General features: G+C 61.9%; 45 protein-coding genes (1 of these 45 running past the window's edge). 24 read left to right on the top strand and 21 right to left on the bottom strand.

Features of this window, described 5'->3' with window-relative positions; translation table 11 throughout:
• The 3 genes from parE to VNX23_RS25815 all read left to right on the top strand — a co-directional run.
• Nucleotides 1-1,913 carry the 3' portion of a DNA topoisomerase IV subunit B gene (gene parE, locus VNX23_RS25825; protein WP_325634394.1) on the top strand. It extends 145 nt beyond the left edge of the window, so only the last 1,913 of its 2,058 coding nucleotides appear in the window; its start codon lies off the left edge, out of view; its stop codon occupies nucleotides 1,911-1,913.
• A gap of 186 nt (nucleotides 1,914-2,099) precedes the next feature.
• On the top strand, nucleotides 2,100-2,885 hold the full coding sequence (locus tag VNX23_RS25820) for a porin family protein (protein ID WP_325634393.1): 786 nt from the start codon (nucleotides 2,100-2,102) through the stop codon (nucleotides 2,883-2,885).
• A 308-nt stretch (nucleotides 2,886-3,193) separates the two neighbouring features.
• Nucleotides 3,194-3,379, top strand: a complete 186-nt coding sequence (locus tag VNX23_RS25815; protein ID WP_325634392.1) for a hypothetical protein — start codon at nucleotides 3,194-3,196, stop codon at nucleotides 3,377-3,379.
• A 293-nt stretch (nucleotides 3,380-3,672) separates the two neighbouring features.
• Here VNX23_RS25815 and VNX23_RS25810 read toward each other — a convergent pair whose 3' ends face one another.
• Entirely contained in the window at nucleotides 3,673-4,923 is a 1,251-nt protein-coding gene (locus VNX23_RS25810; protein WP_325634391.1) for an FAD-dependent oxidoreductase, read from the bottom strand.
• Nucleotides 4,839-6,455, bottom strand: a complete 1,617-nt coding sequence (locus VNX23_RS25805; RefSeq protein ID WP_414643081.1) for a caspase family protein — start codon at nucleotides 6,453-6,455, stop codon at nucleotides 4,839-4,841. The genes VNX23_RS25810 and VNX23_RS25805 overlap by 85 nt, the downstream gene beginning before the upstream one ends.
• 403 nt (nucleotides 6,456-6,858) lie before the next feature.
• Here VNX23_RS25805 and VNX23_RS25800 point away from each other — a divergent pair, with 403 nt between their 5' ends.
• On the top strand, nucleotides 6,859-8,289 hold the full coding sequence (locus tag VNX23_RS25800) for a DEAD/DEAH box helicase (RefSeq protein WP_325634390.1): 1,431 nt from the start codon (nucleotides 6,859-6,861) through the stop codon (nucleotides 8,287-8,289).
• Nucleotides 8,290-8,407: 118 nt separating this feature from the next.
• The gene (locus VNX23_RS25795; RefSeq protein WP_325634416.1) at nucleotides 8,408-9,475 is read left to right on the top strand and encodes a GGDEF domain-containing protein; all 1,068 of its coding nucleotides are present in this window, start codon (nucleotides 8,408-8,410) and stop codon (nucleotides 9,473-9,475) included.
• Nucleotides 9,476-9,585: 110 nt separating this feature from the next.
• On the opposite strand, the gene VNX23_RS25790 is transcribed toward VNX23_RS25795, so the two are convergent.
• From VNX23_RS25790 to VNX23_RS25755, 8 genes are all read right to left on the bottom strand, one after another.
• Nucleotides 9,586-10,044 (bottom strand): TfoX/Sxy family protein, encoded by a 459-nt coding sequence (locus VNX23_RS25790; RefSeq protein ID WP_325634389.1) that lies wholly within the window; start codon nucleotides 10,042-10,044, stop codon nucleotides 9,586-9,588.
• 40 nt (nucleotides 10,045-10,084) lie between these two features.
• Nucleotides 10,085-10,480 (bottom strand): iron-sulfur cluster assembly accessory protein, encoded by a 396-nt coding sequence (locus tag VNX23_RS25785; protein WP_325634415.1) that lies wholly within the window; start codon nucleotides 10,478-10,480, stop codon nucleotides 10,085-10,087.
• 87 nt (nucleotides 10,481-10,567) lie between these two features.
• Nucleotides 10,568-10,957, bottom strand: coding sequence for an SUF system Fe-S cluster assembly protein (locus VNX23_RS25780; RefSeq protein WP_325634388.1), 390 nt, complete (start codon nucleotides 10,955-10,957; stop codon nucleotides 10,568-10,570).
• A complete protein-coding gene (locus tag VNX23_RS25775; protein WP_325634387.1) occupies nucleotides 10,954-12,201 on the bottom strand; it encodes a cysteine desulfurase in 1,248 nt (415 codons plus the stop codon). Before VNX23_RS25775 ends, VNX23_RS25780 begins: the two co-directional genes overlap by 4 nt.
• Nucleotides 12,198-13,523, bottom strand: a complete 1,326-nt coding sequence (gene sufD, locus VNX23_RS25770; RefSeq protein ID WP_325634386.1) for a Fe-S cluster assembly protein SufD — start codon at nucleotides 13,521-13,523, stop codon at nucleotides 12,198-12,200. Before sufD ends, VNX23_RS25775 begins: the two co-directional genes overlap by 4 nt.
• A gap of 114 nt (nucleotides 13,524-13,637) precedes the next feature.
• A complete protein-coding gene (gene sufC / locus VNX23_RS25765; protein ID WP_325634385.1) occupies nucleotides 13,638-14,390 on the bottom strand; it encodes a Fe-S cluster assembly ATPase SufC in 753 nt (250 codons plus the stop codon).
• A 107-nt stretch (nucleotides 14,391-14,497) separates the two neighbouring features.
• Entirely contained in the window at nucleotides 14,498-15,994 is a 1,497-nt protein-coding gene (gene sufB, locus VNX23_RS25760) for a Fe-S cluster assembly protein SufB (RefSeq protein WP_325634384.1), read from the bottom strand.
• A gap of 91 nt (nucleotides 15,995-16,085) precedes the next feature.
• On the bottom strand, nucleotides 16,086-17,243 hold the full coding sequence (locus VNX23_RS25755; protein WP_325634383.1) for a cysteine desulfurase family protein: 1,158 nt from the start codon (nucleotides 17,241-17,243) through the stop codon (nucleotides 16,086-16,088).
• Nucleotides 17,244-17,562: 319 nt separating this feature from the next.
• Here VNX23_RS25755 and VNX23_RS25750 point away from each other — a divergent pair, with 319 nt between their 5' ends.
• Complete coding sequence (locus tag VNX23_RS25750) at nucleotides 17,563-18,210, top strand: alpha/beta hydrolase (protein WP_325634382.1); 648 nt, start codon at nucleotides 17,563-17,565, stop codon at nucleotides 18,208-18,210.
• Between the two features lie 152 nt (nucleotides 18,211-18,362).
• Here VNX23_RS25750 and VNX23_RS25745 read toward each other — a convergent pair whose 3' ends face one another.
• On the bottom strand, nucleotides 18,363-19,031 hold the full coding sequence (locus tag VNX23_RS25745; RefSeq protein WP_325634381.1) for a glutathione S-transferase family protein: 669 nt from the start codon (nucleotides 19,029-19,031) through the stop codon (nucleotides 18,363-18,365).
• Nucleotides 19,032-19,112: 81 nt separating this feature from the next.
• Entirely contained in the window at nucleotides 19,113-20,213 is a 1,101-nt protein-coding gene (locus VNX23_RS25740) for an anhydro-N-acetylmuramic acid kinase (RefSeq protein ID WP_325634380.1), read from the bottom strand.
• A 338-nt stretch (nucleotides 20,214-20,551) separates the two neighbouring features.
• Here VNX23_RS25740 and tyrS point away from each other — a divergent pair, with 338 nt between their 5' ends.
• Together tyrS and VNX23_RS25730 are read left to right on the top strand one after the other, a co-directional pair.
• Nucleotides 20,552-21,805 (top strand): tyrosine--tRNA ligase, encoded by a 1,254-nt coding sequence (tyrS, locus tag VNX23_RS25735; RefSeq protein ID WP_325634379.1) that lies wholly within the window; start codon nucleotides 20,552-20,554, stop codon nucleotides 21,803-21,805.
• Nucleotides 21,806-21,903: 98 nt separating this feature from the next.
• Nucleotides 21,904-23,154: an MFS transporter gene (locus VNX23_RS25730; protein ID WP_325634414.1), complete on the top strand. Its 1,251-nt coding sequence runs from the start codon at nucleotides 21,904-21,906 to the stop codon at nucleotides 23,152-23,154.
• Nucleotides 23,155-23,168: 14 nt separating this feature from the next.
• On the opposite strand, the gene VNX23_RS25725 is transcribed toward VNX23_RS25730, so the two are convergent.
• Nucleotides 23,169-26,864 carry a DUF3971 domain-containing protein gene (locus VNX23_RS25725; RefSeq protein WP_325634378.1) on the bottom strand — a complete coding sequence of 1,232 codons (3,696 nt, stop codon included), beginning with the start codon at nucleotides 26,862-26,864 and terminating at the stop codon, nucleotides 23,169-23,171.
• Between the two features lie 187 nt (nucleotides 26,865-27,051).
• Here VNX23_RS25725 and VNX23_RS25720 point away from each other — a divergent pair, with 187 nt between their 5' ends.
• Nucleotides 27,052-27,801, top strand: a complete 750-nt coding sequence (locus tag VNX23_RS25720; RefSeq protein WP_414643080.1) for a peroxiredoxin — start codon at nucleotides 27,052-27,054, stop codon at nucleotides 27,799-27,801.
• Nucleotides 27,802-27,903: 102 nt separating this feature from the next.
• Complete coding sequence (locus VNX23_RS25715; RefSeq protein ID WP_325634376.1) at nucleotides 27,904-29,277, top strand: M23 family metallopeptidase; 1,374 nt, start codon at nucleotides 27,904-27,906, stop codon at nucleotides 29,275-29,277.
• A 39-nt stretch (nucleotides 29,278-29,316) separates the two neighbouring features.
• Here the strand turns inward: VNX23_RS25715 and prfB are convergent.
• From prfB to VNX23_RS25700, 3 genes are all read right to left on the bottom strand, one after another.
• Nucleotides 29,317-30,448, bottom strand: a protein-coding gene (prfB, locus tag VNX23_RS25710; protein WP_325634375.1) for a peptide chain release factor 2 whose coding sequence is annotated in 2 segments (ribosomal slippage) — nucleotides 29,317-30,378 and nucleotides 30,380-30,448 — 1,131 coding nt in all. Because the reading frame shifts where the segments join, the coding sequence is not laid out codon by codon here.
• A gap of 111 nt (nucleotides 30,449-30,559) precedes the next feature.
• The gene (locus VNX23_RS25705) at nucleotides 30,560-33,049 is read right to left on the bottom strand and encodes a penicillin-binding protein 1A (protein WP_325634374.1); all 2,490 of its coding nucleotides are present in this window, start codon (nucleotides 33,047-33,049) and stop codon (nucleotides 30,560-30,562) included.
• 129 nt (nucleotides 33,050-33,178) lie between these two features.
• Nucleotides 33,179-34,486 (bottom strand): N-acetylmuramoyl-L-alanine amidase, encoded by a 1,308-nt coding sequence (locus VNX23_RS25700; RefSeq protein WP_325634373.1) that lies wholly within the window; start codon nucleotides 34,484-34,486, stop codon nucleotides 33,179-33,181.
• Between the two features lie 695 nt (nucleotides 34,487-35,181).
• Between VNX23_RS25700 and VNX23_RS25695 the strand changes: the two genes are divergently transcribed.
• Nucleotides 35,182-38,277 (top strand): Rne/Rng family ribonuclease, encoded by a 3,096-nt coding sequence (locus VNX23_RS25695; RefSeq protein WP_325634372.1) that lies wholly within the window; start codon nucleotides 35,182-35,184, stop codon nucleotides 38,275-38,277.
• Between the two features lie 64 nt (nucleotides 38,278-38,341).
• On the opposite strand, the gene VNX23_RS25690 is transcribed toward VNX23_RS25695, so the two are convergent.
• Together VNX23_RS25690 and VNX23_RS25685 are read right to left on the bottom strand one after the other, a co-directional pair.
• Nucleotides 38,342-39,670, bottom strand: coding sequence for a dicarboxylate/amino acid:cation symporter (locus VNX23_RS25690; RefSeq protein ID WP_325634371.1), 1,329 nt, complete (start codon nucleotides 39,668-39,670; stop codon nucleotides 38,342-38,344).
• Nucleotides 39,671-39,837: 167 nt separating this feature from the next.
• A complete protein-coding gene (locus tag VNX23_RS25685) occupies nucleotides 39,838-41,025 on the bottom strand; it encodes a pyridoxal phosphate-dependent aminotransferase (protein ID WP_325634370.1) in 1,188 nt (395 codons plus the stop codon).
• 130 nt (nucleotides 41,026-41,155) lie between these two features.
• On the opposite strand from VNX23_RS25685, the gene VNX23_RS25680 reads away from it, so the two are divergent.
• From VNX23_RS25680 to aat, 10 genes are all read left to right on the top strand, one after another.
• The gene (locus tag VNX23_RS25680) at nucleotides 41,156-42,649 is read left to right on the top strand and encodes a M48 family metalloprotease (RefSeq protein WP_325634369.1); all 1,494 of its coding nucleotides are present in this window, start codon (nucleotides 41,156-41,158) and stop codon (nucleotides 42,647-42,649) included.
• A 25-nt stretch (nucleotides 42,650-42,674) separates the two neighbouring features.
• The gene (locus tag VNX23_RS25675; RefSeq protein WP_325634368.1) at nucleotides 42,675-43,442 is read left to right on the top strand and encodes a DsbA family protein; all 768 of its coding nucleotides are present in this window, start codon (nucleotides 42,675-42,677) and stop codon (nucleotides 43,440-43,442) included.
• 209 nt (nucleotides 43,443-43,651) lie between these two features.
• Complete coding sequence (locus VNX23_RS25670) at nucleotides 43,652-44,470, top strand: DUF1236 domain-containing protein (protein WP_325634367.1); 819 nt, start codon at nucleotides 43,652-43,654, stop codon at nucleotides 44,468-44,470.
• 263 nt (nucleotides 44,471-44,733) lie between these two features.
• The gene (gene aroQ / locus VNX23_RS25665) at nucleotides 44,734-45,201 is read left to right on the top strand and encodes a type II 3-dehydroquinate dehydratase (RefSeq protein WP_325634366.1); all 468 of its coding nucleotides are present in this window, start codon (nucleotides 44,734-44,736) and stop codon (nucleotides 45,199-45,201) included.
• Between the two features lie 41 nt (nucleotides 45,202-45,242).
• Nucleotides 45,243-45,728, top strand: coding sequence for an acetyl-CoA carboxylase biotin carboxyl carrier protein (gene accB / locus VNX23_RS25660; protein WP_325634365.1), 486 nt, complete (start codon nucleotides 45,243-45,245; stop codon nucleotides 45,726-45,728).
• Between the two features lie 70 nt (nucleotides 45,729-45,798).
• On the top strand, nucleotides 45,799-47,148 hold the full coding sequence (gene accC / locus VNX23_RS25655) for an acetyl-CoA carboxylase biotin carboxylase subunit (RefSeq protein ID WP_325634364.1): 1,350 nt from the start codon (nucleotides 45,799-45,801) through the stop codon (nucleotides 47,146-47,148).
• 107 nt (nucleotides 47,149-47,255) lie between these two features.
• Entirely contained in the window at nucleotides 47,256-48,788 is a 1,533-nt protein-coding gene (locus VNX23_RS25650) for a sensor histidine kinase (RefSeq protein WP_325634363.1), read from the top strand.
• Nucleotides 48,785-49,225 carry a response regulator gene (locus tag VNX23_RS25645; protein WP_325634362.1) on the top strand — a complete coding sequence of 147 codons (441 nt, stop codon included), beginning with the start codon at nucleotides 48,785-48,787 and terminating at the stop codon, nucleotides 49,223-49,225. Before VNX23_RS25650 ends, VNX23_RS25645 begins: the two co-directional genes overlap by 4 nt.
• A complete protein-coding gene (locus tag VNX23_RS25640; protein WP_325634361.1) occupies nucleotides 49,222-50,316 on the top strand; it encodes a sensor histidine kinase in 1,095 nt (364 codons plus the stop codon). The genes VNX23_RS25645 and VNX23_RS25640 overlap by 4 nt, the downstream gene beginning before the upstream one ends.
• 220 nt (nucleotides 50,317-50,536) lie before the next feature.
• Nucleotides 50,537-51,217 (top strand): leucyl/phenylalanyl-tRNA--protein transferase, encoded by a 681-nt coding sequence (gene aat, locus VNX23_RS25635; RefSeq protein ID WP_325634360.1) that lies wholly within the window; start codon nucleotides 50,537-50,539, stop codon nucleotides 51,215-51,217.
• A 7-nt stretch (nucleotides 51,218-51,224) separates the two neighbouring features.
• On the opposite strand, the gene VNX23_RS25630 is transcribed toward aat, so the two are convergent.
• Nucleotides 51,225-52,211, bottom strand: coding sequence for a DUF2155 domain-containing protein (locus tag VNX23_RS25630; protein WP_325634359.1), 987 nt, complete (start codon nucleotides 52,209-52,211; stop codon nucleotides 51,225-51,227).
• Between the two features lie 273 nt (nucleotides 52,212-52,484).
• On the opposite strand from VNX23_RS25630, the gene VNX23_RS25625 reads away from it, so the two are divergent.
• Together VNX23_RS25625 and VNX23_RS25620 are read left to right on the top strand one after the other, a co-directional pair.
• On the top strand, nucleotides 52,485-53,264 hold the full coding sequence (locus VNX23_RS25625) for an SDR family oxidoreductase (RefSeq protein ID WP_325634358.1): 780 nt from the start codon (nucleotides 52,485-52,487) through the stop codon (nucleotides 53,262-53,264).
• Nucleotides 53,265-53,333: 69 nt separating this feature from the next.
• Nucleotides 53,334-54,281 (top strand): alpha/beta hydrolase, encoded by a 948-nt coding sequence (locus tag VNX23_RS25620; RefSeq protein WP_325634357.1) that lies wholly within the window; start codon nucleotides 53,334-53,336, stop codon nucleotides 54,279-54,281.
• A gap of 380 nt (nucleotides 54,282-54,661) precedes the next feature.
• Here the strand turns inward: VNX23_RS25620 and VNX23_RS25615 are convergent, their stop codons facing one another.
• Nucleotides 54,662-55,831, bottom strand: a complete 1,170-nt coding sequence (locus tag VNX23_RS25615) for a peptidase M15 (RefSeq protein ID WP_325634356.1) — start codon at nucleotides 55,829-55,831, stop codon at nucleotides 54,662-54,664.
• 523 nt (nucleotides 55,832-56,354) lie between these two features.
• Between VNX23_RS25615 and VNX23_RS25610 the strand changes: the two genes are divergently transcribed.
• Nucleotides 56,355-57,335 (top strand): tripartite tricarboxylate transporter substrate binding protein, encoded by a 981-nt coding sequence (locus tag VNX23_RS25610; RefSeq protein WP_325634355.1) that lies wholly within the window; start codon nucleotides 56,355-56,357, stop codon nucleotides 57,333-57,335.
• A 67-nt stretch (nucleotides 57,336-57,402) separates the two neighbouring features.
• On the opposite strand, the gene VNX23_RS25605 is transcribed toward VNX23_RS25610, so the two are convergent.
• The coding region (locus tag VNX23_RS25605) for a DUF1801 domain-containing protein (protein ID WP_325634354.1) at nucleotides 57,403-57,671 on the bottom strand (269 nt) is incomplete at its 5' end.

Below are 57,671 nucleotides of genomic sequence, written 5' to 3'. Positions count from 1 at the left end.
TACTCGAGGGCCTTGAGCCGGTACGGCGTCGTCCCGGCATGTATATCGGCGGCACCGACGAAAAGGCGCTGCATCATCTGTTCGCCGAAGTCATCGACAATTCGATGGATGAGGCACTGGCCGGCCATGCCAGCTTCATCGAGGTGGAACTTGGCTCAGACGGATTTTTGACCGTCACCGACAACGGCCGCGGCATTCCCGTCGATCCGCATCCGAAATTCCCGAAGAAATCCGCCCTCGAAGTCATCATGTGTACGCTGCATTCCGGCGGCAAGTTCGATTCCAAGGTCTACGAGACCTCGGGCGGACTTCACGGTGTCGGCGTATCGGTGGTGAACGCGTTGTCCTCGCGGCTCGAGGTCGAAGTCGCACGCGGCCAAAAGCTCTACCGCATGGCGTTTGAGCGCGGCCATCCCAGGAGCAAGCTGGAAGATCTCGGCAAGATCAACAACCGCCGCGGCACCAAAATCCGTTTCAAGCCGGATTCAGACATCTTCGGCGCCAAGGCCACGTTCAAGCCGCAGCGCCTGTTCAAGATGACGCGTTCGAAAGCCTATCTGTTCGGCGGCGTGGAAATTCGCTGGCGCTGCGATCCTTCATCGCTCAAGGGCGTCGAGGACGTGCCGGCAGAAGCCAGCTTTCACTTCCCAGGCGGGTTGAAGGACTATCTGGCGGCGGCGATCCACGCCGACACGCTGGTGCATCCGGATATCTTCTCCGGAAAATCCGGACGGGTCGGTGCTCACGGCGCCTGCGAATGGGCGGTGGCCTGGACTGCGGACGCCGATGGCTTCCTTTCCTCGTATTGCAACACGATTCCGACGCAGGACGGCGGCACCCACGAATCCGGCATGCGCAGCGCGCTTTTGCGCGGACTGAAGGATCACGCCGAACGCGTCGGTCAGGGCAAGCGCGCTTCCTCCGTCACTTCCGAAGACGTGATGGTGGGCGCAGCCGTGATGCTCTCGGTGTTCGTCCGCGAACCGGAATTTCAGGGCCAGACCAAGGACCGCCTCGCCACGGCGGAAGCCCAGCGCATTGTCGAACAGGCGATCAAGGACCCGTTCGACCACTGGCTGTCGGGCAATCCGCTGCAAGCCAACAAGCTTCTGGATTTCGTGGTCGAACGCGCCGAAGAGCGGCTGCGCCGCCGCGCTGAAAAGGAGATTTCGCGCAAGACCGCGGTCAAGAAGCTGCGTCTTCCGGGCAAGCTCGCCGATTGTACCAATACGGCCGCCGAGGGCTCGGAGCTCTTCATCGTCGAAGGCGACTCGGCCGGCGGCAGCGCCAAGCAGGCGCGCGATCGCAAGACCCAGGCGATCCTGCCTCTGCGCGGTAAGATCCTCAACGTCGCCTCCGCCACCAAGGACAAGCTCACCGCAAACGCACAGCTTGCGGACCTTATCCAGGCCATCGGCTGCGGCACCGGCGCGCATTATCGCGAAGAGGATCTGCGCTATTCCCGCATCATCATCATGACGGATGCCGACGTCGACGGCGCCCATATCGCCTCGCTCCTGATCACATTCTTCTATCGCCAGATGCCGCGGCTGATCGATGAGGGCCACTTGTATCTCGCGGTGCCGCCGCTCTATCGGCTCACGCATGGCAGCAAGACGGTTTACGCCCGGGACGAGGCCCACAGGGACACGCTCTTGAAGAGCGAATTCAACGCCAACGCCAAGGTGGAAGTCGGCCGCTTCAAGGGGCTGGGCGAGATGATGGCGTCACAACTGAAAGAGACGACGATGGACCCGGCGAAGCGGACGCTGCTGCGCGTGGTCCTGCTCGCCGACGACCGGGAAGGTACGGCCGATTCCGTCGAACGGCTGATGGGTACCAAGGCCGAAGCCCGCTTTGCCTTCATCTCCGATAAGGCGGAGTTCGCCAGCGATGATCTGCTCGATGTCTGAGAAGGCGCTTGCCGGCATACCTCGCAGATTATCTCATGAAATCAATTGGTTGTAGCATACATGGTGCCGGCAAATGTTTTCCGCCCGGTGTGCCCCCCTGGCAACAGTTTTTTCGAGGGGTTCGGCTATAACTAGCGGCAGATTCGACGCTATCGCGCCTTGCCGCGCTCGTTCAAGGAAGTTGAAATGAAAAAACTGATTTTGGCTCTGGCGGCAATCGCGGCTTTCAGTGGATCGGCCTTGGCAGCGGATTTGCCGGCAAGGGCGCCAATGTATCAACCGCCTGCCCCCGCATACAATTGGACCGGCTTCTACTTCTTCGGTGGCGCAGGCGGCGGCGTCTGGGACGCAAACACCCAGGTTGTGAGCACGGTGACCGGCATCTGCCAGACCTGCGTCATCCAAAAGCAGGGTGGTGATGGCTGGTACGGCACGGTCGGTGCCGGTTACGATTGGCAGTTCAGCGGCGATTGGGTCGCTGGCATTTTCGCCGACGGCCAGTTCGGAAGCCTCAAGGGTACGATTCAGGACCAGCTCGGCCAAACCACTGGTTTTATCAAGAATCAGGACAACTGGGCCGTTGGCGTTCGCTTGGGCTATCTGGTCGCACCAACCGTCTACTCCTACGTGAATGGCGGATACAGCGGATCCAATTGGAATGGCACGGGCCTCGTGAACTCATTGACGGGCGCTGCGTCAGGCTTCCACACCAATTCGTTCACCGAGAACGGCTGGTTCATTGGTGGCGGTGTTGAGAACAAGCTCGCCCTGTTCGGCTTCCTTGGCCCCAACTGGTTCATGAAGACCGAATACCGCGCCGCCTACTACAACACGCGGACCATCAACGAGCTCGTGGATGGGACGGGCGCGCTGGCACCCAACAGCATCACCTTCAAGCCTCTGGTGCAGACGATCAGCACCTCGCTGGTCTATCGCTTCAACTGGGGCGGCCCGGTCGTTGCAAGGTACTAGGCTTTTCGCTTTCGTCCGCGAACAAGAAGCCTCGGCCTGATCCGGGGCTTTTTTCTGCCCGATGAAAGCGATATCTCGCGCGGCCGGATACGGTTTCAGCCTGGTGTCCCAAATCCGACAAATCGCCAACCGAGTGTGGTGGATTTGACATTCGCTTCAGTATTGCCGCGAGCCCTCAAGGCGAATGTCAAATCCAAAACCACACTGGAATCCGATATTTGCTAGTGTCCCTTTGGTTCTGACATTCGTAAACAAACCATCCGCGATAGGATACGAATGTCAGAACCGGGACACTAGGGGGAAAGCCCATGCGCACGTTGCTCCTGATCCTGGGTTTGATCGCACTCGCGATCGGTCTGCTCTGGATCGGCCAGGGTACCGGCATGATCGCCTGGCCGGCGTCGAGTTTCATGATCGGCCAAATCCAGTGGGCGGGATATGGTGCGGCACTCGCGGCTCTCGGCCTGGTGCTGATCTGGCAGACCAAGCGCTGAATCCGCAACGCTGCAAATTGTAGGGTGGGCAAAGCGAAGCGTGCCCACCCTCATTCTCCATGATATGATTCATTATGCCGCGATACGTTAGAGCCAAAAATGGCAGCGTTTTCCTTTTCACGGTGGTTCTCACGGCGCAGATGCGCTTTTGCCCACCCTACGCAGCTGGCTGTTTTCCAGCGCAGCTTCCGTAAGAGCTTCCCACCCTGGCCTTCGCTTCACTGCGGCCTTCCCTCCCCACCACTCGCTTGCGCACGCGGGGGGATGGATCCGCGTCGCCCTTACCGCGCCGACTATCCCTGCGCCGGCGAACGCACATGCTCCGGGCGTACGCCGACGGCGATGAAGCGCGCGGCAATCCGCTGCAACCAGGGTATCGCGCTGACAAGGCGCACCAGCATGGGAACGCGGAGCGGTTGATCTCCGCCCTTGATGGCGAGGCTGATGATGTTGTTCTGAACGACAACCTGCATCGCCTGAGTCATCCTCACCGGGAACTCGCGACGTCGCCGCACGGCATCGAGCTCATCTTCCGTCGGGCAGTCCTTTGCGAGCTTGGCGGCCAGCAAATTCGCGGCCGCGACCGCATCCTGGATCGCGAGGTTGACGCCCACGCCGCCCACCGGCGACATCGCGTGCGCCGCGTCCCCGATGCAAAGCACCCCGGCTCGCGTCCACCGCTTCAGCCGGTTGATCGCGACCGTCAACAGCTTCACATCATCCCACGATTTCAAGTCTGAAATTCCCGATGCGAGGATCGGTGCCATGCCAATCACGTCGTCGCGAAACGCCTCCAGCCCACGCGCCTTCACTGCATCATTCTGCCCCTTCGGGATCACATAGGCGCATTGCCAGTAATCGCCGCGATCGAAGGTGACGAGCATCTTGCCGGCTTGAATCCGCGCGAAAAGCCTTTCGTTTTCATTCGCCTGCCTGCCGGCGCGAAACCAGAGCACGTCCATCGGCGCGCCGATCTCCTCGACCTCCAGTCTCGCGCATTGTCGCACGGTGGAATGCCGGCCATCGCAGCCGATCGTCAATTCCGCGCGGATCTCCAATCGTCCTGCCGACGTGACGGCGGCGACGCCGACTACGCTATCGCCCGACCAGATCAGATCGGCGGCTTCGGCCTGCATCATCACCTTCAGCGATGGAAATCGTTTGGCTTTCTCGCGCAGGAAATTGAGAAAATCCCATTGCGGCATGAAGGCGACGAACGGGTACTTGACGTGGAGCCGGCCGAGATCGGCAATGCGAAGGGTCGTCTCGCCGAACTTGCCCTCCATCTTCTGCAGCTGTTGATGCGGAAGCTTCAGGAAATCGTCGATCAGTCCCAACTCGTCCATTATCTGCAAGGTCGAAGGATGAACCGTGTCGCCGCGGAAATCGCGGAAAAAATCGGCGTGCTTCTCCAGCACCAGCGTCTCGATGCCGGCTCGTCCCAATAGATATCCGAGCATCATGCCGGCGGGACCGCCGCCCACGATGCAACACCTTGTGTGGATGCGCCGAGCTGATTGCTCGACAGAATTCGCCGCGTCCATGACCTGGCTCTTGTTGATCCGCGGCGGAAGCTCTTGATCTCCGACACGCTGCCGTCGCGATAGGTCAACTCGACCGAGACGAATTGGTTCGTCGGTGAAAGTTTCAGATAGGGCCTGGCGTCGTAGGGGATGGCGCCGGGATCCTTCATGTCACAGGGCGGCATGTTCAACACCCGGTCGGGAACCGCGGTGTCGATGCCGATCTTCACCTGGCGGATCGCGCAGCGATAGGACATCAAATGCGTGTAATAGACCAAAAGTCCGTTGAACTCGCGAAACGACAGCCAGCTGGTGGCAGTCATGTCCAGGATTTTCCGCTGATCGTGAATGAGAGCTGCTTCCGGATCGAACCTGATCGGGAACGGTCCCTGCATCTCGCCCGATACGTCGACATAGCGCACCTGGATGGTCGCGGCAGGCGCGTCGGCGGCGAGCTCGATCGAGGGATTGGGCATTCGCCTGCGGGTTCGCGGGTCGAGCGTATCGAGGAAGCCGGTCTCGCGGAATTCACCGGCATCCCCCATGCGCCATGAGATTCCGAGGGTCGGATCGGCGATCGAAAACACCACGGTCCAGCCGCCATTGTGGCGCGAGAACATCGCAATCGGCGCATTGACGCTGTCGCCTGCCGGCGGGACGCGCGGCACCGACACTGGCGGCAATGCGGCAACCTTCTGCAGCGGCTCCGCCGGCTTTGTTTCCGTGGCGGCTTGGGGTGGCGCTTTCGCCATGCCGTTGAGGAACACGTCGTCGACCATCTGATCGAAATAGACCGGGATCTGCTTGTGCTTCACCGTCTCGGCCATTTCGCTGACGATGCGGCGGGTGCGTTGGGCGACCTGGACCAGGTTTTCGCCGGGCTGCAAGAGCTCCTTGGCGAAGATCCGCGTGAACACCGAATTGGGATTGTTGTCGTCGTTGGACAACCGATCGAGCGCGGTCTGGCGGGGACCCGCCGAAAACACCGAGAAAACGCCTTCCGGCAATTGCGTCATCGGGGCAAGGCCGCCGCCGCCGGCGACCGCGCGAGTCCCCACCCGCTCGAACGGATTATTGCGGCAGGCATCGAAGACCAGAATCGCGGTGCGCGCTTTCTTGTTCTGCAAGCGCTCGATGATGCGGTCGGCGAGAATCGAGGCATCGCGCACCAGTTCTTCCTGGCCTTCAGTCGCAGCAGGAACATCGGTCGGAAGCAGGAAGTTCTGCCCCGCGATCTCGAAGCCGTGGCCGGCGTAGAAGAAGAACGCGGTGTCACCAGGTTCGACCACCTTGTCGAAGGCGAGCAGGGTTTCGCTGAAGGCCTGGCGGGTCTGATTCTCCGCAATCATCACGGAAAAGCCGAGTTGCCTGAGCACCTCGCCCATGGTGCGGGCGTCGTTGACCGCCTTCTGCAATTTCGGGACATTCCTGTAGTCGTTGTTCCCGATCACAAGCGCCACGCGCTTTTCCGCATGCGCAGGCGCCGCAGAAGCCAACCAAAGCGTCGCCAGAGCTAATGCGAGTGCGTTCCCAAACGACAGCCAGCCTCTCATCCGTGTTCCCCAACTTTTGAAAAAGCGCGTTTCCACACACCTCTCATGGACGGGACGCAGGCCCCGCATGCGCTATAGTCGATGACCTGAGACCGGCGGTTCAACAAGCACCGCTCTCCACCAAGCACGCTCCATCCGCCATCTCTCGTCCAGGAACGGCCATGGAAGCTTGCATTTGTGCCAAAACATTAAGCTTTTTCAACACTTCCCGCGTGTGCTCCATTGACTTTGGCCAATTCGTCCCTATGTTCGCCTGCGACGCGGCCCGGTATCGAAGCGCGATATCTTGAACAAGCCGCCTGTCTGCGTATCCGAAAATCCCGTGCAAATTTGCGTGCCGTTCCGGGGTTGATCGCGACAGTCTTTTTCGAGATTCCAAACGGCGGTATCTGCCAGAGGCTAAATGTCTTTTTCAAATCTCGGCTTGTCCGAAAAGGTGCTCGCCGCCGTTGCGGCCACCGGATACACCACCCCTACCCCCATTCAGGAACAGGCGATTCCCCACGTTCTGGCCCGCCGAGATGTTCTCGGCATCGCCCAGACCGGCACCGGCAAGACCGCGGCCTTCGTCCTTCCCATGCTCACGATGCTGGAAAAGGGCCGCGCCAGAGCGCGCATGCCGCGCACCCTGATTCTTGAGCCTACGCGCGAACTCGCCGCCCAGGTCAAGGAAAGTTTCGATCGATACGGCGCCGGACAAAAACTCAACGTGGCGCTGCTGATCGGCGGGGTCTCGTTCGGTGATCAGGACTCCAAACTGACCCGCGGCGTCGACGTGTTGATCGCAACGCCCGGCCGGCTACTCGACCACACCGAACGCGGCGGATTACTGCTCACCGGGGTCGAGCTGCTCGTCATCGACGAAGCCGACCGAATGCTCGACATGGGCTTCATTCCCGATATCGAGCGCATCTGCAAGCTGGTGCCGTTCACCCGGCAGACACTGTTCTTCACCGCAACGATGCCGCCGGAAATCCGGCGCATCACCGAGACCTTCCTGCACAATCCCGAAAAGGTGGAAGTTTCCAAACCCGCGACCACTGTCGCCACCGTGACGCAGTTGCAGGTGCCCGCCGGCCGCGAAGCGCACGAGAAACGCGAGATCCTTCGCAACCTGTTGCGCGGCGCCAAGGATCTCAACAACGCGATCATCTTCTGCAATCGCAAGCGCGAGGTCGCCGTCCTTCACAAATCGCTTCTGAAACATGGCTTCAGCGTCGGCGCGCTGCATGGCGACATGGATCAGTCGGCGCGAACCGCGGCCCTTGATCAATTCCGCAAAGGCGAAATCCCGCTGCTGGTTGCTTCCGACGTCGCGGCGCGCGGTCTCGATATCCCCGCCGTCAGCCATGTCTTCAACTTCGACGTCCCGCATCATGCCGACGACTACGTCCACCGCATCGGCCGTACCGGGCGCGCCGGCCGCAGCGGCACCGCGATTTCGATCGTTACCCGGCTCGACCAGAAATCGATGGTGGCGATCGAAAAGCTGATCGGACAAAGCATTCCACTCGCCGAAGGCAAGGCCGAGAGTGATGCGCAGGAGCATGTTGGCTCGGAGTTGCAGCCGCGCGAGCGATCGCGCGAAGGCGGAAAGGAAGGATCGCGCGGCGGCCGCAAGCCACGCCGCGAGCGCGAGTCCCGGCGCGGCGGTCGAAGCGGCGGTTCGCAGTCGCAGACGAGCGTCGCTGCGCATGCCTCCCAGCCCGCACCACCCGCCTCGCGTCCACCTTCGATCGGACGCATCCCCTCGACCCAGCCCGAACCGCTGGAGCCTGCCGATCACTCGCACCTGCCGGCGTTCCTGTTGCGACCGGTCCGCGCCCGCGTCTGAACATTTTGCAGTCGCGAAGGCCATTTCCCGTTTAACGGGTCATTCATCAACGTCCATTAACTTGTCCTGATAATTTATGCGATTTAATGCGGCGACGGAGGCCTTCCGCCGCCTGGGGATATTATCTGTGCTCGACGATCATGAACGTACGATGGCCTTCGCCGAACTGGCGCTGGGCCAGATCAGGTCGCTGCGGCAAACTGCCGTGCCCCGCAACTACGAGATCTGGTACGTCTACGCGACCGGCTACAATCCGCCTCTCAACAAGATCATCAACGAGACGCTCTCGCGCAACGGCAAGCTGACCGAAGCCGACCTCGAGCAGATCTACGAGACTTACCTCTCCCATATCAAGACCACCGACCGCATTGACAGGGTCGGCGCACGCGTGATCACCGAAATCGACGACGTCGTGAGGCTCCTCGGCGAGGCGCTCAGCATGTCGACAAGCTATGACGCGAGCCTTGCAGGGGCGAGCCAGAGGCTCGCCAGCGCGGAGAACGGCGACCAGATCAAGGCGATCGTCGAATCCCTGCTGCATGCGACTAGGCAGATGCGCGACACCAACAAGGCGCTGGAAGAGCGCCTGACGCTGTCGAAAACCGAAATCAGCTCTCTCCAGCAAAGCCTCGAGGCGATCAGGGCCGAAAGCCTCACCGATCCCCTCACCGGCCTCGGCAACCGCAAATATTTCGATCGTTCGATCGAGATCGCGGTCCAGAATGCAATGGCAAGCGGCGAGCCGCTTTCGCTTCTGATGTTCGACATCGACCACTTCAAATCATTCAACGACTCCTACGGTCATCTCACCGGCGATCAGGTGCTGCGGCTGGTTGGAATGTCCTTGAAGCAAACGATCAAGGGGCAGGACATCACCGCCCGCTACGGCGGCGAGGAATTCGCGGTCGTGCTGCCCAATACCGCATTGCGGCAGGCGCTCACCGTCGCCGACCATATCCGGCGTGCGGTGATGTCGAAGGAATTGAAAAAGAAATCCACCGGCGAGATTCTCGGCCGCGTCACCATTTCGGTCGGTGTATCGATGCTCAAGCCCGGCGACGACACGGATTCACTGATCGAGCGCGCAGACGCCTGTCTTTATGCCGCCAAGCGGGCGGGGCGCAACCGCGTGGTGTGCGAGGCAGACCCGGAATATCGCGCCGAAACCAGCACCCAGGTTGCTTGACCGGGCGCTATAGCGTTTTCGAGCGAAGTGGATACCGGTTCGCGTGAAGAAAACGCATCAAAACAAAAGATTAGAGCCTCGGTTCTGATTCAATCAGAACTGAAAAGGCTCTAAGGCCGCTTTCCCCTGGCTTTTTTGCTTGTGGCCGGCTTTGCATTGGCGTGCTTCCTTCCGGACGCAGACTTCTTGGCTGTCGTTTTGGCGTCGAGCGCCTTGGCCCTCTTTCGACCTCTGGGGGATTTCGTCAACGCCGCGCGTTGCGCGGCCGCCAGTGCGGCCTTTGCCCAACCGGTAAATTCTTCTGAATCGTCAAACAACCGCGCCGGCAATTCCCAGTACGAATTGACGGTGACGACCTTCCCTGTTCTTCGCTGCTGATACTGAAACGGTTTCGATCCATCCGCCTGGAATTGCGGAATGGTCGCCTCATCTGCACGAAAATAAAGCCCTGCACGCAGCGCCAGCGCGAAGTTGATGCCGTCGGCGGAAATGCCAAATCCGGAAAACATCCGGCGGATCGTCACCGGGCCGAAATCGGAAAAAAGATCGATCAGAAATTCGCGGTCCATGGACGCAGGCCGCCGTCACGCAGCGTGGCGAACACGATACTCAAGTTTCGGCGTTCGCAGGCTTGAGCTGCACGGACTCGCCGCAACCGCAGGCGCCTATCTGGTTCGGATTGTTGAAGATGAACTGGGCCTGCAACTTGTCGGCCTTGTAGTCCATCTCGGTGCCGAGCAGGAACAGCACCGCCTTGGGATCCACCAGGATCTTCACGCCCTTGTCCTCGACGACCTCGTCTGTGGGGCGAACTTCGTGGGCATATTCGACCGTGTAGGATTGCCCGGCGCAGCCGCCATTCTTGACGCCGACCCGCAAGCCCACGATTTCGGAATCGGCGCGCTTTGTCAGTTCCTGGACGCGTTGCGCAGCAGCCTCGGTAAGCTTCATGACCTGCGGGCGCGGGCGCGGCTTCGGCTTGGATGTCGATGATGTGGATGTCATGTCAGTCATGTGGTCAATCCCAGGGCGAATTCAATCGTACCAATTCTATTGCCTCTCGATAATAGTGATCGGTCAAATCCGAACGCATCACCACATATTGAGAACGAGACGGGCCTCATCCGACATCCGGTCCGGAGTCCATGCCGGGTCCCACACCAGATTGACGTTGACGACGCCGATGCCGGGAATGCTGGCGACTGCGTTCTCCACCATCTGCGGCAGCTCTCCCGCTGCCGGGCAGTTCGGCGTTGTCAGCGTCATCACCACATCGACAGAGCGGTCGTCCTTGAGATCGACCTTGTAGATCAGACCGAGTTCGTAGATATCGGCGGGTATTTCCGGATCGAAGACGGTTTTCAGCGCGGCCACGATCTCGCTGCTCAAGCGCTCCGTTTCCTCCGGCGGCAACGCCGAATGGGTCTCCATATTGGAGACTTTCGCCGTCTCCGGATTCCTGGCTTCGACGGTATCGGTCATGCGAACAATTCCCTGGCCTTGATCAGTGCCTGCGCCAGCTGATCGATTTCCTCGCGCGTATTATACATTCCGAATGACGCCCTGCAGGTCGCTGTCACATTGAACCGCTCTAAAAGCGGCATGACGCAATGGGTTCCGGCCCGCACAGCTATTCCCTGACGGTCGATCACGGTCGCGACATCATGGGGATGGGCGCCCTTCATTTCGAAGGAGATCAATGGCCCCTTCCCGCTTGCTGTCCCGATCATGCGAAGCGAGTTGATTTCGCGCAGGCGAGCTTCGGCATAGTCGAGAAGATCGTGTTCGTGCGCTGCGATTCGCTCCTTGCCGATCGAATCGACGTAATCGATCGCCGCTCCCAGTCCCACCGCTTCAACGATCGCCGGCGTGCCCGCCTCGAACTTGTGCGGAGGATCGCCATAGGTGACCCAGTCGCGCGCCACCTCCCGGATCATCTCGCCGCCACCATTATAGGGCCGCATCGCCACGAGATGCTCGTGCTTGGCATAAAGCACGCCGATGCCGGTCGGTCCGTACAACTTGTGGCCGGTGAAAGCATAGAAATCGGCGCCGATGTCCCGCACGTCGACCGGCAGATGAACCGCGGCCTGGCTGCCGTCGACCAGCACGGGAATCCCGCGATCATGCGCGATCTTCACTACCTCCTTGATCGGCACGACGGTGCCGAGCGCGTTCGACATGTGGGTGATGGCGACCAGCCTGGTTTTCGCGGAGAGCAGCTTTTCGAACTCGTCGATCAGGAAATTGCCTTCGTCATCCACCGGTGCCCATTTGATGACGGCCCCGTGGCGCTCCCTGAGGAAATGCCAGGGCACGATGTTGGAATGGTGCTCCATGATCGAAAGCACGATCTCGTCGCCGGCCTTGATGTTCGGCTCGCCCCATGAGGATGCCACGAGATTGATCGCTTCCGTCGCATTGCGGGTGAAGACGATTTCCTCAGGCCGCGCGGCATTGAGGAATTTCGCCACTTTGGCGCGGGCGCCCTCATAGGCTTCGGTGGCGGCATTGGCGAGGTAATGCAGCCCCCGGTGCACATTGGCATACTCGGTCTTGAAGGCGAGGTTCATGCGGTCGAGCACCGCGTTGGGCTTCTGCGCGGAGGCGGCGTTGTCGAGGTAGACCAGCGGCCTGCCGTAGACCTTGAGCGCAAGCGCAGGAAAATCCTCCCGCACCCTTGCGACATCATAGGAACCGTTTGCGACCGCCGGATGCATGGTCATCCCCGAGCCTCGAGCCAGCGCTGCGCCGCCGAAATCGCGAGCTCGCGCAATCCATCGCTGGCGATCTGTTCGACCGCTTCACCAACGAAGGCCTGGATCAGAAGCGCCTGCGCCTCCTTCTCGGAAAGGCCGCGTGCGCGCAGGTAAAACAGCAGGCTCTCGTCGAGCGCGCCGGTGGTCGCGCCATGGCCGCAGGTCACGTCGTCGGCGAAAATTTCGAGCTCCGGCTTGTTGTCGGCCTCGGCCTCGTCCGACAGCAAAAGCGCCCGCGTCATCATCTTGGCGTCCGTCTTCTGCGCGTCGGGGCGCACCATGATGCGTCCCTGAAACACCGAATGGGCGCGATCGTCGATGACCGAACGGAATATCTCGCGGCTGAAGCAATTCGGGACTGCGTGGTCGAGAAACAGGGTGTTGTCGGCGTGCTGCCGGCCCTTGAGCAGGCTGACACCGTTGGCGGTGACTTGGGCGCCTTCGCCGGCAAAAGCGAGATATCCCTGATAACGGCTCACGCCCCCTCCAGTGGTCATGTTGAGCGTGTTGAGGCACGATTTCGCGCCGATCGTAAAGATCGCGTTGGTAATATTGATGGCATCCGGCGCGTCAGTCATCAGCCGCACGTGCTGCAGATCGGTGTCCTCGCCGAGGTGGATAGTGACAGCGTCATTGGCCTGATAGGACCGCGCGCCTTCGGCTGCGACGAAGCTCTCCAGCAGGGTCGCTCTTGCACCCTTGCCGACGGTCAGGAACGAGCGGGTATAGTGCGCTGCCGACGAACGTGTCGCGACATGCACGATGTGAAGGGGTTTCGTGAGCGCGGCACCTTCGGCAATCGTGACCAACACGCCATCAGTCGCCAGTGCTGCGTTCAACGCAAGCATCGCGCCTGCGATTGCGCTACTGCCGAGCAAATCTGCTCTCGAATCGTTAGCCGGCTCCTCGAGCGCGTCGCGCAGGGTCCGCACGCCCACACCCCTCTCCTGGGCAGAAAGATCCGAAAGCTCCGGCGCGAACACGCCATCGACCAGGACCAGCCGCCGAGCTTCGGTTACGGCAAGCGATGCCAGCGCTGCCTCGGCGCGCTTGAGCGCGGCGGAATCGGGAGCTTCAGCAAGCGGAAGCACCTCGCGCATCAGTGCGCGCAAATCAGTGTATTTCCATTCTTCGATCCGCCGGTGCGGCAGACCCGCGCGCTCGTAGTCCTCGAGCGCTCGCTGGCGCACCTCCGCGACCGCGCCCTCGCCAGGCAGCCGGTCGCGCGCGGTCGCGAAGATATCGCTTGTCGCGCGTGCGGTGTCGGATTTTGCCAGTGCAAGATTCATCATCAAATCCGTTTGAACTCGGTCGCTAAAGCGCGACGATCGCGCTTTGGGTTACTCATTTACGCATGATCTTTCGGAAAACCGGTTCCCGCTTTTCCGGATCATGGCGTAGCGTCAGGCCGCGTCGTCGAACTGCGTGTAACCGGAGGCCTCCAGATCGAGCGCCAATTGCTTGTCGCCGCTCTTCACCACGCGGCCCCTCGACATCACGTGGACGAAATCGGGGATAATGTAATTCAACAGCCGCTGGTAATGCGTGATCACCACCATCGCCCGGCTCGGCGAACGCAACGCGTTGACGCCGTCGGCGGCAATGCGCAGCGCATCGATGTCGAGGCCGGAATCCATCTCGTCGAGAATGCACAGGGCCGGCTCGAACAGCGCCATCTGCAGGATCTCGTTGCGTTTCTTTTCGCCGCCGGAGAACCCGACATTGACGCCGCGCTTGAGCATGTCCTGCGGAATGTTCAGCTTCGCGGCAACTTCACGTACCTTCTTGAGGAAGGCTGGCGTTGAGAATTCGCTTTCGCCGCGCGCTTTGCGCTGGGCGTTGAGCGCCGTGCGCAAAAACGTCATGGTGGCGACGCCGGGAATCTCGACCGGATACTGGAATGCCAGGAACACGCCCTTGGCGGCGCGCTCGTCCGGCGACATTTCCAGGAGATCCTCGCCCCTGTAAAGGATTTCGCCGCCGGTGACTTCGTAACCCGGCTTGCCGGCGATGACATGGGACAGCGTCGATTTTCCCGAGCCGTTTGGCCCCATGATCGCGTGCACCTCGCCCTCGTTGACCGTGAGCGAAAGCCCGTGGAGGATTTCGCGGTCATCGACCTGCACATTCAAATTTCTGACTTCGAGTAAGGCCATTACCTTATTTTCCGTTTTTATCTCGCCGAACAGAGCGCCGACGACGCATGAGCATGGTGGAAACTGATTTCTCGCCGAATGAAGGTTCGCTCAATCTCCTCAAGGCTCTATCCAACCGAACCCTCCAGCGAGATCGAGATCAGCTTCTGCGCTTCCACCGCGAATTCCATCGGCAGTTGCTGCAGCACATCCTTCACAAAGCCGTTGACCACCAGCCCAACCGCCTCTTCCTGGCTCAAGCCGCGTTGTGTGCAATAGAACAGCACGTCTTCGGAGATTTTCGACGTCGTCGCCTCATGCTCGAACAGGGCGGAGGAATTCTTCGCCTCAACATAGGGAACCGTGTGCGCGCCGCATTTGTCGCCGATCAGAAGCGAGTCGCAGGCGGTGTAGTTGCGCGCGCCGGTAGCTTTGCGATGCGCCGTGACGAGGCCGCGGTAGGTGTTTTGCGACACGCCGGCGGCGATGCCCTTGGAGATGATCCGGCTCGTGGTGTTCTTGCCGAGATGGAGCATCTTGGTGCCGGAATCGACCTGCTGGTGGCCGTTCGAAATCGCAATCGAATAAAACTCGCCGCGCGAATTGTCACCGCGCAAAATGCAGCTCGGATATTTCCAGGTAATCGCCGAACCGGTTTCGACCTGGGTCCATGAAATCTTCGAATGCTTGCCGCGGCAGTCGCCGCGCTTGGTCACAAAATTGTAGATGCCGCCGACGCCCTCGGAATTGCCGGGGTACCAGTTCTGCACCGTCGAATATTTGATTTCGGCATCGTCTAGCGCGATCAGCTCGACCACGGCGGCGTGAAGCTGGTTTTCGTCGCGCTGGGGCGCGGTGCAGCCTTCGAGATAGCTGACATACGAGCCCTTGTCGGCGATGATCAGCGTGCGTTCGAACTGTCCGGTGTTGCGCTCGTTGATTCGGAAATAGGTCGACAATTCCATCGGGCAGCGCACGCCCGGCGGCACATACACGAACGAGCCGTCGGAGAACACGGCCGAATTCAGGGTCGCAAAGAAATTGTCGGAAGTCGGTACCACCGTGCCGAGATATTTCTTCACGAGTTCGGGGTGCTCGCGGATCGCCTCCGAAATCGGCATGAAGATCACGCCGGCCTTTTTCAGCTCCTGCTTGAAGGTGGTGGCGACCGAAACGGAATCGAACACCGCATCCACCGCAATTCGGCGCTCGCCCGATCCGTTGCCGCCATCCGGGCGCACCACCCCTTCGAGGACCTCGACCTCACGCAAGGGAATGCCGAGCTTCTCGTAGGTCTTGAGGATTTCCGGGTCGATCTCGTCGAGCGAAGCGACCTGCTTCTTCGGCTTCGGCGCCGCGTAATAGTAGATGTCCTGGTAGTCGATCTTGGGATAGTTGACGCGCGCCCAGCTAGGCTCGGTCATGGTGAGCCAGCGGCGATAGGCCTCCAGCCGCCATTCCAGCATCCAGGCCGGCTCGTTCTTTTTTGCAGAGATGAAGCGGACGGTATCTTCCGACAACCCCTTCGGGGCCTTCTCGGACTCGATAAGCGTCTCGAACCCATAACGGTATTGATCGACGTCGATCCGGCGAACCCGATCGACCGTCTCCTGGACGGCAGCCATTCTGTTCCTCCGCTCACGGTTTCAAGGACCGCGGTGGATCATTCAGCAAGTGTACTACGATGTATCACCAACGAAACCTGCTTAGAACCGTTCAAGCCGTGTTTCGTCGCTGATCCTTAAGTAAGCTACCCGCGAGCTTTCGCCAAGCCTCCAGGCAGAGATCAATATCTGCATCCCCCGTGGACCAGCCCAGACTGAGCCGCACCGCTCCCTGGGCCAGTTCAGGACCGAAACCCATCGCCTGGAGCACGTGAGAGGGTTGTACCTTACCGGATGAACAGGCGGACCCCGAGGAGACCGCGACGCCGGCCAGATCGAAGCCAATCACCGCGGTTTCGGCCCGCAAGCCTGGAACCGTGAAAAGTGTTGTATTGGGCAGGCGGCGAGCGGCATCGGAGAAGACCATCGCGCCCGGCGTTTGCCGCAGGCCGCTTTCAAGCTTGTCCCGCAGCGCCTGAAGGCGATTTGTATCGGTTTCAAGCGCTTCGAGCGCAGCCTTTACGGCAGCTCCAAAACCAGCAATTCCCGCGACATTTTCGGTTCCCGCCCGGCGACTCAGCTCCTGACCTCCGCCGCGCAGGAGCGGCTCGAGGCCAGTGAGCCCCTCAGCCAGGACGAGGGCACCTGCGCCCTTGGGTCCGCCGATCTTGTGTGCCGAAAGCGTCACCAGATCGGCATTCAGGGCATTGATATTAAACGATATTTTTCCAAAGGCCTGGATCGCATCGACGTGCATCAGACAGCCCTTGTCGCGCACGATCTCGGCCGCTTCCGCTATCGGCTGCAACGCTCCGGTTTCGTTATTGGCCAACATGATCGACACCAGTGCCGGGGGCCGGCCGACAAGCAGGGCGCGCAGGCGGCCAAGATCGATCAGGCCCGAACTCGTCACAGGGATGGTTTCGATGATTTTGGCCGAAAAGCTTCCACCAGCCAGGACCGAGGCGTGTTCGATCGCCGAGACCAGGAGCCGCTCAACCGGGGCGCCTGAACCGCGCCTTAGCCCAGGCCTAAGCGCCAGCGCATTGGCTTCAGTCCCGCCCGAGGTGAAGACGACGTTCCGCGGCAAAGCGCCCACGGCGTTCGCGATGATGGTTCTCGCATTCTCCACCAGTTTCCGCGCACTCCGACCCTCGGCATGAACGGAGGAGGGATTGCCGCAAAGCTCAAGCGCCGAAATCATGGCTTGCCGCGCCTCGGCACGAAGCGGGGCCGTCGCATTCCAGTCGAGATAAACCCTCTCAGCCATCCGAGTATTATAATACCTACTTAAGAGACCGGCCGTGAACTGCCGGCCGTCTGTCACACCACGTTATGCCAGTTGGCGATCACCAGGCCGCGTTGCAATGCGATTGAAAACGCGACTGTCCTTAGGCGCGCCGTGCCAGCCGTTCAAAATGCTTGCTTTTTGCCCCTCGCCCTATGTTAGAACGCGGCCTCCAGTTCACCGGACGCCGTTCGCGCATCGACCAGCGACGTCCGATCAGCCCCTTCATTCCGCAAGGTTTTGTCCGCGAAATAGCCAGACAGAGCCAGCAAAAATCGGTTGATTTTGCCAAGGACCCTCAATGCCTGAAGTCATCTTCACCGGTCCCGCGGGCCGTCTCGAAGGCCGTTACCATCCAGCGAAGCAGAAGAATGCACCGATCGCGATGATCCTGCATCCGCACCCGCAGTTTCACGGCACGATGAATCATCAGATCGTCTATCAGTGCTACTACGCGTTTGCCCACCGCGGATTTTCCGTGCTGCGCTTCAATTTCCGCGGTGTCGGCCGCAGCCAGGGCTCGTTCGATCACGGCACGGGCGAGCTCTCGGACGCGGCCTCCGCACTCGACTGGGCGCAGACCATCAACCCGGAAGCGCGCGCCTGCTGGGTTGCGGGGTTCTCCTTCGGTGCCTGGATCGGCATGCAGCTTTTGATGCGCCGGCCGGAGGTCGAAGGCTTCATCTCGATCGCACCGCCCGCCAACCTCTACGACTTCTCGTTCCTTGCGCCCTGCCCGTCCTCAGGCCTGATCGTGCACGGCGAGAGGGATGCGGTCGTGCCGCCCAAGGACGTCAACACGCTGGTTGAGAAACTGAAAACCCAGAAGGGCATCGTGATCGACCAGCAGATCATCCCGGGCGCCAATCATTTCTTCGACGGCAAGCTGGAGCCGCTGATGCAGACGGTAACCGGCTATCTGGACATGCGGCTCGCCAACGTCCGCTAGGGCTCGTGCCCGGACAGTGGCGCGCCGTTGAGCTGGGGCCTGGCTCTGCAGTCGCACGTCCACGAATGAGTCCCGGTTCTGCGAAGCAGCGCTACGCGCTGCATCGCGCCCGGGACAGGCGGCCAACACCTACTGAACTCGGTGGACAACCATCAAGCAGCCTCCGCTTGCAGCTGCGATATCCATGAATTGCGCCGTTTCAGGAAATCGCGCAGCAGCGCCGGATAATCGGCGCCGACGGCATCGCGCACCGAAGATCGCTCGGAAAGCGCCTTGCGCCATTTTGTCAGCTTCGGTTTGCCCGCGAGAATTCCGAAGTCGCCGATTTCGTCGAACGCGTCGAAATAGAGAAACACCGGGCCGAATACCACATCCACCAGCGAGAAGCTTTCGCCGTCGAACCAAGGGGAAGCGACCACACGCGCCTCGAGCCGGGCAAAACGCTGCTGCAGATGGGTGGCCTTGGCCTGAAATGTGTTCTCGTCGACCGCGCTGTAAAGGCCTGCGATATCGTTGAGGATCTGGGAACCGAATTCGATCCAGGAGCGATGCTCTGCGCGCCGCAACGGATCAGCCGGATGCAGCGGCTTCGATCTGGTCTCTTCCAGATATTCCAGGATCACGGCGGATTCGAAAATCGCGACGTCGTCGACCTGGAGCACCGGCGTTTTGCCGAGCGGAGAAACGCGCAAGAACCATTCCGGTTTGTTGGCGAGATCGACGTCGATACGCTCGAAGGCAACACCCTTCTCGGTCAACGCGATCACCGCGCGCTGCACGTAGGGACAAAGCTTGTGGCTGATCAGTCTGAGACGGGCCATGACGACCTCTAAGTCAATGCAGATACATTAATGTAGATGCATCTGCATATAACTTGTCAAGATCGATGCCGCTCGATCGCTTCACGGTCTTGCGATCACGCCCCCGGTCATCGGGATGGGCACGCCCGTGGTGGCGGGATAGCTGAGAGGCAAGCCTTTGAGGCCGCGCGCGGCCAGGAAACCGAAAGCCTGCGCCTCGATGGCATCCGTCGACCAGCCCAGCGTTTCGGCGGCCTCGACGGGAGCCGGCCGGAGCCGCTCGCGCAGCATCCGCATCATGGTGAAATTGCGCGCGCCGCCGCCGGCGACGACCCAGCTTCTCGGCCTCTTCGGCAGCAGCGGAACCACTCGGCCGATCGCCGCAGCGGTCAATGCAGTCAGCGTCGCCGCACCATCGGGCGGTGACACGTCACGCAGGATGAGCTTGGCAAAATCGTTGCGGTCAAGCGATTTCGGCGGCGGCAAGGCGAAGAAGGGATCGTTGAGCGCCTGCGCGATCCAGGCCTCGTCGACCTTGCCCTGGGAAGCCATGCGGCCGTCGGCATCGAAGCGCTGGCCGGTTTCGCGATACATGAAATCATCAAGCAGCGCGTTGCCGGGGCCCGTATCGCAGGCGATCAGGGTATCTCCGTCGATGTAGGTGATATTGGAAACGCCGCCGATATTGAGCACGACGATCGGCCCTTTGCGCTCGAGCGAGGCGGTGAGCGCGCGATGATAGACCGGGACCAGCGGCGCGCCCTGCCCGCCCGCGGCGACATCGGCAGCGCGGAAATCATGCATGACCGGGATATGGATGGCTTTCGCCAGGGCCGCGGCATCGCCGATCTGCACCGTCATCCGCTCGGCGGGACGGTGCAGCACGGTCTGGCCGTGGAAGCCGACGATGTCGATGTCCTCGCAAGTGATGCGGTTCTGCGCGATGAAGCTGGCCATGGCCTCGGCATGCGCCACGGTAACGGCGCGCTCGGCCTCCTGCAGAATACCCGGCCGCGCGTCGCGCTGCTGCAGGTGGGCGGCTTCGGTCAGGGCCTGAAGCAGCACACGCCGCTCGGATTCGGTGTAAGGCCTGTACCCGGACGGACCAAACGCCTTGATCCGCTTGCCGTCGGTTTCGATCATGGCAACATCGACCCCGTCGAGCGAGGTCCCGCTCATCAGACCGACAGCCGTTAAAATCATCTCAAATCAAGCCCCGGCCATAGTGCCCACTTTCCGAAGTTCGTGCTCCGTCGCAGCGCCCACCTTTCACGAACTTCGGAAAGTCATGGGCACTAGCAAATCTTATGAATCTGGTGCCGCTTTTCCATTTGAAGTTCCTGGAAAAAATTGCCGCAAGTGCTGCAGGAACTTCAAATGGGCGGCACTAGTGGAGTGCGCTGGTCTAGGACGTTCAGCTTGTGCCAAACGGACACATCTTATAATGCCACAGCGCGAACGGCACCGGCAGCCCGTCCGCGCAGGGTTCCGCAATTTTGTTGCAATTACCGTAAAACAAGAATGATCAGGGTCGCCGACAAATGACCGCTTTTAAATCTGATTTTCTCGATGTGCTGCAAAGCCGCGGCTTTATTCATCAAATTTCGGACCCCGATTCGCTCGATGCGCTGGCGGCCAGGCGCGAGCTCGTCGCCTATATCGGATTCGACTGCACCGCGCCCTCCCTCCATGTCGGGTCGATGGTGCAGATCATGTGCCTTTACTGGCTCCAGCAGACCGGCAACAAGCCGATCGCGCTGATGGGCGGCGGCACCACCCGCGTCGGCGATCCCTCCGGCAAGGACGAGACACGCAGGATTCTCTCGATCGAGGAGATCGAGCAAAACAAGGAGGGCATCAAACAGGTGTTCTCCCGTTTTCTGACCTTCGGCGAAGGCAGGAGCGACGCGGTCATGCCGGACAATGCGGAGTGGCTCACGAAGCTGAACTGGATCGAGATGTTGCGCGACATCGGCCGGCATTTCTCGGTCAACCGGATGCTTGCGATGGACTCGGTCCGGCTCCGGCTTGAGCGCGACCAGGAGATGAGCTTCATCGAATTCAACTACATGATTCTCCAGGCCTACGATTTTGTGGTGCTCAACCGGCATTACGATTGCCGCCTGCAGATGGGCGGCTCCGACCAGTGGGGCAATATCGTCAATGGCATCGATCTCGGGCGGCGGATGGGCACGCCGCAGCTGCACGCGCTGACGACGCCGCTGATCACGACATCCTCGGGCGAGAAAATGGGCAAGACCGCCAGCGGCGCGGTCTGGCTCAATGCCGACATGAAGAGCCCCTACGAGTATTGGCAGTTCTGGCGCAACACCGAGGATGCCGACGTCACGCGCTTCCTCAAGCTGTTCACCACAATCCCGCTTTCGGAGATCGAACGGCTCGCGGCGCTCAGGGGTGCGGAGATCAATGAAGCCAAGAAAGCATTGGCTGATTCCGCCACAACGCTTTTGCACGGTGCCGACGCAGCCCACACCGCGGCGGAAACGGCGCGGCAGACATTTGAGGAAGGCGCGATTGCCGAAAACCTTCCGAAGGTTGAAGTCTTGCGCGGCGAACTCGAAGCCGGAATCGGCGTGCTGGCCTCTTTCGTCAAGGCCGGACTTGTGGCTTCGAACGGCGAGGCACGCCGTCAGATCAAGGGCGGCGGCTTGCGCGTCAACGATACCGCGGTCACCGACGAGAAGATGGTCTTAAAACCCTCCGATCTCACGAGGGAAGGGGTGATCAAGCTGTCCATGGGAAAGAAGCGGCACGTCCTGCTCAGGCCCGTGTAGCGGCACGGCCAAAACATTCCATCGCAGTGGCTGGGTTGCATGGGCGTATTCGCATTTGACGCTTGCAGGGAGTTGCGGAAACGCGCTCCCTGCGCAACATGGATCAACAGACGTCACGGGAGAAAACCGGCATTGCGACGGAAAAGCCGGCGCGCACGGCGCTCGGCGTGCTGGCGCTGTGCTTTGCCCTCTCTGTCCTTGGCCGCGGTCTCGGCGAGAGTTTTACCGTCTTCCTGCTGCCGATCTCCGAAAGTTTCGGATGGGACCGTGCCCAGGTCGTCTCCGTCTATTCGGTGACGGCGCTTGCCGGCGCACTCGCCTCACCGCTGATCGGCCGCCTGTTCGATTATTCGGGCCCGCGCAGCGTCTATTCGCTCGGCCTGCTCTTGCTTGGTGGCGCATTCCTGTTCGCCGCCAACGCAAGTCAGCTTTGGCAACTCCAGTTGAGCCTTGGCCTGTGCGTCGGTTTCGGCATCGCGCTGATCGGCAATGTTCCCAATTCCATCCTGCTCGGCCGGTGGTTTGGCCCGCGCCTGCCGACGGCGATGGCCGTGGTCTATTCCGCGACCGGCGCCGGCGTGCTGGTGCTGCTGCCGGCCTCACAAATTCTGATCGATCATGTCGGCTGGCGCGGCGCCTATCAGATCTTCGGCGGCGCCTCGATTATCCTTCTCGTGCCGCTCCTGATCATGCCCTGGCGGCTGTTTTCAACAGGATCGCCGCATCTGGCCAGGAATCAAACGACAGATGTTTCCTCCGGTGAGGGCTGGACGCTGGCGAACGCGATGGGCCACCACGCGTTCTGGGCGCTGTTCTCGACCTTCTTCTTCACTGCGATCGGCATGTATGCGATCGCCCCGCAAGTCGTGGCCTACCTGATCGATGCGGGATTTCCGCCGTTGCAGGCGGCGACCGCCTGGGGCTTTTCCGGCGTCGTACTCCTGTTCGGCATGCTCGGCGTCTCCTGGCTCGACGGCATCATCGGGCGCAGGCCTTCGGTGCTGTTTTCGTACGCGCTGTCGATCTTCGGAATCTTCCTGCTCTGGCTGCTGCAATGGTACCCAAACTTCTGGATATTGGCGGGCTTTGTCGTCTGTTTCGGCAGCATGATCGGCTCACGCGGCCCGCTGCTCACGGCGAGCGCGATGAAGATATTTTCCGGAAGGCGCGTCGGAACGATTTACGGGACGATTTCGATCGGCAGCGGGCTCGGGTCGGCGTTCGGCTCCTGGAGCGGCGGCCTGATCCACGACTTCAGCCACAGCTACAATCCGTTGATCGTCTTCGCGCTGGTGGCCGTGATCCTCGGCATGATCCCGTTTCTGGTCGTGCCGGCGCTGCGGCGGTGATTCGGCCGCGCAGTTCAGTTGTTGTTCGGAAACTCGGTCGAGTTGTTTTGCTTGCCGGTATTGAAGTCCCAGATTTTCCGCGTGACTCCGGGGAAGACCATCGAAAGCGGATTGACGCGCAGCGTCGGCTTGTCCGGCGTACCGACGACCTCATAGGTCATGCCGAACACCCCCTCATTGCTGCCGCCAAAAAACAGGCCAAAGCCCGGAATTTGACCGAGCATATTGTTGAGCCCGTACACCGGAATAAAGGTGCCGCTCATGCGCACCTGATTGCCGGGGTAATCGATGCTCCCCTCGATCGTGCCGCCGATGCTCGGACCCTTCAAAACGCCTTCCCGAATCGAGAGCTGTCCGTTTTGCCGGGTGAATTCGGCGCGCAGGCGCGTAAAGCCGATTCCGGCTTGCGCTCCGCTCGCACCCCCTGCTGCCAGACGATCAATCGCGCTCTCGCCCTTGACGGCGAAGTCCCTGACATTGAGCAGTCCCTCCTTCGCTGTCGGCTCCGCCGCCGGAGGGTCCACCGCCAACTGAAGCTGGCCGCCGACCACCTTGGAATACATGTCGGTGAAACGGAGGAACGCGCCGGCGTCGTTGGTCTCGAGATAAATCACCTCGTGGCCCTGGGCGCGGCCGCGCAGATCCGCCGTCACCGGCGTGTCGCGTCCCAGCTTGCTCGAGAACGTCAGGCTCTTGATCGCTCCGTTACGGCGCGACATTCTCGCGTCCACGCTGCGCAGCGCCTCGCCGAAATAGCCGGCAACCGCGCCCAGCTTTACGTCAACATCAAAATCGATGCTCTTCGATTTTGCCTTGCTGTCGGCGTCCCTGCCGGAAATCGTCGATTTGAGAAAACCGCGGCCGTCAAATACGTCGCCGCGCATGGTGACCTTGAGGACGCCATCGGGACCGCGCTCGGCACGCAGCGAGGTCTTGTCGCCTTCGGAAGGAGAATAGGACGGGAAGTTGACGTTGAGCAGGTCGCCATTCTGGTCGACTTCGACCGATCCCTTGATCGACACGCCGCCGCCTTCGATGACGATATCCTCGAGGCGCGTCGATTGCGTTTTCTGAACCACGTTGAAAGTCGCGCGGGTCGATTTGCCCGGCAACTTGACCCAGCCCGGCAGGATATTGTCGAGCTTCAAGGAGGTCAGATCGGCTTCGACGCCCACCCGCGTGTCACCGCCGATCTTGCCGATCAGCTTGACGGGAATCTGCCCGCTGACCGCAGGTCCCATGTCAAAACCAAAGCGGGCGCGGCTTGCCTCATCCAGCGTCGCCTGCAGCTTGATATCCGCATCGCCTTCCGCGGGCTTGCGGTAATCCAGCGAGGCGGCCTGACCGTTGATCTTCACGTCGCCCTTGACCTGATAGCCCTGATTATTGGCGACGACCTTCAGCGTATTGGCCTCCAGCTTCTGGTTCATCACGATCCGATCGGCAGCAAAGCCGCCGAGGTCGGCCGTCACCGCGTAGGTCGTGTCGGCTCTCGTCAACTGGCGCTTGATCGGCAGGCCGAGCGTGACGGTTGCCGAAACCGTTCCCTTGCTCGCGTTGGGATCGACCAGCGTGCCCGCGATGTCGCTGAGCTTGTCGGATGCGAGAATCTCGGCCACCGCGGGCACCGGGCCATCGAGGCGGAATTTCACCCGCGCCGGCGACGGCTTCGGCGCCATATCCGGCACCTCGAACACGACATCCGAGATTCCAACCTTGCGTCCAGCCGGCGTGTCGGCCATGGCCTGGCCGATCGTCACGGTCGCCGTACGGCCGCTGACATGGGCTTTCAAATCCCCGTCGCGCACCGATGGCAGGTCATCCACCGGGCGAAGCGTCACGCCATTGGCAACGATGTTGACGTTGAGACCTTCGTCCGGGATCGGCGGCCCCTTTCGTGAGAGGTTTCGAACCGGCGAGTTGACGCCAACATCGATGCGCTGAATCGCGCCGCGATCGGCCCGCTCGATCACCCATTCGCGCACTTCCGGCACAATAATGGTGGGCCAGATCCGTTTGAGCGCCGATACCGACATCGGTGTTCCGGCAAAGCCCAGCATCAAACGCGGTTCGGCCGAATAGTCCAGGCTGCCGGTCCCCGCGACGCCGATTTCGCCGTTGCTGAAGTCGGCCTGTGCGATGACCACGCGCTTTCTTTCGGTGTCAAAGCGCATGGCGATGTTGATGCGGTTGAAGATCAGGGGCGGTTCGTTGTCGATCCCCGCCAGCACGATGGTACCGCCGGAAAAGCCCAACTGCCATTCGGTCACATTGCCGTTGGGCGGCTCCAGATGCGCAAGCACGGTGATCCTGTTCTGCCCGGAGATGATCTTGAAGGGCGCCATCAGGACGCGCCGCCCCGCATCCCATTCGAGGCTCACTTCCGCCGAATCAATTGCCATCGGGTAATCGGGCGTATCGGTGTCGATGATATCGCCGGCGCCTGCGGTGATTTTGCCGCGGAAATAGGTCGGCAGTCCGTCGCGGCCGAGTTCGCCCTTCAGTTCCCCGCTCAGCGGCAAATTCGCGGTGTAGGTCAAATCCTTCAGGCGCAGGGCCAGAAGGATGTTGGTGGTCGAGACCTTGTCGGCCCGAATATCGACCGAACGCACGCCGCTGGCGAGAGGTCCCACCAGCACGTGCAACGACCAGGCGTGACGGCCCTCCTCGCCCAGGCTGAACGCCACCCCGCCGCCGCGCGGTCGACGCAGGCTCAGCGTGATGTTCTGGAAATTCCATTTGTTGCCGCGCTGCTGGTCGTCAACGATCAAATTGCCGTTCTTCAAACCGATTTCGTTGAGGTTTTGTCCATCGAACCCGGTCAGACTCAAGCTGTCGAGCCAATCGAGACCGGCAAGAAAACCGCTTTGGGTACTGTCGGCGCCAGCAGGTGTCGCAGGCGACGCGCCGGCCGCCGGCTGCGGAGCGGGAGCTACAGTTGGCGCCGCCTGGCGCGGAAAGGCAGGCGGGATGCCTGCCGCTTTTCTCGAAGCGACGCCGGTCGCGAGCGGCCGCGCGTTGTCACCGGCCGAAACGGTTACATATCCATCCGGCGTAATTCGCACCGCAAGTTCTGCGTCAACCAGGTTGAGGCTTTCGGCGCGAAGCCGGCCCATCAACAGCGCGGTGCCGGAAAGCTTCACCTCGGCCTTCGGGGCGCTCGCCACGATCGCATGGTCGCGGTCGCGCACGATGATGTCGCGGATACGCACGGCGATGCGAATTCGCCCCGCACGCTCGATCTGAGTGCCGCCCACCTCGACGCTGTTGCCGTGACCGATGTTTTCCTCGATCGCAGAGGCAAGCCACGGTGTGGCCATGTCGAGGTTGATGGGACCCGCACCGAGGCGCCACCACAGGCCGCCGAAGCAGCCGGTGAAAATCAAGAGCAATGCCCCCAAGACGATCGCAAGCCGCCTGACCCAGCGTTCGCGGACGAGCCGGCGCCAGAACGACCTGGGGCGATCAATGAAGACGTGGAAGCGGGAGTTGGAGGTCGACAACAGCCGCTGCGCGCGACGGCACGCCTCGTCGTGCTCGTGATCCCAGTTGGAGTCATTCCACTGCGGCTGCCCGGCGTCAGCGCGTGGTTTCGAACCCTTTGGCGGCGTGCTGCTTACCATTGCCTCTCGGTGCTGGCGTTGATCGCGCGATTGGTCGCCGCCAAGTCCCCGTCCGTCGACACGCAACGAAGGCTCCCGTGCCGGCATCGCTACCAATCCTCACCTAGTACCCACATCATCCGCGCAAAGACCGCACTCAGGAGCAAACGGGTGGCGTATCCAACTTCCTTTAAGCATACTCTGCGCGGATCCGGCCCGTCCGGCAGACCGCATGATTCCGGCTTGCCTCAATACCGCAATGATTGATCTGCGGAAAGCGACGAAAGGAAGGCGTATGTCCAAGAAAAGGCGTAAGAAATCCCCGGTCCGCGCGACCCTCCGAACGGCCTCGGGGACCTCGGCGAAAAAGACGTCCTCGAAGCCCCGCACCCCGTCCGCAAGCAAATCAAGCAAGAACATGAAAAACAGGCCGGACCGAAGCTCCGCGCCGAAAGCATCATCGCACAAGCCCCCGTCCAAAGCGTTAAAATCCGCCGGCGCCAAAAGGCCGGTTCGGGGGACTGCAAAAGCAGGGCTTTCGGATCTTTCCACAGGCAACGGGACACCACGCGCCGCCCGAGCGGCGCTGGTCGAGGGTGCAAAGGCACCGGCGTTTTCCTTGTCTCGCGACGGCGGCGGCACCGTTTCGCTTTCCGATTACGCCGGCAAGAAACTGGTGCTGTTCTTTTATCCCCGCGCCGATACGCCGGGCTGCACCAGGGAGGCGATCGATTTCACGCGCCTGGCAAGCGCCTTTGCGGAAAATCACACCGCCATCCTCGGGGTATCGGCCGATCCTCTCAAGGCGCAGGAAGCCTTTCGCGACAAACATGAGCTCTCGGTAGCTCTCGCCTCCGACGAGAATCACCGGATGCTCGAGGCGTACGGCGCCTGGGGAGAAAAATCGATGTATGGCCGGACGTTCCAGGGCATCATTCGCACCACGGTTCTGATCGGCGCCAAGGGGCAGATCCTCAAGGTCTGGCGTCACGTGAAGGTCGACGGACACGCAGAGCAAGTGCTGGCCGCTGCGCGGGCGGCCTGATCCGCGCAACGACCGTTCGCGAAAAATTAACCATGGCCGGGTCAAATCTTGCTCGCAGATTTGGCCGCAAGGAACTCACCTCCGACCGGCGCGGGAGTGCCGATGTCGTACCGTTCCGGCCATTGTGACGACCACCAGCACGCGCATAACCACGGCAGGCAGTCAGCCCGCCAGGGAATCGGACAAGCCCCGGCTGCTTCCCGCCACGCGCAGGGGCGCGACGTGCAGAACAGCGGTTATACGCTGGTCCATGCGGGCAAGCAGGTTCGCTTCGGACCGGTTGCGTTCTGGATCGTGATCGGCACCGTGACACTGCTCGGAATGTGGTCGGCCGCCACCGCGACTTATTTCGCGTTTCGCGACGACGTTCTTACCCGGCTGATCGCGCACCAGGCCGAGATGCAGTACGCCTATGAAGACCGGATTGCGGAACTGCGTGCGAAGGTCGACCGCACGACCAGCCGGCAGCTGCTCGATCAGGAACAGTTCGACCAGAAACTCGATCAGGTCATGCGTCGCCAGAGCGTGCTGGAATCGCGAACGACCGCGCTGGGCGCAGTACCGGATTTGCAGACGACCGGGTCGATCAGGGCCCCGTCGCGCGGCGGCGCTGCCTCGGACTCCGCCGCCTCAGTCGTGCCGAAACCCTCGCCGATCAGCGATACCGCGGTGTTCGTGGCGCCGCCTGATCGCGAGGCGCGTCTGGAATCGCGCGCGCCCGTCGCCATCCATCCGCCGGCATCCAGGCTTGCGAAGAACCAGGGCGTCGATAACATCATCGTCCGCCTGCAAAACTCGCTTGACCAGATCGAGGGTCGCCAGCTTGCGGCGCTCAATTCGCTCGAAGACCGCATGGAATCGCGTATGCGGCGGATGCGCAGCGTGTTCACTGATCTCGGTCTCGACATGACCCAGCTGCAAGCAGCGACCCCGCGCGCGGCGATGGGCGGTCCCTTCGTTCCCGTCAAGCTTGGCGCGGATGCCGGCCCATTCGAACGCCAGCTCTATCGTATCAACCTCACCCGCGCCCAGATCGATCGCCTCAACAGGACCCTCGTGCTGGTGCCCTATCGAAAGCCGGTGATCGGCGAAATCGAATTCACCTCCGGGTTTGGCGTGCGCAGTGACCCGTTCCTCGGCCGCCCGGCCATGCATACCGGCCTCGATTTCCGTGCGGCGACCGGCGACCCGGTTCGCGCCACCGCCAACGGAAAGGTGGTGTCGTCAGGATGGTCCGGCGGCTACGGACGCTTGGTGGAAATCGACCACGGCAACGGCCTGTCCACCCGTTACGGGCACCTTTCGGACATCAACGTGAAGGTCGGCGATTTCGTGCGGATCGGACAGGTGATCGGCACCGTCGGTTCGACCGGACGCTCGACCGGACCGCATCTGCACTATGAGACCAGGATCGATGGCGACGCTGTCGACCCGCAAAAATTCCTGCGCGCCGGCGTGCGCCTGAGCGCGGGCTGAGAGCGCCCGTTCTTATCCTCGAACGGGCTTTTCGTTGGTCTAATCCACGTCCTCGACCACATCCGGCACCGTGCCGAAGGCGCGCTGCGCCAAGGTCGCTGCCATGAATTCGTCGAGGTCTCCGTCGAGCACGCCTGAGGTATCCGAGGTCTGCACGCCGGTGCGCAGGTCCTTCACCATCTGATAGGGCTGCAGCACGTAGGAACGGATCTGGTGGCCCCAGCCGATATCGGTCTTGGCGGCCTGATCGGCGGCGGCCTTTTCCTCGCGCTTCTTCAATTCGATCTCGTAGAGCCGCGCGCGCAACATGTCCCAGGCCTGCGCCCGGTTCTTGTGCTGCGAGCGCCCGGCCTGACAGACCACCGCAATCCCCGTCGGAATGTGGGTGAGCCTTACCGCGGATTCGGTCTTGTTGACGTGCTGGCCGCCGGCGCCGCCCGAGCGCATGGTGTCGGTGCGCACATCGGCTTCCTTGATGTCGATCTTGATGCTGTCGTCGACCACCGGAAAGATCGTGACGCTGGAGAACGACGTATGGCGGCGGGCGTTGGAATCAAACGGCGATATCCGGACCAACCGATGCACGCCAGCCTCGGTCTTCAGCCAGCCATAGGCGTTGTGACCGCTGATCTGAATGGTGGCCGATTTGATCCCGGCCTCTTCGCCTTGCGTCTCTTCCAGATATTCGACCTTGAAGCCGTGCTTCTCGGCCCAACGCGTATACATGCGCAAAAGCATCTCGGCCCAGTCCTGGCTCTCGGTGCCGCCCGCGCCGGCATGAACCTCGAGATAGGAATCCAGGCGGTCGGCTTCGCCCGACAGCAGGGCTTCGAGCTCGCGACGCGCGACTTCCTTCTTGAGCGCCTTGAGCGCGGCCTCCGCTTCAGCCACGACGCCAGAATCGTTCTCGGCCTCGCCAAGCTCGATCATCCCGACATTGTCTTCGAGCTCACGCTCGACCTTGCCGATGCCAACAAGCGCATCGTCCAGCGAGGTTCGCTCCTGCATCAGCTTCTGCGCCTTCTGGGGATCATCCCAGAGCTTGGGATCTTCGGCGAGCTTGTTCAGTTCCGCCAGGCGCGCGGTGGATTTCTCGACGTCAAAGATGCCTCCTCAGCAGCCCGACTGACTGCTTGATCTCTTCGACCAGACGTTCGACTTCGGCACGCATTTTCGATCTCTGCTCCCTGGCCGAGAGGCCGCCATGACAAAAGCTGTGGAGGGATGTAGCGGCCGATGACGCAAAGCGCAATCGCGGCCGGCTCGCTTCAAGGTGCTTTCTCTAGTAGAGCCCGCCTGTGCCGGGACGGAACAGGCTGCGGTCGGCGTCGGGCGAGGGCTGCAGCATCTGGCGGCCGTCGGCATCAGCCACGCCGATGACGGAGTAATTATCCGGCGGCGCGGTACCCGGCTTGAATGCTTCGAGGATCGTCCGGCCTTCGCCTCGGACGGCGCGCATGCCGCTCTTGGCATCGACCCAGATCAGTTTGATCCCGACGGGTGCCTTGAACGGAATCGCCGGCTTGTCGGCGAGCGCGAGCTTGAGGAAGTCGCGCGCGATCGGGGCGGCCAGGGCACCGCCGGTGGCCTTGTGGCCGAGGGTGCGCGGCTTGTCGTACCCGAGATAAATGCCGACCACGATGTCCGGCGAGAAGCCTATGAACCAGGCGTCCTTGGCCTCGTTGGTGGTGCCGGTCTTGCCGGCGATCGGCTTGCCGACCTCCTTGACCACGATCGCCGTGCCGCCCTGCACCACGCCTTCCATCATCGAGGTGATCTGATAGGCCGTCATCGTGTCGAGCACCTGCTCGCGGCGATCGACAAGCTGGGGCTCAGGTTGATTCTTCCAGCCGTTGGGGGCGTCGCAGCCGCGGCATTCGCGGCTGTCGTGCTTGAAGATCGTATGTCCGTATCGGTCCTGGATGCGGTCGATCAGCGTCGCCTTCACTCGCCGGCCGCCATTGGCGAACATCGAATAGGCCGTGACCATGCGCATCACGGTAGTTTCGCCGGCGCCGAGCGCGTAGGAGAGATAATTCGGCAACTCGTCATAGACGCCAAAGCGTCGGGCGTACTCGCCGATCAGCGGCATACCGATGTCCTGCGCCAGCCGTACCGTGACGGTGTTGAGCGACAGGCGCAGCGCGTTTCGCAGCGTGGTCGGTCCATTGTACTTGCCCGACGAATAATTTTCCGGACGCCAGACGCCCCCGCCCTGCCCCTGATCGATTTCAATCGGCGCGTCCACCACAACCGTCGAAGGCGTATAGCCGTTGTCGAGCGCGCTTGAATACACGATCGGCTTGAACGAGGAGCCCGGCTGCCGGTAGGCCTGTGTGGCGCGGTTGAACTGACTCTGGTCGAACGAGAAGCCGCCCACCATCGCCAGAACGCGGCCGGTCCAGGGGTCCATCACCACCATCGCACCGGAGACTTCCGGCAATTGACGCAACCGGAATTGCCCTTCGATGGGCGTGCCGTCCCTGATCAGGGGGTCGGCATAGATGACGTCGCCCGGCGAAAGTATCTGCGACACCGCGTTCGGCGTCCTGCCCCTGGCAGGGCCTGATGTGGGTTTGGCCCATCTGACGCCGTCGAGCGTGATAATTCCGGTTTGCCGCTGCTTGCTGATCGCGCCGCCGAGCTCGCGGCCGGGCTGGAAGCCGATCCTGGCCGACTGATCGCTGGTTTCGAGAACCACCGCCATCCGCCAGGGCGAGATGTCGGACAGCGACTTGACGTCGGCGAGTTTCACACCCCAATCGCCTGATATGTCGAGCTTGCTCACCGGACCACGCCAGCCCTGCGCCTCGTCGTAATTGACGATGCCGGCGGCCATGGTTCTGCGGGCCATCACCTGGATCTTCGGATCGAGCGTGGCCCTGACCGAAAGCCCGCCCTCGTAAAGCTTCTTCTCGCCATAGCGTTCGAAAATGTCGCGGCGAACTTCTTCGGCGAAATACTCGCCGGCGAAGGTGTGCGCGCCATTGGATCTGTTGGTCACGTTCAGCGGATCCTTGCGCGCCTTGTCGGCGTCGGCCTGCTTGATCCAGCCGTTTTCAAGCAGCCGGTCGACCACATAGTTGCGTCGCTCGATCGCGCGGTCGCGATTGCGTACCGGATGCAGCGCCGCGGGAGCCTTTGGCAAGGCGGCGAGATAGGCGGCCTCAGCCACCGTGAGTTCGTTCACCGATTTGTCGAAATAGACCAGCGATGCAGCGGCAATGCCGTAGGCGCCAAGCCCGAGATAGATCTCGTTGAGATAGAGTTCGAGGATCTTGTCCTTGGAATAGGTGCGTTCGATGCGCATCGCCAGCAAGGCTTCCTTGATCTTGCGGGTGAACGAGACCTCGTTGGTCAACAGGAAGTTCTTCGCCACCTGCTGGGTGATCGTGGAGGCGCCCTGTGGACGGCGGTTGGAGCCGAAGTTCTGCGCGTAAAGGATTGCGGCGCGCGCCATGCCGGAGAAGTCGATGCCGCCATGTTCGTAGAAATTCTTGTCTTCGGCGGCGAGGAACGAATTGATGACGAGTTTCGGAACGGCCTGGATCGGCAGGTATAGCCGTCGCTCCTTCGAATATTCGCCAAGCAGCGAACCATCCGCTGCATGGACGCGCGTCATGATCGGCGGCTCATAGTCCTGGAGCTGCGAATAGTCCGGCAAATCCCTCGAGAAATGCCAAATCAGCCCTGCAGCGGCGGCAACGCCGACCAGGAACAGCACCGTTCCGGCGGCGAACAGGAAACCCAAGAACCGCACCAGCAAGCGCATGATCGAATGTCCGTTTCAGCCCATACGCCAAAATTACCGGCGCTTTCCTTTAGTGGTCGAATCCGCATGCCCCCGCGGCTTTTTTTATAGTGCGGTCGCTGTGGCCAAACTAGGGCTTCGACCGGCCCGTTACTTCTTCGGTTCCGCCGGTCCGGCCGTTGCCATGCGCTTGGCGAAGAATGCGTCGACGGCATGCGCCACCGATCCGACGGTACGGGACCGCCAGCTTTCCGAAACCAGATGTCCGAGGTCTTCCTTGTTCGAGACGTAGCCGAGTTCGACGAGCACCGAGGGCACGTCGGGCGCCTTGAGCACCCGGAAACCGGCGGATTTCAGGGGATGCTTGTGCATCCGCGTGGTCGTCTTCATCTCGCCCATCAGAATCCGCGCGAAGCGGTTGGAAAATGTGCGGGTCTCGCGCTGTGCGAGGTCGATCAGGATATCGGCAACTTCGGTCGGCTCCTCGGTCAGATTGACGCCACCGATGGCATCAGCCTTGTTCTCGGCCTCGGCAAGGCGTTCGGCTTCGGCGTCGGACGCGCGGTCGGAGAGCGTATAGATCGTTGCCCCCTGCGCATCACCCTCGCGACGTGGCAAGGCATCTGCGTGGATCGATACGAACAGGGCCGCCGATTGATTGCGCGCGATCCGGACCCGCTCGTCGAGCGGGACGAAGGTGTCGTCATTGCGGGTCATGACGATGCGGTATTTGCCTGACTTCTCGATGCGATCGCGTAACGCCAGCGCAAAATCCAGCACCAGGTTTTTTTCCATGATCTCGCTGCCCGACTGCGTGCCATTATCCGGGCCGCCATGGCCGGGATCGATGACAATCACCGGACGCAAATCGCCCGGCGCAGCCGGGCCTGGCGCGCTCTCGACCTTGGCCACCACGGGGGTCGCGGGTTCCTTGGCAGCGCCGATCGCGGGTCGAAGTTCGGGCCGGCTTTCAGTCGCAAGCGACTGAACGAAGCTCGCGCGATCCGTCTCTTCCAGTTCGAGCACCAGCCGCGGCGGCTGGCCATTGGCTGCTTCCAGCACCGAGGCGTTGGCGATCCTGGCCGGACCGGTCAGATCAAACACGATGCGCGAGCCGCCTGGCATCACCAGGCCATAGCGGAATGCCCTGATAAGTCCTCGTCCGGCGGTCCCGATCCCGGGCGGAAGGCGAAAACTCACCTGAGGAAAGTCGACGACTACGCGGTAAGGATCGGCCAAGGGAAAGGCATGAAACGAAATCGGCTGGTCGAGGTCGAGGATGAAGCGGGTCTGCTTGCCGTCGCCAGCCAGGCGAGCGTCCGAGGCAACCGGCAAATTCGACGTAGCGGCAGGCTGGCCTTCACCCGCCCCACCCAGGGCGAAACGCGAGTAAAAAAATGCTGCCGCGCACAACAGCGCACAACCCAGCAAAACATGATGATTTGCGCGGCTCGCCAACGAATCCCGCCTCCGAGCGGCCCTTTTACCCGAAGAGGACCGCAGGGTTAACGGCAGCTTAAGACTTATACCGCGAATAAGGCCAAGTGTGGCCGCCCCGCGACGCCTCACTTGCACGGGGCGGTCAATCCACGTATGTAAAACATGCTGACGGCTAAAATCCCGGTTGTGTCGTGTTCAGCCTCCCGGTGCAGCGCAGGAAACTCTAAAGAGCTGAGATTCCAGCGTTTTTCCGGCCCTCCGCAGCCAGCGCAGCGCGCGGCTGACAAGGAGCGGCGGTTTCGAGCCCGGGCGGCGTCCGGTCCCAGGTCACCATCTTGTTCCAGGGACGGCTCTAGATTCGGCTTAACCGATTATCGGGCCGCAGGGCACCGATATGCGATGTCCGGCGGGCGCCTTGGCGCCGTGCCGGGTCTTCAGCGACAGACAAGGCGGCTCTTGCCGCCAACGTGTTCAGACGGGCCGACGCTTGATGCGCCAGACTGTGTTGTCGACCATGATTCCGGGAAAAACTGCGCCGACGCGGAGCCATTGCTCTGCGCGTCGTTTTGCATCCCCGGGATCCCGTTCGGCGAGGCGCGCCCTTTCGCGTTTTGGCCTTCCCCTCACCCCCGAATCAGGTGAACCGTCGCGTCACCCGGCCGCGCGAAACGCGCGCACCGTCAGACGCGCCCGCCGCCTCCAAGAGTTACAAAATGCCCAACAAAATGCTTATCGATGCCACCCACCCGGAGGAGACCCGGGTCGTCGTGGTCCGCGGCAATCGCGTCGAAGAGTTTGATTTCGAGACCGCTCAACGCAAACAACTTCGCGGCAACATCTACCTCGCCAAGGTCACGCGCGTTGAGCCGTCGCTTCAGGCTGCCTTTATCGAATACGGCGGCAACCGCCACGGCTTTCTTGCCTTCAGCGAAATTCATCCGGACTATTATCAGATCCCGGTCGCCGATCGTCAGGCGCTGATCGAAGCCGACGAGCGCGCTCATCGCGAGGCCGAGGAAGAAAATGAAAATCGCTCCAGTCGGCGCCGTTCGCGCCACCGCAGCTCGCGCCGGCGCGGCAATGGCGAGCGCATCCAAAGTGAGATCATCGAGAACGCCGGCCTCGAGACGCAAGTCGCAGGCGAGCCGGAAGACGCCTACGAGCAGGCGGTCCACGGCTTCGAACGCGAACACGCACCGCAAGGCGATGCCGAACCGCACCACGCCGAGGCAGACCATCACGACGACCTCGGCCATCACGAGTCATTGCACGAGCATGATCATGATGAGCACGATCATCATGACGAACACGCGCATGCAGACGATGAACGCGGCGAAGTTCATGCAAGCGACACGGCACAGCCTGTGGTCGAATCCGAAACCCCTGCCGCGGGGATACAGGCTACCGCCACGGAGACTTCCGCAAGCGCTGCAACGTATGACGAGCATGCGCACGACGAGGTTGGCCACACCGAAGAAGTTGGCACGCACGATCTGGCGCATGGCGGGGATGCGTCCCCTTCCGAAACCGAGCATGCCGAGCATTCTGCCGAACATCCCGCTTCGTCGGTCGAAGTGCCTGCTACCGTCCTGGAAGCGGACGAAAGCCGCGACGATGACGAGGAAGGCGACGAGGCCGAGGAGGAAGTCGTCGAATCCGTCGGTGGCGATGACGTGCTGGAAGAAGTGCCGGAGCGCCCGTTCCGCCCGCGCCGTCAGTACAAGATCCAGGAGGTCATCAAGCGGCGCCAGGTGATGCTGGTGCAGGTCGTCAAGGAAGAACGCGGCAACAAGGGTGCGGCGCTCACGACCTATCTGTCGCTTGCCGGTCGCTATGCGGTGTTGATGCCAAACACCGCGCGCGGCGGCGGCATCAGCCGCAAGATCACTTCGGCGCAGGATCGCTCGCGACTGAAGGAAGTCGTGCAGGATCTGGACGTTCCGGAAGGAATGGGCATCATTTTGCGCACCGCCGGCGCTTCCCGCACCAAGCCGGAGATCAAGCGCGACTTCGAGTATCTCATTCGCATGTGGGAGACCGTACGCGACATGACCCTGAAGTCGCAGGCGCCGACTCTGGTCTACGAAGAAGGCTCGCTGATCAAGCGATCCCTGCGCGACCTCTACAACAAGGAGATCGACGAAATCATGGTCGCGGGCGAGGCCGGCTACCATGAAGCGCGCGACTTCATGAAAATGCTGATGCCTTCGAACGTGCGCGCGGTCAAACAGTATCGCGACGGCCAGCCATTGTTCTCTCGTATGGGCGTCGAGAGCCAGCTCGATGCGATGTTTTCTCCAACTGTGCAGCTGCGTTCCGGCGGCTACGTCGTCATCAACCAGACCGAGGCGCTGGTTTCGATCGACGTCAACTCCGGCCGGTCGACCCGCGAACACCATATCGAGGATACCGCGCTCAAGACCAATCTGGAGGCCGCCGAGGAAGTCGCAAGGCAGCTTAGACTGCGCGACCTGGCCGGCCTCATCGTCATCGACTTCATCGACATGGACGAAAAGCGCAATAACCGCGCGGTGGAACGCAAGCTCAGCGATTGCCTCAGGCAGGATCGTGCCCGCATCCAGGTCGGACGCATCTCGCATTTCGGTCTGCTCGAAATGTCGCGCCAGCGCATCCGCGCCAGCGTGCTGGAGAGCTCGACCGAGCCATGCCCGCAATGCGGCGGCACCGGCCATGTCCGCTCGGTGTCATCGGTGGCGCTGCAGCTCCTGCGCGGGCTGGAGGAGATCTTGATGAAGGGCGCGACCCACAATCTCGTGGTACGCACCCGCACCGACGTTGCGCTTTACGTACTCAATCACAAGCGCGGCCATCTACGCGATCTCGAAAACAGCTTCAAGGTAAGCCTTGCCGTGATCGCCGACCCGACCGTGAGCGGCCAGCAATCATATGTCATCGATCGCGGCGAACAGGTGCATACGCTGGAGGCCGCCAGGGCACTTTTGGCAGCGCAAGCGGCGGCCCATCCGTCGCAACCGGAGGAGACTTCCGACGAGGACGAAGCATTCGATATCGAACTCGAATCCGAAGTGGAAACCGAGGAGACCGAAGGACTGACCGACGATTCGAGCGAAGCAGCGGGCGCCGAAGGAGGCGCCGAGAGCCCAAGGCGCAGGCGGCGGCGACGACGGCGTGGCCGCGGCGGCGAGTCGCGCGACGGCGGCTTCGCGCGCGAAGACGGCGGTTTTGCGCAGGCAGCACCTCTCCCGGCTGAAATCACCGCCGCCGACGAAGGCGAAACCGACGACGATGAATCGGAAGAACAGCCAGGTCCCGCGCGTTCCGATCAACCGCAAGGCGGCGAGCGGCGGCCCCGGCGTCGCGGACGTCGAGGCGGACGCCGCCGGCGCGGCGGCCCCGAGGATGGGCTTGCCGGATCAATTGCCGATGAACTCGGACCGACGGCCGCGCTGGAGGCGACGAGCGCGGTTGCCGATTTCGACGGATATTCCTCGCAAGCTGCACAGCCGGCCGTGCATCCCGAAACGAACGCTTCGCTGCCGGAGCCGCCGGCCTTCAACAGGCCTTCGCAGGAAGAAGCGATGCGCCCGGTGGCCGAGGCCGAGCCCCACCATGAAGCCGAGAAGGCGGCGGCGCGGCGGCGCTCGACCGTGCGCGAGAAGGTGAGCTTCCTCGCTCCGGACGCTGCTCCGCCGGCGAACTCCGGCCAGGCAGAGCCGGCGCCCGCTCCTGCCCCGGAACAAGCCCGGCAGGGCGCGGCTGAAACAACGACCGATACCCAGCCTCGCCGCGCCGGATGGTGGTCGCGGCGCTTCGGCGGCGGCCAATAGCGCGCGCGGACGAAGGATCAAAGAAAAAACCGCCCGGCAAAAACCGGGCGGTTTCTTGTCCGCCCTATCCCGTCGTCACCGCCGTCTCCACGTCGGTCGGATCGATCTGTTTGTCGAGGTTGGAGAGCAGGCGCTCGCGATCGAGTTCGCCCTCCCACCACGACACCACGACGCACGCCACGCCGTTGCCGCACAGGTTGGTCAGCGCGCGGCATTCGCTCATGAACTTGTCGATGCCAAGCACGACCGCCATGCCGGGGACCAGGCGCGCATCGACCACGGCCAGCGTCGCTGCCAGTGTGATGAAGCCGGCGCCCGTAATTCCGGAAGCTCCCTTCGAGGTCAGCATCGCAACCAGCAAGATCGTGATCTGCTGTCCGAGCGTGAGGTCGAAGCCGAGCGCCTGCGCGATGAAAAGGGTCGCGAGCGTCATGTAGATGTTGGTGCCGTCGAGATTGAAGGAATATCCGGTCGGCACGACAAGACCCACCACCGACTTGGAGCAGCCGAGCCGTTCGAGTTTCTCCATCAGCGAGGGAAGTGCGCTTTCGGAAGACGACGTGCCGAGCACGATCAGCAGCTCGTCCTTGATGTAGGCGAGGAACTTGAAGATCGAGAAGCCGACGATTCGCGCGATGATGCCAAGCACCACCGCCACGAAGAGTATCGCCGTCATATAAAAGGTCGCGATGAGGCCAAGGAGATTGAGGATGGTGCCGGTGCCGAATTTGCCGATGGTATAGGCCATGGCGCCAAAGGCGCCGATCGGCGCGGCGCGCATGATGATGGCGATCACGCCGAAAACCCCGTGCGCCGCATCGTCGATAAAGGCACGCAAGGTATGGCCACGCTCGCCAAGACCCATCAGCGAAAATCCGAACAGGATCGAGAACAACAGAACCTGCAGGATCTCGCCGGTCGCGAAGGCGCCGACCACGGTGTCGGGGATGATGTGCAGGAAGAAATCTACTGTTTTCTGCGCCTGCGCCTGCTTGGCGAAGGTTTCCACAGCTTGCGCATTCGCCGCGGCGCCGCCGAAGCCCGCGCCCGGACGAACCAGATTGCCGACGAGGAGGCCGATGATGAGCGCAAAGGTCGAGACGACCTCGAAATAGACCAGCGCCTTGACGCCGATGCGGCCGACCTTCTTGGCATCCTGGATGTGGGCGATGCCCGAAACGACCGTGCAGAAGATGATCGGCGCGATCACCATCTTGATCAGCTTGATGAAGCCCTCACCAAGCGCCTTGATCCAGTCGTTGGTCGCCACATCCGGCCACAGCCAGCCTACGATGACGCCCAGCACGATGGCGATGAGAACCTGAATGTAGAGTACCTTGTACCAGGGCTTCGCTGCGCGGGCCGGTGCCGCAGTTGCGATCGTTGCCGCCATGAAATTCCTCCCCAACGAGCTTGGCGATCTGCGCTCGGCGATGTGGTCCGCCGCTGCTGCAAGACGGTCGTGCCGCGCAACCCAGCCAAATCATTCAGGCCCGCGGAGTCAATGGTATGGCCTATTTTCCGGCAAACAATCGAGCCTCGATCGAACCAGCGATGATCTCAGCCAAGCCAGCGCGCGATACGCTCGACCGCTTCGCGCATTTCTTCGGCCGATCTCGCATAGGAAAAGCGTAGGAAGCGGCGGCCGCAAATCGGATCGAAATCGACGCCCGGGGTCGCGGCAACGCGAGCCTTCTCCAGCATTTCGCCGGCAAATTTGAAACTGTCGGAGGTGAAATCGGATACGTCGGCGTAGAGATAGAACGCACCATCCACGGGCAGGAATTTGGTGAGGCCGGCGCGAGGCAGGCCTTCGACCAGAATGCGCCGGTTCTCCAGATATCCGCGCTTCACCGCCTCCATCTCTTCACGACCGTCAAAGGCGGCTTCCGCCGCAATCTGCGACAACGTCGGCACCGAGATGGCAAGGTTCTGCTGCAGCCGCTCGATCGGGCGCACCATTGGCTCGGGCACCACCATCCAGCCGACACGCCAGCCGGTCATGCAGAAATATTTCGAGAACGAATTGATGACGAGCGCGTGGGGAGAAAGCTCGGCTGCGGTCACCGCCGGGAATGCGTAGTCGAGGCCGTGATAGATTTCGTCGGAGATGAAGCGGATACCGGCGCTTTCGGCGGCCGATAATAGGCTGGTCAGCGCCTCGCGGGACATCATCGTGCCCGTCGGATTGGCCGGGCTTCCGACCAGCACGCCCTTGAGCGGCGTCTTGCGATGAGCGGCGAGCAAGGCTTCGCCGGTCAGCGCATGCCGGTTTTCGTCCGATGTTTCGATCAACACCGGCCCGCAGCCGAGTGCGGTGAGAATATGCCGATAAGGCGGATATCCGGGTACCGTGACCGCGACCCGATCGCCGGGTTCGAACATGGCAAGGAAGCTCAGGATGAAGGCGCCCGAGGAACCCGTGGTGATGACGATTCGCTCGGGATCAACCGAAAAGCCGTACGCGTCGCGGTAGTGGCGGGAAACACGTTCACGCAGCGACGGGATTCCGAGCGCCGAGGTGTAGTCGATTCGCATCCCGTCGAGCGCGGCGTGCGCGGCCGATATGGCGGTTTTCGGCGCCGGGGCCGCGGGTTGTCCCACTTCCATGTGGATGACGTGACCGCCCGCCGCTTCGATCCGCGCAGCCGCGGCCATAACGTCCATCACCATGAACGGCGGAACGTCGCTTCGCCCGGAGGCCCTCAACAGGCCTTTTGTTCGTTCCCTCAGTGTCGCCTCAAGCATGCATATCTGCTATTTTGCCCGATGTGGCGGTAGCGAACGTCAAATTCACTCCACCGGTGCCCCAGACTAGCCTCATTCCGCGGTTTGTTAGGGCATATCTCGTGTCATAACAATCGCTAAAGACGGTTCGATGCTGCTCCGACTGGCCCTGCGACGGAAAACGAGGAAATTCACCGCCATCGCTACCGCGGTTGCGCTTATCGTGGCGCCGACCGCGGCGCTCGCCGAAGAGGAGAAGGGTCTCCCGATTCTCCGCGACACCGAGACCGAGCAATTGCTGCGCGACTATACGCGGCCGATTCTGCGCGCTGCGGGCCTCGAACGGCAGAACATACAGGTCGTCATTATCAATCAGAATGTGTTCAACGCCTTCGTCGCCGATGGCCGCCGCATCTTCGTCAACCATGGCGCATTGCTGCAGTCGGAAACCCCGAACCAGATCATCGGTGTGCTGGCGCACGAGACGGGCCACCTGGCCGGTGGGCACCTTGCCAGAATGCGCGAGCAGCTGGCACAGGCGCAGACACAATTGATCATCGCCATGCTGCTGGGCGTCGGCGCGATGGCGGCCGGCGCGCGAAGCAACACCCAATATGGCGGTGGCGGCTTGTCCAATGCCGGAGCGGCCGTGATCTCCGGGCCGCAGAATATGATCATGCGCTCGCTTCTCTCCTACCAGCGTCAGCAGGAAGAGAGCGCCGATCGCGCCGGCGTGAAGTATCTGACGGCGACCGGCCAATCCGCGAAAGGCATGTACGAGACCTTCAAGCGTTTCACCAACGAAAGCCTGTTTGCCGCGCACGGCGCCGACCCCTACTACCAGTCGCACCCGATGCCGGCCGAGCGCGTCGCGGCTCTCGAGGAAATCGCCCGCACGAGCCCGTACTGGGACAAGAAGGACGATCCGGCGCTGCAGTTGCGCCACGATATGATGCGGGCCAAAATCGCCGCCTTCCTTGAGCGGCAGGACACCGTCTATCGCCGCTATCCGCTGTCGGACACAAGCCTGCCTGCGCGCTATGCACACGCGATCGCGACCTACCTCCACGGCGACCTGCGCAATGCGCTCGGCCAGATCGACGTACTGATCCAGACCCAGCCCAACAATCCCTATTTCCATGAATTGCGCGGGCAGGCGCTGCTGGAAGGCGGCAGGCCGGCGGAAGCGATCGTGCCGTTGCGCAGGGCGGTGCAATTGTCCAACAACGCAGCCCTCATCGAGATGTTACTTGGACAGGCGCTCGTGGCGACCGATAACAAGGCCTACACCGACGAGGCGATCGGCATCCTGCGTAACGCGATCGCGCGTGAACCCGAAGCGCCGATCGGCTATATGCAGTTGGCCATGGCTTACGGCAAAAAGGGAGATTTGGCAGAGGCCGACCTCGCATCGGCGCAGGCCGCGTTCCTGCGCGGCGACAACAAGACCGCGCGCGACCTCGCCTCGCGCGCCAAGACCCGATTTGCCGTCGGCACGCCGGGATGGGTCAAGGCCGACGACATCGTTTCCGCCAAGCTCTCCGCAGGACAAAAGAAGGACAGCTCTCGATTCCAGTTCCGTGTCGGCCCCCAGGATCAAGCTGGCCGTCGAGGTCCTCAAGACAGCTCTGAGACAAACCAGTAGAAACCCGATTCAAAAGGAATCACCGATGCCCCCGCTCCGCCTGCTCGTTCCCGCTGTTGTTGCGCTGGCATTGTGCGCATCGCCAAACGCTGCCCCGGCACAGAGTTTTTCCGAAGGCCAGCGCGGGGAGATCGAGAGCATCATCAGGAGTTACCTGATCGCTCATCCCGAAGTGCTGGAAGATGCGATGGCCGAATTGAACAAGCGCCAGGCTGCCGCCGAGGCCGAGAAGCACCAGGCCAGCATTGCGCAGAATTCCGAGGCCATCTTCAATTCACCGCGCGGCGTCGTCCTCGGCAACAAGGACGGTGACGTCACCTTCGTGGAGTTCTTCGATTACAATTGCGGCTACTGCAAGCGCGCCATGGCCGACATGCTCGATCTCCTGAAGACCGATTCCAAGCTGAGGGTCGTGCTCAAGGAATTTCCGGTGTTGAGCCAGGGTTCCGTCGAAGCGGCACAGGTGGCGGTCGCCGTGCGCATGCAGGATCCGAGTGGCAAGAAGTATCTCGATTTCCACCAGAAGCTTCTCGGTGGTCGCGGGCAGGCTGACAAGGCTCGCGCGCTTGCCGCCGCCAAGGACGCCGGCCTCGATGTCGGCAGGATCGAAAAGGATCTTGCAAACCCCGAAGTGCGCGCCACGATCGAGGAGAATTTCAAGCTCGCCGAAGCGATGGGCATGAACGGTACGCCTAGCTACGTGATCGGCAAACAAGTGGTAATCGGCGCCGTCGGTCTCGAAGGCCTCAGGGAAAAAATCGGTGTCGCGCGCTGCGGCAAGGCGACGTGCTAGCAGCCGCTGAAACACCGACTTCTTGAATTTGCAAAATACGAAAGGCCGGCCACTTCGCCGGTCTTTTTGTTGGTTGTTTGGATTTTTTGCGGCACCGCGGTTCATCAAGAATTCAGGAAACATATTTGATGGAACCTGGGAAACCCTGGAACATCGTCGACCTCCTTTCGTTGTCGGGCGGGCAATGAAAACTCTTGAGGAGGCTCTAGATGTTGAATCGTTTTATGATCACTGCGGCTACGGCGGCACTGATCGCCGGAACCAGCTTCGCCTATGCGCAGCAGGGACCGAGCAAGGAAGGTCCGTCAGGCGGCGCCGGAACGCAGCAGAGCGCGCCCTCGCCGGGTGGCGCTGAGCACGGCATGAAGTCGTCCCAGGGCGGCGAGAAGATGCAGCCGCAGGGCGCCCAGAACCAGCGCGCTCAGGACATGAAGTCCGGCGCCAAGGAGGAACGCTCCGAGAAGTCGGCGCAGGAAACCAAGGGCTCGAAGAGCACGCAGACTGAGGAACGGTCCAAGAGCACCCAGAACGAGAAGGGCGCTGCGGGCAAGGACATGAAGGCCGAAGGCCGCGAAGGCAAGGACATGAAGGCTGAAGGTCGCGAAGGCCGCGACGGCATGAAGGCTGAAGGCCGCGAAGATCGTAGCGGCATGAAGGCCGAAGGCCGTGAAGGCCGCGACGGCATGAAGGCTGAAGGCCGTGATGGCAAGAATGCGGCGGAAGGCGGCCGGATGGAGAACCGCACCACGACCACCGGACAGGCCGGCGCTGGCGCACGGCTCACCACCGAGCAACGCACGCGAATCTCGACCGTGATCAGGGACCAGCACGTGGCCCCGGTCGGTAACGTGAATTTCGCGGTTTCGGTCGGTACCCGAGTTCCCCGCGAGATCGGCTTCCATCCGCTTCCGCAGGAAATCGTGACGATCTATCCGGATTGGCGCGGCTACGAGTTCTTCCTGGTTCGCGACGAGATCGTGGTGGTGGATCCGCGGACGCTTGAGATCGTGGCGGTACTTCCCGCCTGATTTCGACCGATACCGTGAATCCGGGGCGGGCCATCGGGCCCGCCCTTTTTTTCATGCTCGCTTATTTTTTGATGCAGGCCGCCTGGGGAACGCCGGCGCACCCCACCTTTAACCTTGGTTAACGAGCTATTTCCGCAGCTTCTGCACAGGTTTTTACCAGGCAGATGAGACGTTTGGGAGCCGGTCGGGCGGCCTTAAAGGCTTCCCCTGACGCTTGATGTTACCTATAACCCCGCGACCACCGCCACATTGCCGAGATCTGGATGGCCAAGCCCGCTGCCGAGACCATTTATGTGCTTAACGGACCCAACCTCAACCTGTTGGGGACTCGCGAGCCCGACACCTATGGCCATGCCACGCTCGCCGACGTCGAAAAATTGTGTGCGGAGACTTCGGCGAAGTTCGGCCTGAAGGCCGACTGCCGGCAGTCGAACCGCGAAGGCGAACTGATCGATTTCATCCACGAGGCCCACGCAAAAAATGCCGCTGGCATCATCATCAACGCCGGGGGCTACTCGCACACCTCCATCGCGCTGCACGATGCGCTGATGGCGGTGAAGATTCCGACCGTCGAAGTGCACATCAGCAATATCTACGCGCGTGAGAGTTTCCGTCATCACTCGTTCACCGCCAGGGCCGCCTTCGCCAGCCTTTGTGGTTTCGGTATCGACGGCTACCGGCTCGCGATCAACGGCCTTGCTGCCAGGATCGGCGTCAAGGCCAAGGCGTGACTCGTCCGCCCGTCACACCCGAGGAAAGCTCCGGATCAATCATGGCGCGCCAGCCTGACGACAAAGCAGCCGCAAAGTTCTCAACCAGCGACAGCGCGCTCATTCGCGAACTCGCATTGCTGCTCGACGAAACCAGTCTTACCGAGATCGAGATCGAGCGCGCGGGCCTTCGGGTGCGCGTCGCGCGCAACATCAGCATCGCCGCGTCCATACCCGCCTCCGTTCAAGCGCCCGCTACCGGACCCGCGCCGTCCGCCGGCGCATCGGCTGCCCCGTTCGATCTTGCCATGCATCCGGGCGTCGTCCCCTCGCCGATGGTCGGCACGGCCTATTGGGCTTCGGAGCCTGGCGCCAAGCCCTTCATCGAGGTCGGTGTCAAGGTTTCGGTCGGACAAACGCTGCTGATCATTGAAGCCATGAAGACGATGAACCAGATTCCATCGCCGCGCGCGGGCACGGTGACGCAAATTCTCGTCGAGGACGGACAGCCGGTCGAATTCGGCGAACCGCTGGTGATCATCGAGTAACGGCGCGAACGACCCATGAGAGAATTTTTCCGCTGCCGCCATTCGCAGTTCGCGGTGCCCTAAGGACGAGATGTTCGACAAGATCCTGATAGCCAACCGTGGCGAGATCGCACTGCGTGTCCTGCGCGCATGCAAGGAGCTTGGCATATCAACGGTCGCGGTACATTCTACCGCCGACGCCGACGCCATGCATGTGCGCCTTGCCGACGAGAGCGTTTGCGTCGGTCCGCCGCCGTCGAAGGACAGCTACCTTAACGTCCCCGCGCTGCTTGCGGCCTGCGAGATCACCGGCGCCGATGCGGTGCATCCCGGTTACGGCTTTCTGTCGGAGAACGCCCGTTTCGCCGAAATTCTCGCCGACCACAACCTGCATTTCATCGGCCCCAAGGCCGACCATATTCGTTTGATGGGCGACAAGATCGAGGCCAAGAAGACGGCGAAGCGGCTCGGGATTCCCGTGGTGCCGGGGTCCGACGGCGCGGTTGGCCCCAACGACGATGCGATGGCCATCGCGCAATCGATCGGCTTTCCGCTGCTGGTGAAGGCCGCATCCGGCGGCGGAGGCCGCGGCATGAAGGTCGCGCAAAGTCCCGAAGACCTGATGCTGGCGCTTTCGACGGCCGCCAACGAGGCCAAATCGGCCTTCGGCGATGCCTCGGTCTATCTTGAAAAATATCTGCAGAAGCCCCGCCACATCGAAATCCAGGTGCTCGGCGACGGCCGAGGCGGCGCGATCCATCTCGGCGAGCGCGATTGCTCGCTGCAGCGTCGTCACCAGAAAGTCTGGGAAGAAGGTCCCTCGCCGGCGCTCGACGCGGCGGCGCGCGCCAAAATCGGCTCCACCGTCGCCAGGGCGATGCAGGCGATGAAATATCTCGGCGTCGGAACGGTCGAGTTCCTCTACGAGGACGGCGAATTCTATTTCATCGAGATGAATACCCGCATCCAGGTGGAGCATCCCGTCACCGAGATGATCACGGGCATCGACCTCGTCCTGGAGCAGATCCGCATCGCTGCCGGCGCCGATCTGCCGATGACCCAGGACGAGGTCACCATCAGTGGTCACGCCATCGAATGCCGCGTCAACGCCGAAAACCCGGTGACCTTTCGCCCCTCCCCCGGCAAGATTTTGCAATACCATCCGCCCGGAGGCTTGGGCGTGCGCATCGATTCGGCGGTCTACCAGGGCTACGTGATCCCGCCTTATTACGATTCGCTCGTGGGCAAGCTCATCGTGCAGGGCAAGACCCGCGTCGAATGCCTGATGCGCCTTCGCCGGGCGCTCGACGAAATGGTGGTGGACGGTATCGAAACCACCCTGCCCCTGTTCAGGGCGCTGGTCCGCGAGGCCGACATCATCGACGGCGACTACCACATCCATTGGCTGGAGCAATATCTGGCCGGCCAGCCGCAGACTTGAGTGGCCGCAGCTTAAAAAAAGCCGCAGTTGCGGGAACCATTCGCCGCAATGAGCGTTTGTAGCCGCTGGACTTTTTGGTCCGGGGCACCGTTACATCAGCGAGGCAAATGGGAACACCTGAAGCGCGGCAGTGGCGCGCAATCGGACAAAGCCTGCTGTTTGCGGCGGGATTTCTGGTGCTGGTCGCCATCAGCGCCACCTCGGTGATCCTCGTCGATCAGGCGCGCGAGGACAACGCCTGGGTCGTCCACACGCTCGAAGTCGAGAATCAGATTTCGACCTTGCTGCTGCGGATCCGCACCGCCGAAAGCGCCGTGCGAGGATATGTTCTGACTGGCGAGCAACGCTTTCTCACCGAGCACGAAGCGGCAACCACGGGCATCGCTCCCGATATCGACACGCTGAGCAGACTTGCGGGCGACAACACGATTCAGTTCGAGAACAGCCAGAGGCTTCGCGCACCGGTCCAGGCCCGGCTCGACGAGTTCGCCGCGATCGTCGATCTGGTCAGGCGCAACGACGCCGACGGTGCCATCGCGATCCTGCGTCAGGCGAACTCGACCGATGCGGTTCGGCAGATCAACCACATAGCGAGCGCGATGCGGACGGAAGAGAACCGCCTGTTTTCGGTTCGAACCGCAACGGCGGAACGCACGCAGCGGCTTGCTTCCATCCTCACCGTCGCAGGCTCAGCGCTCGTGATCGTGCTGGCCGGCATTTCGATCTTTCTTGTGCGGCGCTCGGCGCGCGCGCGCGATCAGGCCGAAATGCTGTTGCGCGACGCCAACCTCAACCTCGAAACCACCGTCGAGGAGCGCACCGCCGATCTTCGCGAGGTCAACGACGAAATCCAGCGCTTCGCCTATATCGTCAGTCACGATCTTCGCTCGCCGCTCGTCAACATCATGGGCTTCACCAGCGAGCTCGAAGAACTGCGCTGCGAGATATTCAAGCGCATCGCTGCGCTCGGCCGCGCCGACGCATCGGTGCAGCCCCCGCCGGTCGATGGCGAGGCCGCCGCGCTTGCGCTTGCGGGCGAGGACAGGCGGCTCTCGCAGGATTTTTCCGAGGCGCTGGAGTTCATCAAATCCTCGATTGACAAGATGGATCGCCTGATCTCCGCCATCCTCAATCTGACCCGGGAGGGCCGGCGCGAATTCGACCCGGTGCGGATCGATACGCGAGAACTGATCGAAGCCGTGGTGGCGACGCTGGCGCATCAGGCTGCGGAAGCGCAGGCGCAGATTCGCATCGAGCCGCTTCCCGAAATCACCAGCGATCGTCTCGCGCTGGAACAGATCTTTTCCAACCTGATCGATAACGCACTCAAATACCTCAGGCCCGACGTCCCGGGCGACATCGCGATCCGCGGCAGGACCAAGCTCAATTTCGCGATTTTCGAGGTCTCCGACAACGGCCGCGGCATCGATCCGAAGGACCATCAGCGTATTTTTGACCTATTTCGGCGCGCTGGTACGCAGGACAAGCCGGGACAGGGGATCGGTCTTGCCCATGTACGCGCCCTCGTTCGGCGGCTGGGTGGCAGCATGTCCGTATCATCCGAACTTGATAAGGGGAGCACGTTCACGATAACGCTGCCGATCCGCTGGTTGGCAGCCAACCGGAACAGGGATTCATGAGTACGCCAGTTACCATCATCATGATCGAAGACGACGAGGGACATGCCCGTCTGATCGAGCGAAACATCCGTCGTTCCGGCGTCAACAACGCGATTCTACCGTTCACCAACGGTACAGATGCCCTGCGTTACCTGTTTGGCGGCGACGGTTCCGGGCTCGCACACAAGGGAGAGGCGTTGCTGGTATTGCTCGATCTCAACCTGCCGGACATGACCGGCATCGAAATCCTGCGCCGGGTCAAGGAGAGCAGGCACCTCAAAGCGACGCCGGTCGTGGTACTGACCACCACCGACGACTCGGTGGAAATCAAGCGCTGCTACGAGCTCGGCTGCAATGTCTACGTTACCAAGCCCGTCAATTACGAGAGTTTTGCCAACGCCATTCGCCAGCTCGGACTGTTCTTCTCGGTCATCCAGGTTCCCCCTGCCGCGATATGAGTTTCGAAAACCCCACACTCCTTTATATCGACGATGACGAGGCGCTCGCCCGCCTCGTTCATCGCGGCTTGACGCGGCACGGATTCAGCGTTCTTCACGCCGCGAGCGGTGAGGAAGGGCTCGACCGCATCGCACGCGGCGGCATCGACGTCGTCGCGCTCGATCAATACATGCCCGGTCTGGATGGGCTCGAGACGCTCAAGCGCATCATGTCCATCCCGAATGCCCCGCCCGTGGTGTTCGTCACCGCCGCGCAGGATTCCAGCATCGCGGTCACCGCGTTGAAAGCCGGCGCCGCCGATTACCTGGTAAAGGACGTCAAGGGCGACTTCATTCCCCTGCTCCAGGTCGCCGTCGATGGTGCGCTCCGCCAGGCACGGTTGCAGAAGGCGCGCGACGAAGCCGAGGCCGAAGTGCACGCCTCGCGCGACCGCTTTGCCGCGCTCGCGGCCGAGCGCGAACTCTTGTTGCGCGAGGTCAACCATCGTGTCGGCAACAGTCTGCAGATCATCACGTCGCTGTTGCATCTGCAGGCCAATTCGACCGCGCAGGATGACGTCAAGGCCGCGCTGACCAACGCGGCGGGGCGGGTGGCGGCCGTGGCGCAAATTCATCGCAGGCTTTACACCTCGCACGATCTGAACAGCGTGCTCTTGAATCAGTATCTCGACGCCATGCTGGAAGACTTGCGGAGATCGGCCGAGGGCAACAGAATGTCGCGGCTGACGCTGAAGGCCGAGCCGATCGAAATCGATCCGGACCGCGCGGTTGCAATCGGCATCATCGTCAACGAGCTCGTGATGAATGCGGTGAAATACGCCTACCCCGACGGCGCCGGTCCCATCCACGTCGATCTTGCCGCGCAGGGCGATGATCTCCTGCTGTCGATCACCGACAATGGCGTCGGTCTCAACGCCAGGACCGATCCGCGTTCCACCGGCATGGGACAGCGCATCGTCAGTGCCATGGCCGCAAAACTCGAGGCAACCGTCGAGCGCGACGACGCTCATGCCGGCACCCGGATCCTGCTTCGGTTTCCACGCCTCAACGAGCCGGCTGCGGTTCAAGTCGGCTGCGCCGCGGCCAGCTAGTACGGCGAATTTGAAGTTCCTATCGGTATCGCGGCAAGTTCCTATCGGTATCGCGGCAAGTTCGTGATAGGAGCTTCAAATTCAAGGCCGCTACTCAACAACAAGTTGCCAGAGCTCCTTTGATTCCGAAGTTCGCATCAGAGGTCGCCGCGATAGCTTGCGAACTTCGGAATCGGAGCTCTAGAGCAATCCGGCCCTCATCCTGCTATCCTGTCAGGCCATGACGTCCCGCGACTCCGCCAGTTCCGAGATCACGCCCGAAGTGCTGCTGCGCGCCTACGCCTGCGGCATCTTCCCGATGGCCGAGAGCGCAGACGATCCGACCCTGTTCTGGGTCGAACCCGAGATGCGCGGCGTGATCCCGCTGGACGGCTTTCGTGTAGCCTCGCGCCTTGCCCGCACGGTGCGTTCCGACGTCTTCACCGCGACCGTCGACAAGGCGTTCAAGGCCGTCATTGCCGGCTGCGCGGCGCCGCAGCCGGGCCGCCAGGACACCTGGATCAACAAGCGCATCCGCAATCTCTATGCCGGCCTGCACGAGATGGGACACGCCCATAGTGTCGAGGTGTGGAGCGATGACGACCTTGTCGGCGGACTCTATGGCGTCAGCCTGGGCCGGGCTTTTTTCGGCGAGAGCATGTTTCACCGCGTCCGCGACGCCTCGAAAGTGGCGCTGGTCCATCTCGTTGCGCGCCTGATCGCGGGCGGGTTCGAACTGCTCGACACGCAATATGTGACGGCGCACCTTCGCAGTTTCGGCGCGATCGAGATTCCGAGACGCCGTTATACCGCCCTGCTCGACAAGGCAATCCGGGGCGAAGCCGATTTCGCCAAAATGCCGCTTGAGTCGCCGATCAGCGGCGCCGAGGCGCTGCAGATCATTGCCGGCCGCGGATTGTAGCCGCTTGCTACTGCCTGAAGATGCCGAACAGGCCGCCTGGCTGCTGCGGCGGTTGCGGCTGAGGCTGAGGCTGAGGCGGCTGCTGCTGGAGCTGCGGTTGCGGCGGCGGCAGGGGACGCTGGGCCTGCTTCGCCGGCGGCGGGCCTTTTTTCGCCGGTTGCGGCGGCGCCGGTTTTGACAGGTCGGGCTGGGTGCTGACGATCGTGGTGTCCGGAACTTTGCAGTCGGTGAGCCAGATATCGTAGATCGGATGTTCCACCCCGTGCAGGCCGGGGCTTGCAGCGAACATCCAGCCGGAAAAAATCCGCTTCACCTCGCCCTGAAGCGTGATCTCATCGACCTCGACAAACGCGTCGGTATTGGCGGCCTCCGTCGCCGGGCGCGTGTAGCAGGCATCCGTCTTTACGCGGAGCGCGCCGAACTGAACGGTCTCGCCGATGTCCTCGTCGAAATTGATGATGCGGCCGGTGATCTTGTCGAGCCCGGAAAAGCTCGCCTTCTTGTTGACGATCTTCTGGGCCGGCGGCTCGCTTACAACCTCGTCGCCGGGCTGCAAGGTCGCAGGCGTCTGCGGCACACCCTTCTGCTGCCGCTGCGGGCCCGACGGCAAAGCATTGGCACCGGGAGGCGCGGCGGCGACGCCCTGATTGGGCTGCGGAGGCGCGACCGCGACGCCGGGTTGGGTGTTTTGCGGAATCACCGTGGTGCCCGGCGGCGGGGCAAGCGGCTGCGACTGCACGCTCCCCGGCGGCGGCACGCCCTGCCCCGGCAGCGGACGATTGGGAGTCGGCAACAGGCGGCCCCGAGGCAGTTCGGGCACTTCCTCTTCGTCGTCAGGCAAGTTTTGAGGTTGAGCGCCGCGCGGCACGTTGCCGGGTGGCCGCGGCTGATCGGAAAAGATGTTGCCGATCTGCGCGTGCGCGGGTGGCGCAAGCGAGATCGTGGCGGCGGCCAAAAAGACCGCAAAACCCGTTAGTGCAATGGCTCGAAACATCTCGCGGTTTTTAAGGCCGAATCGGACTTGCGACATTCTACAGGCTTATCGCCGCTCGCAGGCGTTCCGGTTAACACGTTGAATACGGCGGGGAAAGGGCGGTCGATGGCTCCTTCCGCCGATATATTGCCCTGCTCACCGAGGTGACGGGCGCACCGGTTCTGCTTTCCAGGGGGCGCCCGGAATGGAATAGTCGGTCCCAACCAGGGTTCGCCAGCTGACTGAGGGCAGCGAACATCGGCGAAAAAAGGAAAAAAACAGAGGAACGCCTCCATGTCCGATCGCATCCGCCTCGACGGCAGGGTTGCCGTTGTCACCGGCGCCGCCGGTGTGATCGGCAGCGCGACCATGCGGCTGTTGGCCGCGCGCGGGGCGCGCATCGTCGCGGTAGACCGCCTGCAACGGGATATCGAAGTCGCCATCCTTGATTTGCCGCCATCGGCACAAGGCCTCGCGGTGGCGGCCGATGTGACAAGCGAAGACGACGTTGCAGCCTATGTGCGCGCGGCGGTCGACAAGTTCGGCACCATCGACGTGTTCTACAACAATGCGGGCGTTGAGGGGGAAATCAGGCCGATCACGAAATATTCGCTTCAAGCATTCCGGAAAGTCATCGACGTCAACGTGGTCGGGGTTTTTCTCGGCCTCAAACACGTTCTTCCGGTGATGCTCAAGCAGAACCGGGGCAGCATCATCAACACAGCCTCGATTGCTGGCCTGATCGGATCGCCGGAGATTGCGGCCTACACCGCCAGCAAACATGCCGTGATCGGTTTAACCAAAAGCGCCGCCGTGGAGTGCAGTGGAACCGCCGTGCGCGTGAATTGTGTCTGCCCCGGATTGATCGAGAGCCGCATGTTGAGCGCCATCCTCGAGGGCCGCAATCCGGGAAAGGCGCCGGTTGCTTCCGAAAAGATACTGGAGCGGATTCCGGCGCGCCGGCTCGGACAAGCCTCGGAAGTTGCCTCCATCGTGGCATTTCTCGCTTCCGACGAGGCGACCTATGTTTCCGGCTCGTCTTACACCATCGACGGTGGGCGTGTTGCGAGCTGACCGTGCAAGACTGAGAACCTCGACCAGACCGGGAGCGAGGAGAACGTACCAAACAAAGGCTCACGCATCATGCCTGTGACACTCGATCCCGACGCCGCTTTCGTCTTCAAGGCCTTTCAGGAAGCAGGCCGTCCTGCGTACGAGACGCTCTCGCCCGAAGAGGCGCGCGAGTATTATCGGGAGGCCCGCTTCGTCTGTAGTCCCGAACCGCCTGAACTGAAATCGGTCGTACCGCTCGCGGTCCCTGCCCCTCACGGGTTGATTCCGGGGCGCATCTACACGCCAAACAAGCTGAGACAGGCCGATGGCGTTGCGCCATGCCTGGTGTTCTTCCACGGCGGCGGTTGGGTGATCGGCGATCTCGATACCCACGACGTCGTTTGCCGGAAGCTCGCCGATGAAGGCCAGCTCATCGTCATCTCCATCGACTATCGTCGCGCACCCGAACACAAATTCCCCGCGGCCGTCGATGACGCCATCGCCGCGACGGCCTGGATTGCAGCTCACGCCAAGGAGCTCGGCATCGACGCCACCCGGCTTCTGGTCGGGGGCGACAGCGCAGGCGGCAACCTCGCAACCGTGGCTGCGATTGCCGCGCGCGACGGCAACGGGCCTGCGATCTCAGGACAGGTACTGATCTATCCGGCGACCGATTTTACCATGGCGCATCCCTCGCACAGCGAACCGGAAACCAGCATCCTGCTCACGCATTCCGTCATCAGATGGTTTCGCGATCACTATCTTGATGGCACAGCCGACATTCACGATTGGCGCGCATCACCTGCCCTTGCCAAGACGCTGGTCGGCCTGCCGCCGGCCTATGTGCTCACCGCAGGCGCCGATCCCCTGCGCGACGAAGGCGACGACTATGCAAGGCGGCTCACGCAAGCCGGCGTTGCTGTGACGCACCGGACATTCCCCGGCCAATTCCATGGCTTTTTCACCATGGGAAAGCTGCTGCAGCAAGCCAATATTGCAGCGAGCGAAATCGGAGCGTGGCTGAGGGCCTTGAACTAGTTCCCCGACGGACGGAGCGACGGGTCGATGCCGCCCGCTTGCGAAGGATCCCTTCCGCTAAACCGAAGCCGTTGGTGTCCCGGTTGTACGGAACCACCGGGGCAACACCGGACCGATCACTTGATTATAGGCAATGTAGGCCCGGCCGGTCGCGTTGATCTCTGCCGGCATCATGCACGCCGGACCGACGATAATGTTCGGCTGGCTTTGCGGGAGTTTGAGGCCGCCTGAGGATTGACCGCCCTTCACGAATTTCGCGATCACCTACTTCGTAGGGGATGATGGGTCATCGTGTGCGGCAAAAAATCGGCCGCCAATCCCGGAAGCCTGATGCCGCGCGTCTGTCAGGAGAGGCCGGAGGGCGTTCTCGCCCGCCTCAGTCAGGTCGTCCGCACCCTCGATGCCTTTGCGGTTTTCGCCCGCTTTGCCGCGCGGTGATCGTCGCGCGCAGCCAGGTGCTTGTGCTTCTTCCCGTTCGATCCCGCGTGATGAGCTTTCGCTGCACCGTGGTGAGACGCGTATTCCTTGCCGTCGATCGGTGCCACATGCATTGGATCTCTGTCGGTGTACGGTCGCCCGATTCCAAGCTCCTTCCCGTGCGCATCGACCCATTTCCAGAGGTTTTCGCTGGCGACATATCGCTGATCGCGCGTCTCGCCCTTGACGCTCACGATATCAGCCGCAAGCCCGTGGCCATAGCCGCCGCGGGAGCTGCCGCCGTGGTACGACCTGTCACTCGCCGCCTTCAGGCCGCTTGCGATCGATTGACGGTAATCATCGCGGAACGCGCTGGTGATGCCCGGCGACAGTCCGGCTTGCTCGGCTGCGTGGAGCGTATGAAAGAGTTTTAGCTTGAAGCTGCGATCCATGCCTCCGATCACGTAGTCCATCATCGACATGCCGGCCCTGTCTGCCGCCTTCGGATCCTTCCAGGCAAAATCCTCATCCACGAGCCTGGTGAAGGTTCTTGTGACAGTCACCATCTTGCCCTTTCGCTTGACGGTCACCTTCCTTTGCTCTTCCACCTTGATGCTGTCTTCCTTGGGCGTCCGCTGGTAGAGCGCCCACAGATAGCGGTCGATGCAGACATCCACGGCCAGGCACTCGTCGAAAATTTCGATCGGGCTCACAGCCTTCGAGTTCGCAGCCTTCCTTCCGTTGTCAGGCACCGGATCAGGCGTGCTCGCTGTCGCTACCTGCACGGTCGGTGTTTGCACCGGCGGCGTCTGCGGTAAATCGGTGGACGCCGCCTGGTCCATCGATGCCGGCTCATCCGGGGATGTCGCCGTTTTGGTGGCGATCAAAACTTCGCTTGCCGCTGCCACATCAGAGCTGCCGACAGCGGCGTTGCCCACTGCGGTTGCCTGCGGCGGGTCCGTGGGCACGACGTCGGCGGAGAGCGATGGTGTCTGGTGGTCCCCAATCGGTGTTGCACCGGAGTTCTCGATACTGGCCGAACCGGAGCCGGCAAGGCTCGCGACCACCCAACCCGCGAGAACGACCGTCGGGCATAACGCTACCGCCACTGCCGTCAATCGCCGCCGGTTCATGATCCTAGCCTCCAAAGGCTCCATCCGAGCCGAGAGTTCCGATTCCGAAGTTCGCAAGCTGTCGCGGCGACCTCTGATGCGAACTTCGGAATCAAAGGAGCTCTAGCAACTTGTTAAGTTGAGTAGCGGCTTTGAATTTGAAGTTCCTGTTACGAACTTGCCGCGATACCGATAGGAACTTCAAATTCAGAGCCGCACCAGTTGCACAGCCAAGCATGCGATAACACTGATCTTTCGGCTCATAATGTGAGCGCGCAATGGCGGAAACTGCAAGCCGCCAATTTTTCCAAAACTGTTGCCTCCATGCAACGCGCCGGCCGCAAGCGACTAATCGTACGCCTTGCGGGTTGACGGCAGGTGAAGGTTTCGAGCGCGCCAACGCGGTGACGTCCGTCGTCGATGCGATGGCGATGAGTGCTTTTCACCTCGGCGGCGACTAGCTTGCCTCGCCGCTGCCCCGGATTGTTCTGCTATCATCGGGGTTTGAGTTCAACGTCGGTGCGAAACGACAGGGAGTCGGACCATGGCCAGGGTGCTCCTCGCTGCGCGGCTTTGGCGCTCGGCTTTGGCATTAACCATACTGCTTGCGGCTCCACAATGGAGCGTCGTGATGGCAGCCGAATACCCCTCCCGCGTCGTCTCACTGGTGGTCGCGTTTCCCGCCGGCGGCGGCGTTGATACCGTCGGCCGCGCCATCGCACAGAAACTCAGTGATGCGCTGGGTCAGCAGGTGATCGTCGTCAATCGCCCCGGCGCCGGCTCGGTGATCGGCACGCGCGACGTCGCCAGGGCGCAGCCGGACGGATACACGCTGCTGCTTCTGGTCACCGGAGCCGCCCTTCCAGCCGATCCGGGATACGACCTCGAGAGGGACTTCGCGCCGATCGGTCTGATTGCCTCGGTTCCGATCGTCATCATGTCCAATCCGGCGCTCCCGGCGAAGTCGCTGGCCGAAGTGATCGCGCTCGCCAGAAGAGACGGCGAGAAGCTCACGGTCGGCACGCCGCCGGCACCGACGCTGAACTATTTCGGCGCCGAGCAATTCAAGGCAATGACGGGCACCAGGATAACGATTGTCACCTACAAGGGGACCGGGCCGCTGACGAACGATCTCGTCGGCGGCCATGTCATGCTCGCCTTCAACACCTTGCCGCCGGCAATCGGCAATATTCAATCCGGCACACTGCGCGCGATTGCCGTCGGGTCACCTTCGCGAATGGCCGCGATTCCCGATGTTCCGACCATTGCGGAGTCCGGACTGCCGGGCCTCGAGATCGTCCAGTATTACGGACTGGTCGCGCCGGCCGGCACGCCGCAGCCGATCATCGAGCGGCTGAGCCGGGAACTGCGCAGGATCGTGAGTTCGGAAGACATGAAGCAGCGACTGCTCGATGCCGGCGGTGATCCGGTCGTCTCTACGCCGGCGGAATACATGCAGAACATCCACCGCGAAGAGGGCAAGTGGCGGGCCGTGATCAAGAAGCTGGGCCTCGTCAACTACTGAAATGATCTTGCGCTGTGCGCTCTGCGTCACCAGCGCGCGAGAGATTGAGCCATAAAAAGCCATAGCATCAGGTACTTTTTCTTTTATTTACTTTCGCTTCCCTGCGCGAGGGCGCTTTCTTCTTCAATTTTCTCTCGTTGTATTCGATAGCGGCGCGGACGAGAGTTTTGAGGGCGCGCTCGTTGATCTTGTCCCCTTCGAAAAAATCGATCGCTCGTCTGGCGTTGCCTTCGAGGCCCGCGTTGAAGAGCTTGTCGGGATCGGACAGGCTCGCCCCGTAGGAAAAGGTCAGTTTCACCTTCCCCTTGTGGGCATTGGCGACCGCGATGATTCCGT

It is taken from the genome of Bradyrhizobium sp. (genome assembly GCF_035570375.1).
Lineage (GTDB): Bacteria > Pseudomonadota > Alphaproteobacteria > Rhizobiales > Xanthobacteraceae > Bradyrhizobium.
This window is presented reverse-complemented; position numbering and strand designations above follow the sequence as displayed.

Coding starts and splice junctions, on each gene's coding strand:
- VNX23_RS25820 (WP_325634393.1), top strand. CDS start 2,100: ATGAAAAAACTGATTTTGGCTCTGGCGGCAATCGCGGCTTTCAGTGGA.
- VNX23_RS25815 (WP_325634392.1), top strand. CDS start 3,194: ATGCGCACGTTGCTCCTGATCCTGGGTTTGATCGCACTCGCGATCGGT.
- VNX23_RS25810 (WP_325634391.1), bottom strand. CDS start 4,923: ATGGACGCGGCGAATTCTGTCGAGCAATCAGCTCGGCGCATCCACACA.
- VNX23_RS25805 (WP_414643081.1), bottom strand. CDS start 6,455: ATGAGAGGCTGGCTGTCGTTTGGGAACGCACTCGCATTAGCTCTGGCG.
- VNX23_RS25800 (WP_325634390.1), top strand. CDS start 6,859: ATGTCTTTTTCAAATCTCGGCTTGTCCGAAAAGGTGCTCGCCGCCGTT.
- VNX23_RS25790 (WP_325634389.1), bottom strand. CDS start 10,044: ATGGACCGCGAATTTCTGATCGATCTTTTTTCCGATTTCGGCCCGGTG.
- VNX23_RS25785 (WP_325634415.1), bottom strand. CDS start 10,480: ATGACATCCACATCATCGACATCCAAGCCGAAGCCGCGCCCGCGCCCG.
- VNX23_RS25780 (WP_325634388.1), bottom strand. CDS start 10,957: ATGACCGATACCGTCGAAGCCAGGAATCCGGAGACGGCGAAAGTCTCC.
- VNX23_RS25775 (WP_325634387.1), bottom strand. CDS start 12,201: ATGACCATGCATCCGGCGGTCGCAAACGGTTCCTATGATGTCGCAAGG.
- sufD (WP_325634386.1), bottom strand. CDS start 13,523: ATGAATCTTGCACTGGCAAAATCCGACACCGCACGCGCGACAAGCGAT.
- sufC (WP_325634385.1), bottom strand. CDS start 14,390: ATGGCCTTACTCGAAGTCAGAAATTTGAATGTGCAGGTCGATGACCGC.
- sufB (WP_325634384.1), bottom strand. CDS start 15,994: ATGGCTGCCGTCCAGGAGACGGTCGATCGGGTTCGCCGGATCGACGTC.
- VNX23_RS25755 (WP_325634383.1), bottom strand. CDS start 17,243: ATGGCTGAGAGGGTTTATCTCGACTGGAATGCGACGGCCCCGCTTCGT.
- VNX23_RS25750 (WP_325634382.1), top strand. CDS start 17,563: ATGCCTGAAGTCATCTTCACCGGTCCCGCGGGCCGTCTCGAAGGCCGT.
- VNX23_RS25745 (WP_325634381.1), bottom strand. CDS start 19,031: ATGGCCCGTCTCAGACTGATCAGCCACAAGCTTTGTCCCTACGTGCAG.
- VNX23_RS25740 (WP_325634380.1), bottom strand. CDS start 20,213: ATGATTTTAACGGCTGTCGGTCTGATGAGCGGGACCTCGCTCGACGGG.
- tyrS (WP_325634379.1), top strand. CDS start 20,552: ATGACCGCTTTTAAATCTGATTTTCTCGATGTGCTGCAAAGCCGCGGC.
- VNX23_RS25730 (WP_325634414.1), top strand. CDS start 21,904: ATGGATCAACAGACGTCACGGGAGAAAACCGGCATTGCGACGGAAAAG.
- VNX23_RS25725 (WP_325634378.1), bottom strand. CDS start 26,864: ATGCCGGCACGGGAGCCTTCGTTGCGTGTCGACGGACGGGGACTTGGC.
- VNX23_RS25720 (WP_414643080.1), top strand. CDS start 27,052: ATGTCCAAGAAAAGGCGTAAGAAATCCCCGGTCCGCGCGACCCTCCGA.
- VNX23_RS25715 (WP_325634376.1), top strand. CDS start 27,904: ATGTCGTACCGTTCCGGCCATTGTGACGACCACCAGCACGCGCATAAC.
- VNX23_RS25705 (WP_325634374.1), bottom strand. CDS start 33,049: ATGCGCTTGCTGGTGCGGTTCTTGGGTTTCCTGTTCGCCGCCGGAACG.
- VNX23_RS25695 (WP_325634372.1), top strand. CDS start 35,182: ATGCCCAACAAAATGCTTATCGATGCCACCCACCCGGAGGAGACCCGG.
- VNX23_RS25690 (WP_325634371.1), bottom strand. CDS start 39,670: ATGGCGGCAACGATCGCAACTGCGGCACCGGCCCGCGCAGCGAAGCCC.
- VNX23_RS25685 (WP_325634370.1), bottom strand. CDS start 41,025: ATGCTTGAGGCGACACTGAGGGAACGAACAAAAGGCCTGTTGAGGGCC.
- VNX23_RS25680 (WP_325634369.1), top strand. CDS start 41,156: ATGCTGCTCCGACTGGCCCTGCGACGGAAAACGAGGAAATTCACCGCC.
- VNX23_RS25675 (WP_325634368.1), top strand. CDS start 42,675: ATGCCCCCGCTCCGCCTGCTCGTTCCCGCTGTTGTTGCGCTGGCATTG.
- VNX23_RS25670 (WP_325634367.1), top strand. CDS start 43,652: ATGTTGAATCGTTTTATGATCACTGCGGCTACGGCGGCACTGATCGCC.
- aroQ (WP_325634366.1), top strand. CDS start 44,734: ATGGCCAAGCCCGCTGCCGAGACCATTTATGTGCTTAACGGACCCAAC.
- accB (WP_325634365.1), top strand. CDS start 45,243: ATGGCGCGCCAGCCTGACGACAAAGCAGCCGCAAAGTTCTCAACCAGC.
- accC (WP_325634364.1), top strand. CDS start 45,799: ATGTTCGACAAGATCCTGATAGCCAACCGTGGCGAGATCGCACTGCGT.
- VNX23_RS25650 (WP_325634363.1), top strand. CDS start 47,256: ATGGGAACACCTGAAGCGCGGCAGTGGCGCGCAATCGGACAAAGCCTG.
- VNX23_RS25645 (WP_325634362.1), top strand. CDS start 48,785: ATGAGTACGCCAGTTACCATCATCATGATCGAAGACGACGAGGGACAT.
- VNX23_RS25640 (WP_325634361.1), top strand. CDS start 49,222: ATGAGTTTCGAAAACCCCACACTCCTTTATATCGACGATGACGAGGCG.
- aat (WP_325634360.1), top strand. CDS start 50,537: ATGACGTCCCGCGACTCCGCCAGTTCCGAGATCACGCCCGAAGTGCTG.
- VNX23_RS25630 (WP_325634359.1), bottom strand. CDS start 52,211: ATGTTTCGAGCCATTGCACTAACGGGTTTTGCGGTCTTTTTGGCCGCC.
- VNX23_RS25625 (WP_325634358.1), top strand. CDS start 52,485: ATGTCCGATCGCATCCGCCTCGACGGCAGGGTTGCCGTTGTCACCGGC.
- VNX23_RS25620 (WP_325634357.1), top strand. CDS start 53,334: ATGCCTGTGACACTCGATCCCGACGCCGCTTTCGTCTTCAAGGCCTTT.
- VNX23_RS25615 (WP_325634356.1), bottom strand. CDS start 55,831: ATGAACCGGCGGCGATTGACGGCAGTGGCGGTAGCGTTATGCCCGACG.
- VNX23_RS25610 (WP_325634355.1), top strand. CDS start 56,355: ATGGCCAGGGTGCTCCTCGCTGCGCGGCTTTGGCGCTCGGCTTTGGCA.